This window comes from Mycobacterium paraseoulense (assembly GCF_010731655.1).
GTDB lineage: Bacteria > Actinomycetota > Actinomycetes > Mycobacteriales > Mycobacteriaceae > Mycobacterium > Mycobacterium paraseoulense.
The window spans coordinates 632,977-690,528 of record NZ_AP022619.1 but is presented as its reverse complement, the minus strand read 5'-3'; the positions used below and the strand labels follow the sequence as shown (position 1 = coordinate 690,528).

Sequence of the window (57,552 nt, the reverse complement as noted above, 5' to 3'; positions counted from 1 at the left end):
AAGGCGAAGCTCTCCCCACCGGCCATCCGCTTGGGGGCGCGCGGAAACGCGAGGCTGCCCGAGATCGCGCCAGAGGAGCCGTCGGGCCGCAGGGCCTCGAGGTGCGTGACACCTAGCACGGCGTACTGCAGGAAAAGGGGCGGGCAGATGATGTCGCGAAAGCCGTTGGCCCTGGCGTACTCCGGATCGAACCACAACGGATTATGGTCGCCGATCGCCGCTGCCCACCGTTGCCAGTCGCGCCGGTTCACCTCGCCCGTCGCCGTGGCGGCGACCGTGCCGACGCGCGACGCCGACTCCGCGTCGATCAGGCTGTTTTCGCTCACCGGCGCTCCTCGGTGTTCTCGTCCAACGTCTCCTCGAGCCACGACGCGGCGACATCGGTTCCGCCGCCCCACGTCGAGCCCAGCCGCGCCCGTTCGGACCACAGGTGCAGGTCGGTCTCGGTGACATACCCCATGCCGCCGTGCAACTGGTGGGCATCCAGGGTGATCAACCTGGCCGCGCCGGCGGCGTGCATGCGCGCGATCGCCGTCTCCCTCGTCGCCGTGCGGCCGCGGGCGATCCAGAAGACCGCCGCGTGGGCGGCCAGCCGCGCCGCCGCCAGGGCGATGTGCATGTCGGCGACCAAGTGCTGGGCGGCCTGGAACGACGCGATGGGCCGGCCGAATTGGTGCCGGAGCTTGGTGTAGTCGACGGTGCGCTCGATGACGGCCTGCCCGACCCCCACCAGGTCGAGCGACCCCAATGCCACCGCCGTGTTGGCCAGGCGCCGCAAGGCCGCGGCGGTGACCTCGCCCGCCAGCGCGTCGGCGCCGACAGTGACGTCGTCGAAGCGCACGCTGCATGCCCGGTGCCCGCCCGCCATGGCGAGCGGTTCCATCGTCACACCGGGTGCACGGGTGTCGATGAGAAACACCAGCGAACACGATTGCGCCGCAGCCGATATCACGATGACATCGGCGGCGTCGGCGTCGGCGACGTAGTCCGCGGCGCCGTTGAGCCGCCATCGCGTGGACGCCGGCTCGGCCCGCAGCGCGGGCGACACCACCGCGGCGTCGTGCGCGCCCCACAGCGCGGTGGTGCCGCGGACGGCGCCGGACGCCAGGCGCGGCAGCCAGGCCTGCTTGGCCTCCGGGCGGCCGAGCTGATCGATCGCGAGGGCGGCGTGGATGCTGCTGTGGACGGCCGTCGGGCACAGCGCGCGGCCGGCCTCGGTGTAGAAGACGGCGAGATCGTCCAGCGAGCCGCCGGAGCCGCCGTATTCCTCGCCGATGGCCAGCCCGAGAACACCGGCGTCGGTCAGCGCCTTCCACAGCCGCGGGATGCGACGGTCGGCGGCCGGTTCGTTGAGTGCGCGCACCAGCGACACGGAACACTCGGCGGCCAGCAGGGCGCGCAGCGAGGAAGCGAACTCGCGCTGTTCGCCGGTGGGCGTCGCTCTCATGCGTCAGCGCCCATAGCTGGGCATCTTGTGCCCACGCTGGGCGACGATGTCGCGGAGCACCTCGTTGGTCCCGCCGCCGAAACGCATCAGGGGCGCGGCCCGGTAGAGCCGCTCGAAGGTGCCGGCCAGCGGCGCCTGATCGCTGCGGTGCGCCAGCAGGCCGTCCGGCCCGAGCAGGTCGAGCGCGAGCAGGGCGATGCGCTGGCGCAGCTCGCTGGTGAACACTTTTTCGACGCTGACCTCCACCGACGGGATGACGCCGGTGTCGAGGATCGAGGCGGCCTCGTAGCCCATCAGCGTGGCCACGGCCACGTCGGCCTCGGCCTGCGCGAGCCGGCGCCGCAGCGACGGGCTCTCGTAGGACACCGTGCCGTCACGGCGCGGCCGCCGCGCGAGCTCGCGCAATTCCTCCACGGCGCGACGCAGGTCGCCCGCGTTGGTCAGCGCGCCGCGTTCCAGATCCAGTGCGCCGGTGATGTACGTCCAGCCGCGGTTGACTTCGCCGACCAGGTTGGTGACCGGCACCCGGACGTCGCGGAAGTGCACCTCGTTGGTGCGATAGCCCGACCACGCGTACAGGGGCCGGATCGTCACCCCGGGACTGTCGAGTCCGATGACGATGACCGAGATGCCGCGATGGCGCACGGCGTGGGGATCGGTGCGCACGCACAGCCACTCGTGGGTGGCGCGTTGCGCGCCGCTGTTCCAGATCTTGGTGCCGTTGATCACCCATTCGTCGCCGTCGCGGACCGCGCTGGTGCGCAGGTTGGCCAGGTCGGTACCGGCGTCGGGCTCGGAATACCCTACGGCGCAAATCATTTCGCCTCTGGCGATCAGCGGCAGCCATTGGGATTTGTTCTGCTCGGTGCCGTGCCGCATGATCATCGGTGCGACGGAGGTGACCGTCAGGTCGGGCCCGGGGACGCCCCAGTACTCGAATTCGCTCATCAGCAGATGCAGGTGAACGGCGCCGAGGCCGAGACCGCCGTACTCGCGCGGCCAGTTCAGCCCGAACCAGCCCTTCTCCCCGATCTTGCGACGGAACCGCGCCACCTCGCCGCCGGGGAACTCCAGGTCGTGCTCGGCGAGCTCGGCTCGCAGCTCGCGGGTGACGTTCTCGTGCAGGAATTCGCGGACCTCGGCCAGCCAGGCTCGCTGCCCGGCGTCGAGTTCGAAATCCATTCGGGCGCCTGTGCCTTTCTGCCGGCCTTACACCAAGCAGCGCCAGCGTAACGCGGCGGCGAGATCGCGCCCCGGATTTCGCCGTGGCGTTACCTCCGGTGGCACCGACGGTCCCGGCGCCGACTGTAAATACGCTGTCAAACTTCCGTTAATTCGCATCGGCGCTCTCGCAGATCCGCGGCATGGCTGCAAAAATTTTCGGATCGGCTGGTCGACGCGGACCAGGACCTTTGCCCGGCCGCAGCCCGAGGGAGATGTCATGCCCACTGTTGAGACACGCCTCCGCGAAGACATGCGCAACTATGCGGTCGAATTGCGGCAACTGGCATACACGCTTCCGCTCGGCGTGGGCGAGCATGCGCTGCTGCAGTTGTCTGACCGCATGCGCGCCGCGGCCGAGCAGGTGATCCGAAAGGGAGCCTGACCGGGCGCAGGCTCAGCCGCCCCGTAGCCGGATCTTCCAGCGGACGAAGCTCAGGTAGAACACGCTGATCACCACCAGCATGGCCATGTCGAACCACCATGCGCCGGGCGTGTGACGCCAGTGCGAGTCCTTCGGGCTGAGCGGACCGGGCACCAATTTGGTCAGGTCGGCGGTGGAGGCTGAGGCCGCGAATCCCCAGCGCGCGGGAGTCGCCCAGGACATCTGGTCCAGCCCGAGCCGCCCGGTCACCGGGATCATGCCGCCGGAGAACACCAGCTGCGACATGACCGCCACCACCAACAGCGGCATGATCTGTTCGTTCGACTTGGCGATGGCCGACAACGCCAGCCCGAGCATCGCCGAGGCTACGCACGTCAAGGCGACGTCGGCGAACAGTTCGAGACCCGGCCGGCCCAGCGCCACGGCACCCTGGGTCGGACCGCCCTTGCCGATCAGCACGATGATCGTCACGATTGCCGACTGGATGACCGCGAACACCGTGTAGACGCAGACCTTCGCCAGCAGGTAGGCGCTGGTGGACAGGCCGACCGCCTGTTCGCGCAGGAAGATCGGGCGCTCGCCGATCAGGTCGCGGATGGTCAGCGCCGTCCCCATGAACACCGCGCCGACATTGAGCAGGACCAGGATCTGCCCGGGCTCGTTGGGCGCGGCGCCGTATGGGTTGGGGATGCCGAACCCGACGTTGCCGGGCACCGACATGGACAGCGAGCCCATGATGAACGGCAGCACCGCGAGGAAGACGAAGTAGCCGCGGTCGGAGAAGATCAGCCGGACCTGCCGCCGCGCGATCGTCGAGAACTGCCGGAACAGGCTGGTGTGCGACGGGTCGCCCAGGTCCGCGGGCTGCTGGGCCGGCGGCGGCGGCGGCTGCGGGCCCGTGCGCGCCAGGTACCGCGCCTTGGCGCCGTCCGGGTCGCCCGCGACCGTGCTGAAGATGTCGGCCCAGTTCGTCGTGCCCATGGCGGAGCCGATCTGGCTGGGCGGCCCGCAGAAGGCGGTCTTGCCACCGGGTGCCAGCAGCAGGACCTGATCGCAGACGTCGAGGTAGGTCAGCGAGTGGGTGACGACGAGCACCACGCGGCCGGCGTCGGCCAGCTGACGCAGCATGGTCATCACCTGGCGGTCCAGCGCGGGGTCCAGGCCGGAGGTCGGCTCGTCGAGGATCAGCAGCGACGGCCCGGTCAGCAGCTCGAGTGCGACCGACGCGCGCTTGCGCTGACCGCCGGACAGCTTGTCGACCCGGGTGTGCAGGTGCTGGGTCATCTCGAGTTCTTCGAGGACCCGGGCGACCACCTGGGCCCGGTCGTCCTTGGTGGTGTCGGGCGGCAGCCGCAGCTCGGCGGCGTACATCAACGCCTGCTGCACCGTCAGCTGCCCGTGCACCACGTCGTCCTGGGGCACCATGCCGATCCTGCTGCGCAGCGAGGCGTACTCGGCGTGCACGTTGTGGCCCTCGAACGCGACCGTGCCCCTGGTCGGGTGCGTATACCCCGCGACCAGCCGGGCGAACGTCGACTTGCCCGCCCCGGACGGCCCGATGACGGCCGTCAGTGTTCCGGGCTGCGCGCCCAGCGAGATGTCGTCCAGCAGCGTCTTGTTGTTCTCGATCGTCCACGACACGCTGCGCACGTCCAGCCCACCCGTGGGGGTCGCGGTCGCGCTCTCGTCGCGGCGGGCCAGCGTGCCGCCGGCGAAGACGAGGTCGATGTTGCCGATCGTGACGACGTCGCCGTCATGCAGCACGGCCGAGTCGACCCGCGCGCCGTTGACGAAGGTTCCGTTGATGCTGCGGTTGTCGTGGATCTCGGTGCCGTGCGGCGTCGGGACTAAGGTGGCGTGATGGCGCGAGGCCAGCACTTCGGGAATGACGATGTCGTTGTCGTTGGCCCGGCCGATCTTGATCGCACCCGGCGCCGACTCCGCCGCCCTGCCGGGCCGCAGGATCTTCATCATCGACGTCGCGATGTTCGACGCGTCACCGCCGACCCGTCCGGTTTCCAGCCCGGTCGGCTGGCCGGGCTGTGACGGCGGGCCGTTCATGGGCTGCGGGCGGTAGATGTGCGGGGCCTGTTGGGCCCCGCTGGGCGGTGCCGCCGGATGGCCGCCGGTCGGGTGGCGGGGCTGCGGGCCGCTGGGGGGCTGCGTGGCCTGCCGGAACGGGGCCGAGGCCGGCTGCTGGGGCTGGCCGGGCCAGTGCGCGCCGGGCGGCGGCGGGTGGGGCGCGCGCGGGCTGGCCGCGCTGGCCGGGTTGACGATCGGGATCGACGTCGTCAGCGGGGGCCGCCCGGCCGAGCCCTGGTGGCGGCCGACCTCGAAGGTCAACGCCGGGCCGTCGGGGTTGCCGACGTTGACGCGCAGGCCGTCATGGATGTCGACCATGGGCACGCGCTGGTGGTTGACGAACAGGCCGTTGAGGCTGCCGTTGTCGATGACCATCCATCGGCCCTGGTCGAATCGGGCGATGAGATGCGTACGGGAGATCAGGGGATGTGCCACGCGGACGTCGGCGCGAAGGTCACGCCCGATCGCGACATCGTTGCCTGCGGCGAACGTGCGCTCGGACCCTTCGTACCGCACGGTCAACACAGGTGGGGCTGGTCGGCTCATTACGACCAACTGTATCGGCAGGCGCGCGGATCTGGGTCGGCGAATCCCGACCGGGCAACCGCCATGCGCCACGCCGCGTCGCGGACGGTGGGTGGCGCACCGTCGGTGCGTGTGGGCGACCGATCCCGTGGGGCAGCGAGCGCGGCACCACCGACGCCCCGCGACACTGCCGGACTCGGCGTTCCCATCGAGGCCTCCGGCCCCGACCGGCACGACCGGCACGAGACGGTGGTGACGCACCCGGAGTACGGCGACGGGCAGCACCGGCGCCTCATGATTTCGGGATTCGACTGCGGCCCAACGGCTTCCGCGAGTGCGTCAGCCGGCCACGGCCGCGGTGCGCAGGCCGCGACGCCACGGCACGGGCACGGCGGTGACGTCCTTGACGAAATCGCCGAGGTAGCGAATCGCCCGCCTTCCTTCCGGCAGGATGTCCGCCGCCAGCGGGAAATCGTGAATCTGACCGTCCCAAAGGTGCAGATCGCATGGAACTCCGCTGGCCTCCAAGCGCTTTGCCATCAGTTCGGCGTCAGGAAGCAGCAGCTCGTCGGAGCTGGCGTGAATCGTCACCGGCGGCAAGGAGGACAGATCGGCGTCCACCGGCGAAGCCACAGTGGACTCCCCCGCCCCTTCCAAAACCTTTGCCTGGCTGAGGTACTCGGCGAACACCGACAACGCCCCGCGGGTGAACATCGAGCACTTGCGCGCGTTGCGGTGCCGCAGCTTTCGGGCCGGGTCGGCGTCGGTGAACGGGGAGATGGTCGCAATCCCCGCCGGCCTCATCAGCCCGGTCCGAATGGCCGACAACGCGGTCATGAACGCGAGATAGCCGCCGGCCGAGTCGCCCGCGACGACCACCTGGTCGCCGTCGAAGCCGCGGTCCTGCAGCCAGCGCAGCCCGCTCATCCCGTCGTCGATCGCGTCGGTGATGTGATGCGAGGGCAGCTTTCGGTATCCCAGGGTCAGCACGGCGGCGTCCGCCGCCTGCGACAAGCGGGTGACCACCGAGCGATGCGTGTTCAGGCCGCAGGTGAGGAACGCACCGCCGTGCAGATAGAGGATGGCCCGGTCCGTCGACGCACCGGGGGCGCAAACCCACTCGGCGGCACAGTCTTCCAGTTGCACCGGTTCGATGTCCGCCGAGATGCCAAAGCGCGGCACCAATCCCGCGAAACTGTCGATGTAGTCGAATGGCCAGCGCAAGTTCGGCGTAACGGCCCAGGCGCGCACGGTGTTCTTCACGATCAGCCTGCTGGCCAGCGAGACGGCGACCGATTGCGGGCTGTGGCGATGGTGAACTCGCCGCTTCACTGCGCCACTTGGCAATACACGGTGTGGACCGGTGGTATTAACCATGCAATCCCTCCTTCGTGCCAAGTGCGGACGGAATACCCGCGGGCGGCGAAGAAAAACTGCGGATGAAGACGGCACGAATGTTGCGTACGTCACGGTTTATCGCCGGGACGGGTGGGTATCAGGGGCCATTCCGGCGTTTTCGCCACCCGGGTCTCGCCGATCTCCGAGCGGTGGCCCAAGATATGAGCGATGAACGGCGAAACGCGCGCTGACCGGTTGCTTTGCGACCGGGTGGCGGTGGTGACGGGCGGTGGCGGCGGCATCGGTGCGGCCACCGCACGGCTGTTCGCCGAACAGGGCGCGCACGTGGTCATCGTCGACGTCGACGCCGCGCTGGCCGCCGGGACCGTCGACGACATCGCGGCATCGGGCGGGTCGGCCGTGGCGGTGGTCAGCGACGTCCGGGACGCGGACGCGGTCGATGACCTGGCCCGATCGGTGCTGGATCGCAACGGCCGGGTCGACGTGCTGGTCAACAACGTGGGCCACTGGCTGCGGCATCCGGGAAACTTCGTCGACACCGACCCCCGATTCTGGGACGAGCTCTACCGGATCAACCTGCATCACGTCTTCCTGGTCACCCACGCATTCCTGCCGGCGATGGTCGCCCGGCGGGCCGGCGCGATCGTCAACGTCTCCTCCGTCGAGGGTCTGCGCGGCTACCCGGAAGATCCGGTCTACGCCGCGTTCAAGGCCGCCGTCATCCAGTTCACTCGCAGCCTTGCGGTGCAGGTGGGCGGGCATGGGGTGCGGGTCAACGCGATCGCCCCGGACGTCACGGAATCGCTACAGGTGCCCTACTCGCAGTGGCTCTCGGCCGACGAGCAGGCGCAGTGGCCGCAGTGGGTTCCGGTCGGCCGCATGGGCGTTCCCGAGGATCAGGCCCGCGTGATCCTGTTCCTGGCGTCTGATCTTTCGGCGTTCGTCACCGGCCACACCGTCCCGACCGACGGCGGCACCGGCGCGGCGGGCGGCTGGTACCGCTCGTCGCGCCGGCCCGATCGCGAGTGGACGAATCGTCCCGTCGCGCCCTGATCGCTTGGCCGTCCTCACACCAGGCCCAATGCGGCGTTCTCCGCACGGATCCGGACGGTGAGCACCAGCGCGTTCGCGAGGCTGAACACGATCGCCGTCAGCCACGCCGAATGGACTAGCGGCAGCGCGGCCACCTCCGCTGCGACCGCCGCGTAGTTGGGATGGCGCACCCATCGATACGGGCCTTCGCGAACCAACGGCGCGCCCGGAATCACGATGAGCCGCGGATTCCAGTGCCTGCCGAGCACGCTCACGCAGCGCCAGCGCACCACCGTGCTCAGCGCCACGACCGCGAGCATCGGCCAGCCCAGCCATCCGATGAACGGCCGGCCGAAGACCCAGGTCTCCACGACACACGAAACCAGCAGCAGCGCATGCATGCTGACCATCGCCGGGTAGTGTTCACGGCCGAATTCCTTGCCCCCGTGCGCCAGCGACCATTTGGTGTTCCGTTGCGCCACGGCCAGCTCGACCAGTCGTTCGGCGCCGATAGCCAGAATGAACAGGTAGTAATACATGGGCTCGCCCGTCACCACTGCAGCAGCAGCAGCTCGAAGCTGAAGCCCGGGCCCATTGCCAGCATGACCCCGAACGCCCCGTCGGTCGGCGGCTCGGCGATGGTCCGGCGCAGGACGTCCAGCACGGATGCCGAGGAGATGTTGCCGTTGTCGCGCATCGAGTTTCGGCTGTGGGCCAACGCCTCTGCCGGTAGCCCGAGCGCGTCCTCGATCGAGTCGAGGACTTTAGGACCACCGGGATGACATACCCACGTCGAGACGTCCGACAGGGACAGGCCGTGGTCGGCGAGGAATCCGTCGACCTCTTCCCGGAGATGGACCTCGGCCATCTTCGGCACGTCGCGCGACATCACGAGCTGAAACCCGTTGGAACCGACGTTCCACCCCATGACGTCAACGGTCTCGGGAATTACGCGGCTGCGGGTCCCCAGGATGCGCGGCGCTCGACGGTCGCTGCGGCCCAGAGGGATTCGGTCGGCACCCGTGGTGACCACCGCGGCGGCGCCGTCGCCGAACAGCGACACACCGATGAGGGCGGGAATCGAGGTGTCGTCGCGCTGGAGCGTGAGGGAGCACAACTCGACCGACAGAAGCACGGCCACATCCCCCGGGTAACCATGCAGGTAATCGTGCACACGCGCCATGCCGGCCGCTCCCGCGACACAGCCGAGACCGAACAGCGGGACGCGTTTGATGTTGGGCCGCAGGCCGATTCGGGCCATCAGCCGTGCGTCGATGGTGGGCACCGCGATGCCGGTGCTGGAGACCATCACGATGGTGTCCACCTCGTGCGGCTCGATGCCCGCGTCGGACAGCGCCGACCGTATCGCCCGCTCGCCGAGATCGACGGCGACCTCGAGATAGGCGTCGTTCGCTTCGGTGAAACCGCTCAACTGTGGGTAACGCGACAGCGGCAGCGCAAGGTTGCGGTGGTCGACCCCCGTCGTTTGCGCGAAACGCAGGAACCGCGGATCGGTGAATTCGGTCAGCTCGCGAGCGACGTCGTCCTGGTTGTAGCGGTGCGGGGTGAATGCCACCGCCGCCCCGGCGATGTGCGGTGCGGGCTGCTCGCGGTGAGCGGTCCGGCGCGGCGATGTGAGATGCGTTGTTGCAGTCATGCCTATGCCGACGACCCGCTTCCCTCCCCGGTTCACCCGAACGTCCCCTTGGTGAGATGAACCACATACGGACGCTTGCCGTTTACCAACCCAGGGGGTGGCGGCGGATGCGCGTCAGGTACTCAGGGTGTCTGCGGGCCGGAATCGGGCCTGGTCGTCGATGACCGTGACCGGTATGCCGTTGAGCGCGCCGTTTCCGGACGGCTCGTCGATTAACGTCGGTGGGGAAAGCACATTCGTGTTGACCCCCGGCGAGCTGTTGGCCACCGCCATGCGCGTGCCCGGCTTGCCGTGTCCCCACCCGTGGGGCATCGACACCACTCCCGGTTTGATCGCGTCGGTAACCTCCACGGGCACTTTGATTTCCCCGGCCGCCGACTTCACGGTGACGATGTCGTCGTCCGTGACGCCGCAACGCGCCGCATCGTCGGGATGGATCAGCAAGGTGCACCGGTCCTTTCCCTTCATCAGCGCGGGCACGTTGTGTAGCCAGGTGTTGTTCGAGCGCAGGTGCCGACGGCTCACCAGGACCAGCGGTTCGGCCGGTCGCTCCATTCGGGCGGTCAGCCGGGGCAGGTCATCGAGCAGGTATTGCGGGGCGAGCCGGATCTTTTTGTCGGGGGTGCCGAGGATGTCGGGCAGTTGCGGGACCATCGGGCCGAAGTCGATGCCGTTCGGGTTCGCCTTGAGCAGGTCCAACGTCAGCCCGCCGGGGTTCTTGCCGTACTGGTCCCCGAACGGGCCGGTTCGCAGCGTGAGGTCGAGCATCCGCTCGGGGCCGCCCCGGTCGTACAGCTTGCGGATCTCCGCGCCGTCGAGGCCGCGGGTGAAGGCCAGGTAGTCGAAGAAACCATCGTCGATCGCGGCGACGTCGACATCCTCGGCCGGTGTGCCGGTGCACAGGCCGGTCAGCCTGATCAGGATCTCCCATTCGTGCGGGCGGTCCCCCGGATCGAAAACCGGCGCCGAGTAATTCGCGATGCTGCGGATCGCGAAAAGCAGGATCAGGTCGTCGTGGTGCGGCTGCTCGAGCGGGGATAGCCCGGGCAGGATCACGTCGGCGTGCCGCGTCGTCTCGTTGAGCCAAAGGTCAACGGAGATCATCGCTTCCAGCATGGGCAGCGCCTCGTCGAGCTTGTCACCGCCCGGGGTGGACAAGACCGGGTTGCCGGCAACGGTGATCAGCGCCTTGAGCTGACCCTCGCCGGGAGTGGCGATCTCCTCGGCCATGCAGGACACCGGCGCCTGGCCGAGCACTTCCTTCGCGCCGCGCACCCGGGTGTGCCAGCGACCGAATTCCGGGAGGCCGCCCTCGAGCCCGGGCAGGGGCTGCGTCGTGATCGACCAGGCCGCCGGCTTGGGAAACATCGCTCCCCCGGGCACGTCGAAGTGGCCGGTCAAGATGTTGATGACGTCGACCAGCCAGCTCGCCAGGCTGCCGAACTCCTGATTGCACAGCCCAATTCGGCCGTAGACCACCGACTTCCGGGTTCCGGCCAGCTCGCGGGCCAGGAGCCGGATGCGGTCCGCATCGACGCCGGTGACCGCGCTGACCCGTTCGGGCGGCCAATCGGCGGCCACTCGGCGCATCGTGTCGATCCCGTCGACGTGTGGCCCGGGATCGATCAGGTCCTCGTCGAACAGCGTGTGCGCCACGGCCAACAGGAGCGCGGCATCGGTCCCCGGCGCGATGGGCAGCCACTCGTCGGCGCGGGCCGCGGTCTGCGTGCGTACCGGGTCGATCACGATCACCTTGCCGCGCTTGCGGATCGCCTCGATCAGGCCCATCACATCCGGCGCGGCCAGCAGGGACCCCTGGGACGCCGCCGGGTTGGCGCCCATGATGACCATCAGGTCGGTGCGTTCGATGTCAGGCACGGGGAAGTTCCACCACAGTCCGTACATCAGGTGCGACGACAGGTTCTTCGGCCATTGGTCCACCGTCCCCGGCGAATACGTGACCGGTATCCCGGACATTCCCATCAGCACGCCCGCGTACCGGGCCAGCGAAAACGAGTGCGCCAGCGGGTTACCGGTGTAGGCGGTGACCGCGCCGATCCCGTATTTCTCGATCACCGGCGTCAGCAACTCGGAGCAGCGGCGGAACGCCGCGTCCCAGCTGACCTCGTGCCATTGCCCGTCGACCTTGATCATGGGCAAGCGGATGCGGTCCGGGTCGTCGTGGATTGCCGCGAGCGAGACGCCCTTCGGGCAGATGTGCCCTTTACTCCACACGTCGTCGCGGTTTCCCCGGATGCCGGTGACCCTGCCGCCGTCGACCTGAATCTCCAAGCCGCACATGGCTTCACAGAGAGGACAGGTGCGCACATGCCTGCCGTCTTCGCCCGTCGTCACCCACTCACTGTATTCCGCTACCCGCCGTCGCGGAAGTGGCAAAATCGAGTGTCAGGATGCCCAGGGGCCGATGCCGCCGAGCTTGTCGATGCGGATGCGGGTCAGGAACCCGGGCGGCGCGCCGTCCGGCGGGAACTTCGTGTTCGGATCGCCCAGGACCGGGTTGAGTTGCGCGAGAAGCTCGGGTGCGCCGCCCTCGACGATCCGTGCCGTCCCGACGATGGAGAGGTAGGGCCGCATCCCCTGGCCCGCCTTGTCCAGCGCCACGATGGTGAGGGCCACCCGGGGGTCGTTGCGGACATTGCGCACCTTCTTGTGCGCGGCAAGGTGCGCGGTGACGAGTTCGTCTCCGTCGGGCGTCGACTCCAACGCGACCCACACGAGGCTGACTTGGGGGCTGCCATCGGGGTTGAGAGTCACCAGGGTGGCATCGGCGCCCCCGCCGATGAGTTGGCGGGCGGCGGCATTGAGTTCCATGCCGTGTTCTACCGCCCTGCGCCGGAATTCATTCCCGCCGCGGAATACCGGGCGCCGGCCGCCAGGTTGACGTGGGCACGAGGGATTTCCTTGAGAGACATTTGAATCTGCTCAGTTGGCTGTACAAGGGCGAGGCGGCGCATTTAGCGTCGACGCCAGAAATCGAAGGGAGCTGGCTCGTTGACCACCGAACCGGATCCCGTGTGCCATCGGGGTGTGCGATGAGCGACCCTCGGCAGCCGTCGGGTATCGACTATCTCCGCGCTGAAGTCCTCGATCGACTGGACGCGCAACCCTTCGAGGACTGGTCCCCCGCCCTGCTGCGTGCCCTGATCGCGGTCTTCGACCTGAACGGCGTGACACCGGCTGCGCCACAGGGCTTCCGGCCCCACATCGTCAAGTAACGGTTGCGGCCCGGGTTAAGCTGCGCCCGAGGAGTCACGACGGTGGAGATGTGGGAACTGGTTGCGCGCGAGCGGATCCGCGACACGCTCGCGCGATACAACTGGTCGGGTGACGCCGGCGACGTGAACGGCCTGGCCGAGACGTTCTGCGCGGACGGCGTCCTGGAGATTCGCGGCATGGAGCCGCTACGCGGGCGATCGGCGATCGCCACCTTCCTGCGCGGGGTCGACGTCGCCCGGGAAGCCGGCGCCAAACCGATCGTCCGGCACCTCCTCACCAACGTGTTGTTCACCGCAATGACTCGCGACGCGGCGCACGTCTCGTCGTACTTCACCGTGGTCACCCACGTCGGGCTCGACCATTGCGGTCGGTACCGCGACACGTTGGTGCCCGACGGCGACGCCTGGCTGATCAAGCATCGGAAGGTGTCGACCGACTGGGCGGCCCCCGACTCGGCCATGGCCCGGCCCGAGCGGAGATGAACGCCGGTGGCGAATCCGTTGAATGTCTGGCTGATAATGTTTGCCGCGGGCCGCTAAACGGCTACAGATAAAGATCACACCTACAGACTTGCGGCTGATCCTGATTGCGTTCGCCGGTGGGGCGTGGGCTGAACGCGGGCCATGTGACCAGCGGTCATTACCGCACCGACGAGACGAGCAGATGTGCAACGACTTAGTGGCTTAGACGCATTCTTCCTCAACCTGGAATCACCGACGCAGCCCTTGAATGTTTGCTGTGTGCTGGAGATGGGTCCCGAGACCATGCCGGGCGGCTACACCTTCGACCGGTTTCGGGACTCGCTGTCGGCGCGGCTGGACGCGGTGCCGGAATTCCGTCTCAAGCTGGCCGACAGCCAGTTGAACTTCGGCCATCCGGTCTGGGCCGACGACGTTCATTTCGACCTCGGACGCCACCTGCACCGCGCTGCCGTGCCGGCACCCGGCGGACCCCGGGAGTTAGCGGAGATCTGCGGTCACCTCGCCGGGCTCCCCCTGGATCGCGATCGCCCGCTGTGGGACATGTGGGTGATCGAGGGCCTGCACGGCGGCGAGGCACTGGCCGTCGTCCTCAAGGTTCACCACGCGGTGGTCGACGGGGTGGGCGGCGCTACCCTCCTGGCCCAGCTGTGCAGCAGCGTGCCGGACGCTCCTGCGCCGGAACCCGTCACCCGCGCCGGCGCGGCACATCCCCTGCAGATCGCCGCGTCGGGGCTGATATCCGCGGGGCTGCGGCCGTGGCGCCTGGCCAAGGTGGTGCCCGCGACCGCGCTGACGCTGGCACAAACGCTTCTGCGCGCCCGCGGCGGTGGACACACGATGGCCGCCCCGTTCGCCGGGCCGGCCACGGCGTTCGACGGGCGGTTCACCCGGCGCCGCAACGTCGCCCTGACCACCCTGGACCTCGAGGACGTCAAAAAGGTCAAGAACAGGTTCGGCATCACCATCAACGACGTGGTGTCGGCGCTGTGCGCGGGGGCGTTGCGACAGTTCTTGTTGGACCGCGGCGAGCTGGCGGACAAGCCCATGGTGGCCACCGTGCCGGTCTCGGTGCGGGGCAGATCCGACCGGCCGGGCCGCAACCAGACCACCTGGATGCTCTGCCGGCTCGAAACCCATATCGACGATCCCGCCGAACGATTGAGCAGCATCGCCGACGGCAACGCCGCGGCCAAGGACCACGCCGCCGCCATGGGGCCCAGCCTGCTGCAGGACTGGACGCAGGTGGCCGGGCAGACCCTGTTCGGCGCCGCAAGGCTGCTGCCCCGGATACCCCTGCCCGAGAAACCGCCGCACAACCTGGTGATGTCCAACGTGCCCGGCCCGCAGGAACAGCTCTACTTCCTGGGTTGCCGGCTCGACGCGATGTACCCGCTCGGTCCGATCATCGCGGGCGCCGGGCTCAACATCACCGTCATGTCGCTCAACGGGCGGCTCGGCGTCGGCCTCATCTCGTGTCCCGATCTCGTCACCGACCTCTGGGACCTTGCCGACGCGTTTCCCGCCGCGCTCAAAGAGCTGTTGAATTGCAGCGGGCCGACACACGACGCGACCCGGTGAGCGGAACCCCGCCCGGCCGTGCCGTCACGGCATGGCAAGGTGACATCCGTGGCAAACACCGTTGCGCAGCATGACCTGCGCGAAATCGGCACCCCCAAGGGCGCTCTGCGCTATTACGACTGCGGTGCGGAATCCGCGCCGGTGTTGCTGTTCCTGCACGGCTCGGGCCCGGGCGTCACGGGGTGGCGCAACTTCCGCGGCATCCTGCCCGTTTTCGCCGAGCGCTTTCGCTGCCTGATCCTGGAGTTTCCCGGGTTCGGCGTCAGCGACGACTTCGGCGGCCACCCGATGGTCACCGCGTTCGGCACCGTGTCGCCCTTCCTGGACGCGCTCGGTGTCCACAAAACGCACATCGTCGGCAACTCGATGGGCGGCGGCGTCGGGATCAACTTCGCCACCCACCACCCCGACCGCATCGACCGGCTGGTGACCATCGGTGGCATCGGGACCAACATCTTCAGCCCCAGTCCGAGCGAGGGCATCCGGCTGCTGCAGGAATTCGTCGAGGACCCCACCCGGCAGCGGCTCGTCGACTGGCTCAAGTCGATGGTCTACGACCAGGCGCTGATCACCGAGGAACTCGTCGAGGAACGCTGGGAGCTGGCCACCGACCCGGACACGCTGGCCGCCGCGCGCCGCATGTACGGGAAAGCGGCCTTCGCCGCGATGAACGCCGCGATGGCCGCCTCCGATCGCCCGATGCCATGGGCCGTCATGCACAAGCTGACCGCACCCACCCTGCTCACCTGGGGACGCGACGACCGGGTGAGCCCGCCGGACATGGCGCTCATCCCGATGCGCACCATTCCCAACGCCGAGTTGCACATCTTCCCCAACTCCGGGCACTGGGCGATGATCGAGGCCCGGGAGGCGTTCGAAAGCGCTGTGCTGGCGTTTCTGTCGCGGGGTTAGGCGCCGACCGCCCGAGCGAGGTACGCGGCTAGGCCGATCCCGCCAATCCCCTGGTCAACAGGTCGTGCGCCTCGGGACCGCCGTTTAGGACCCGCGTGGTGCGCGCGCCGATCCGCCACCGACCGTCGATCCGGGTGAAGGCGAAATGGTTTGCGGCACAGCGCCATACGCGGTACCCCTCCCGGTCACGAACCAACACCAGGGATTCGCACACCGCCACCGCCGAGTCGCCGGTGACGGTGACGACGCACGGCCCCAGGAAATGGCAACACCCCTTGGCGACCAGCTTCTGGTGCGCCGACGAACTCACCATGGCGTGCACGGCGGCCCGGCCCTCCATGCGCCGGCCGTCGACGTCGTAGCTGCCGTCGCTCGCCCACAGCCCCGCGGCGGCGTCGGGGTCGCCGGCATCCACCGCCGGACCGTAGGAGGCGATCAGCCGGGCGATGTCGCGTTCGTCCTCAAGTCGGCGCAGCCGCGTCGACAGGTCGTCGATGTCACTCATGGTTGCTCCTCGTCGTCGGGATCGCGGCAGTGGACCACCACCCAGCCCACACGTTAGGACCCACGAGCACGCGTAACCACAACGGCCCTTTGGGATTTGCTCCGGACTTAAATCAGGCGACCCGAACATTTCGATTGACGCCCCCTAACAGCCGCGACCACTTTTTACATGTTCGTTACCCGCATCCGCTTCAAGTTGCTGGGCCCATGACCGCGGGTTAGGTTGGTCGGGTTTGCGGTCGCGAGCAACGTCGGTCGGCGACCGCCCTTGCGGATGGCCGCGACACCACCATTTGTCATGTGCGGGAAAGGGGTTGCGCGTGCGCCAGCTCTCGCCGCTGCGGGCGATCTCGACGGGACTCGGCGCCGCCGCGGGAGTCCACGACGCGGTCGGCCGGCTGGCCACCGCCGGCCTCGACGTCGTCACGCTGCCGGTTCGGGTGGGCGCGCAGGTGCTCTCGGGCGAGGTTTCCCGCGCCACGCTGACCCGGCGGTGCTGGCGGGGCGACCGCCGCCTGTGGATCGAGGTCCGCGGGCTCGACGGCGCGGACGGTGCGGCACGTGGGCGCGCCGCCGTTGATGCGCTGCGGGCACAGCCCGGCGTCACGAAAGTGAGCCTGAACCGTCCGCTGTCGCGGGTGGTCGTCGAGATGGACGACGCGGCGTCGCTCAACGAGCTTTGCTCCGCGCTTGACGACGCCGAAACTGCTTACGGTCCAGCCGATTCCACGCGCGCGGACAGCTTGCCCGGTGACGGTCTGCTGATGGCCACCCGCGGAGCGATGGTGGCTGTCAACGCCGCCGGGTTCGCGGTCGCGGTCGCGGGCCGGGCGTTGCGGTTGCCGGCGGCCCCGATCGCCGTCGAGGCCGCGTCGGCGATCGCGAACTATCAACCATGGCTGCGCCGTCTGCTCGAGGGCGGGATCGGGCCCGGCGCGACGGACACGGCGTTGTCGGTGTTCGGCACCGCCGCACATGTTGTCACGCTGTCACCTGCGAAGCTCTCGGTCGACCTGGCGATGCAGGCGTTCAAGGCCGCCGAGTGCCGGGCCGCGGCGCGGGCATGGGCCCGTTACGAGCCGGAGTTGGCCCGGCATGCAGATGAGTCGGAGATGCATCGTTTTGTGCGCCCGGTTCCCCCACCGACCGGCCCGATCGATCGTCATGGGAAGCGGGTGGCGTGGGTGCAGATGATCGGCGTCGGCCTCACCGGCGCCGTCACCCGCAACGTCACCATGGCGTCGAACGCCGCGCTGGCGGCCTCGCCGAAGGCGATGCGCACCACCCATGAGGCGTTCGCGGCCACACTCGGGCGAGGGTTGGCAGACCACCACGCGGTGCTTCCGCTGCGGCCGGAAAGTTTGCGCAGGCTCGACAAGGTCGACGCACTGCTGATCGATCCGCGCGTGCTGTGTGGCGCCCAGATGCGGGTGGTTCGCGTCCGCGGCGCCCGCGACGACGGCCTGCTGACGGCCTGGACCCGCGCTCAGGAGCTGCTCGAGGACGGCCCGGCCCCAGGCTGGCACCGGATTCCCCCACCCTGCAACGACGCCGACAATGGCGGCGGTGCGGTCGAGGCGCTGATCGCCCCGGCCCCACACCCTCTCGCGTCGGCGTTGATCACCCGCGCGCGCGACTCCGGTGCGCGCCTGGTGTCCGTCGACACCGACCTGCTCGGTGACCTGCGTCCCGCGTTCGACGACGTCCACCCGGTCGGCGACGGCCACATCGACGGCGCGCTCGCCGATGCGGTGTCCGCGCTGCAGCGCGACGGCCACACCGTCGCGGTGCTGTCCTGTTCAGGTGCGCAAGCCCTTTCGCGCGCCGACGTGGCGCTGGGGATACGGCCGGACGCGGATGCTGCGCCGCCCTGGGCCGCCGACCTGATGCTCGACGACCTGGCCGGAGCGTGGCGGGTGCTGCATGCGTTACCGGCGGCCAGGAGGGCGAGCCAGCAGGGCATCGCGATCTCGGTGGGCGCATCGGCGCTGGGCGCCTTGTTCATGGTGCCCGGGGTGCGCCGGTTGCGCGGTCCCGGCCCGGTGACCGTCGGAGCCGTCGCGGGCCTGCTGTCGGGCTACCTGTTGGCGCTCGGCACGATTCGCACGCCCGTGCCGCGGCCGGCGCCGGCGTTCGAGTGGCACGCGATGTCGGCCGAGCGGGTCCGCGAAGTGCTGGCAACACTGCGTGAACCCGACGAACCCTCTGCGGCAACGGATTCCGCGCATGACGGCGCCGGGTTCCCCGCCGCTGCGTGGGAGTTCGCCAGGGCCGCCGTCACCGAGTTGACCGGTGACCCGTTGACGCCAATCCTCGGATTGTGTTCGGCGGCCACCGCGGTGCTGGGCTCACCGACCGACGCGGTGCTGGTCGGCACCGTGCTGACCGGAAACGCGCTGCTGTCGACCGCCCAACAGCTTCGGGCCGAGAACCGGCTGAACCGCCTGCTCGCTCAGCAGACCCCGCCGGCCCGCGTGGTCACCCGGGGATCCGACGCCGCACCCGGCTACCGCGAAGTCGTTGTCGAGCAGCTGCGGCCCGGCGACGTGATCGAGGTTCGCAGCGACGAGGTGGTGCCCGCCGACGCTCGGGTCATCGAGGCACACGACCTCGAGGTCGACGAGTCGTCGCTGACCGGTGAATCGCTGTCGGTCCAAAAGCAGGTCGAGCCCACGCCCGGGGCCGAACTGGCCGACCGCCGCTGCATGATCTACGCCGGAACCACCGTGGTGGCCGGCACCGCGGTCGCGCTGGTCACCGCGGTCGGGGCCGACACCCAGAGTCGCCGCGCGGCCGAACTGGCGTCCGGTGAACTGCCGACCGTCGGCCTGCACCATCAACTCAGCCAGCTGATGAGCCGCGCCTTCCCGTTCAGCGCGGGCGGCGGCATCCTGGTCGGCGCGCTCGGGCTGCTGCGCGCCGGCGGTCTGCGCCAAGCCCTCGGCAGCGCCATCGCCGTCGCCGTCGCGGCCATCCCCGAGGGCATGCCGCTGATGGCCACCCTCGCCCAATCCGCGTCGGCCCAGCGGCTGGGCGAATGCGGGGCGCTGGTGCGGGTGCCGCGCGCCGCCGAGGCGCTCGGTCGCGTCGAGGTGGTCTGCTTCGACAAGACCGGAACGCTGAGCGAGAACCGGCTCCGCGTCGCCGAGGTGCACCCGGTGGCGGGCCATTCCCGCGACGACGTCCTGCGGTGCGCCGCCCAGGCCGCACCGGCGGACGACGGCAACCCCCACGTGCACGCCACCGACGAAGCCATCATCAAGGCGGCGGACGCCGCGGCGGGGTCCGGCCCGCGACCCGGGCCCGACGCGCACCTGCCGTTCCGGTCCGGCAGGGCGTTCTCGGCGTCGGTGACGGGCACGCAGTTGACCGTCAAGGGCGCACCGGAAGTGGTCTTGGCGGCGTGCGGGGAAGCGGACCCGGACGTGGACAGCGCGGTCGCGGCCCTGACGACGGCGGGGCTGCGGACGATCGCGGTGGCTCAACGCCGCCTGAGCGCGGCGCAGACGCGAGCGTTGCGCAAAGACCCGGACGCCATCACCGGTTTGTGCGCGACGGGCTTGACGCTCACCGGATTTCTGGGCCTCTCGGACACCCCGCGCCCCCAGGCGCCGCAGTTGCTGGCGGACCTGGCCGCCCGCGGCGTCGCCATCCGGCTGATCACCGGCGACCATCCCGTCACCGCGACCGCGATCGCCCGCGAACTTGGGGTGTCGGTGAGCGCGGACCAGGTGATCACCGGCTCCGAGTGGAACGCGCTGTCGCGGCATGATCAGCAGCGGGCGGTCTCCGAGCGGGTGATCTTCGCCCGGATGTCGCCGGAGAACAAGGTGCAGGTCGTCCAGACGCTCGAGCGCGCCGGGCGGGTGAGCGCCATGGTCGGCGACGGCGCCAACGACGCCGCCGCGATCCGGGCGGCAAGCGTCGGCGTCGGTGTGGTCGCGCGCGGCAGCGACTCCGCCCATACGACCGCCGACCTGGTCCTCACCGACGGCCGCATCGAGACGCTGGTGGCCGCCATCGACGAGGGACGCCGGCTGTGGCGCGGGGTCCAGGCGGCCGTCGCCGGCCTGCTCGGCGGCAACGCCGGCGAGGTGATTTTCTCGGTCATCGGGACGGCCCTCACCGGCACGTCACCGCTGAACACCCGGCAGCTGCTGCTGATCAACATGCTCACCGACGCGCTGCCCGCGACCGCGGTCGCCGTCAGCACGCCCGCCGGGCCGGTGCAACGCGTCGGCCGCGGCATCGACGAACGCGCGCTTCGGCGAACCGTTGTCGCGCGGGGGGCGCTCACCGCCACCGCCGCCACGACGGCCTGGGTGATGGCGTCGGTCACCGGGCTGCCGCAGCGGGCCTCCACCGTCGCGCTGATCTCATTGGTCGCCGTCGAGCTCGGCCAGACCGTGGTCGACTCGCACGCGCCCCTGGTGCTACTCACCGCCGCCGGCTCGTTCGCCGCGTTCACCGCGATGATCAGCACCCCGGGGATCAGCCAACTGCTGGGCTGCACACCGGTCGGCCCGCTGGGCTGGGCGCAGGGGCTGGGCACCGCCACGGCCGCCGTCCTCGCCGTCGCCGCCACGAATCGGTTGCGGTCGGGCCGCCGGGACGAAGAGTCACCACTCGCCGGTGAGCCGGAACTCGACGAGCCCGCCGAGACCGCCCCACAACCACCGCAGCACAGCGGATCCCGGGCGCCGCATACCGCGGTCCTCGCGGCCCCCGCGAAGGCCGCGCGTGCGCTGAAATTGGTGGACCGACACCAGCATCGAATTTCGGCAGACGCCGTCACCGATCGCCCGTGAGGCCATCAGTCACGGGCACCGCGCGGCTTTATGAACACGCCTTCCGCACCGACCGTGAGTCCTTGGCTATCGGTTATCTGCCCCTTCGCGAAGGTCTTCACGCCCTCGACGCGCTCGACCCACGCTTCTGCCCGCACCAGACCTAACGGGGTCCCCCGGACATAGCGCAGGGTGAGCGTGCCGGTGTAGGCCGGTCGACCGGGTTCGTGCGCGGTCGCGCCCAGGACGTGGTCGAGGACCAACGCGCACACTCCGCCATGGACATGCCCCGGAGGCCCTTCGTAGGCGGCGCCGAGTGTGATTTCGGTCCACACGGCACCACCGGCGTCGCGGTGGATTACCAGCGGAGGTGCGACCGGGTTGCGTGCACCGATCATGACGTTGCCGGAGGTGACAGGTTGGCCGTCGAACGGGTTGCGAACACCGAATGAGCCCGGCATCAGGCTTTCGCTCAATTGCTCTATCGCGCAATCAATGTGCGTCTTCGCCGCCACAACGGTACCGGCGCCGGCCTCGGTGCGGATGGTCGCGTCGATCAGTCGGCGAACGGACTGGGTGAGCGCTTCATACGCCGGTGCGCCGCTGCCATCGTTGCCCATCATCCCCGCGATGCCTTGCTGCGCGAAGCGCGCGGCCACGGCGAGCACGGTGACCGCTTTTCCGGTCTGCTGCTCATGTCGCCTTCTGTGACAGGCCGGCGTCTACGACGAGCTGCGTGCCCGTGATGTAGCGGGCCTCCTCGGAGGCCAGGAACACCGCCACGTTGGCGATGTCGACGGGCTCCACCCACGGCACCGGCAGCAGGTTGCGCGCCCGCAGCACTTCCGCGGCGTCCGCGGCGGTCGGGTTCTCGAGATCCGGGCGTAACCGCCGAAACATCTTGTCGTTGAGCACCATCGGGGTCGCGACCGGTCCGGGATGAACGGTGTTGACCCGGATCCTCGACGGCCCGAGCTCGTTCGCCAGGGTGCGCGCCAACCCCACCACCGCGTGTTTGCTCGCCGTGTAATGCGCGGTATTGGGCGTCCCGCGAAGACCGTTGGTCGAACTGATGATCACGATCGCGCCGCCTTCGCCCATGTGCGGTACACCGGCCTTGACCGTGTGCCATACGCCGGTCAGGTTGATGTCGAGCGTGCGCTGCCAGTCCTGGGGGTCGAGTTCCCACGTCCGGCCGCCGGCAAGGTGAATTCCGGCATTCGCGACGACGATGTCGAGGCGCCCCAGTGCCGCGACGCCGTTGGCTACGGCGCCCGTTACAGCCCCCAAATGACTCACGTCGGCAACACTTGTCACGCAGCGCCGACCGCGGCTTTCGACATCCCTTGCGGTGTCGAGCAACTCGTCGCTTGCCGCGGTCGCATCGAGCGCGATCACATCTGCGCCCTCGTCGGCGAAGCGCTGACAATGCACCCGTCCGGTACCCCTCGCCGCGCCGGTGACCAGCACTACCTTGCCGAGCAGTCTCTTCATCGTGGCTTCTCAACCAGATCGAAGCCCCGGTAACCGGCCTTGGCCACCTCGTCGCAGATGTCGTTGTATGTCGCGAAGCCGCCGACGAACAACATGAATCCCCTTGGCTTTCCGGGCACGTTGGCGCCCATGTACCAGGACTCCGCCTTGGTGAACAGCGTGGCCTCGGCGAGGCGGGCACATTCGGCCCCCCAGCCGTCGACGGCATCGCGGGTCGCCTCGATCGCGGCCAACCCGTGCCCGTCGAGGTAGGCAATGGTCGCGGCGATCCAATTCACCTGCGCCTCGGCGTGCAGCACCATGTTCGCCAGCACCGCGGGCGCCCCGGGACCGGAGATCAGGAACAGGTTGGGAAATGAGTCGACGCCCAGCCCCAGGTAGGTGCGCGGCCCCTGTGCCCAGTCGTCCCGCAACCGACGACCGCCGCGTCCGATGATGTCGATTTTGGCCAGCGCACCGGTGAGGGCGTCGAAACCCGTTGCCAGCACGATCATGTCGACGTCGTAGTGCGCGCCGGCGGTTCTGATCCCAGTGGTGTCCACGGCTTCGATCGGTGTGTCGCGCACGCTGATGAGCGACACGTTCGGCCGGTTGAAGGTGCTGAAATAGTTGCTGTCGGTGCAGATCCGCTTCGTGCCGATCGGGTGATCGTTGGGGATAAGCAGGTCCGCCAGCGCGGGGTCGTCGATGACGGCGCGCACCTTCTCCTCGTAGAACTTTCGGGCCTCGTCGTTGGCGGTCAAGTCGATCATCTGGTCGGGGAACGTCTTCGAGAACAGCACACCGCCCAGCTGCCAACGCTTATCGAAGGCCACCCGGCGTTCCTCCGGCGTGAATTCCATCGTCGGCTTCGGCGCCGTGATGTGCGGTGACCCGCCGCCGCTGCGCCACGAGAGCCGTCGCCGTTCCGGGTAGTTCGCCTTGATGTCGTCGAGTTCCCGTTTGGTCAACGGCTGGTTGCCGGCCGGGACACTGTAGTTGGGCGTGCGTTGGAAGACGAAGAGATGTTTGGCGTGTTCGGCGATGATCGGAATCGATTGAATGCCAGACGAACCGGTGCCGATAACGGCGACCCGCTTTCCGGCGAAATCGACGGGATGCTGCGGCCAAGCGGCGGTGTGGTAGATCTCGCCCGCGAACGACTCGAGGCCGTGGAAGTTCGGCGTCAAAGCCGCTGACAGCGGACCCGTCGCCATCAGGCAGAACCGGGCGGACAGCACGTCGCCACCCTCGGTGGTGACCACCCAGCGCAGCGCGGTGTCGTCGAACGCCGCGGACACGACGCGGGCACGGAATGTGATGTCGCGCCGCAGGTCGAGTTTGTCGGCCACCCAGTTCAGGTAGGCGAGGATCTCCGCCTGGGTGGCGTACTTCTCGGTCCAGTTCCACTCTTGCTGCAGTTCATCGGAGAACGAATAGCAGTAATCGACGCTTTCGACGTCACAGCGCGCCCCCGGGTATCGGTTGTAGTACCAGGTGCCTCCCAGCTCCGGCGCCGCCTCCAGGACCCGCACGGACAGTCCCTGACTGCGCAGCTTGTGTAGGGCGTAGAGGCCGGCGAACCCGGCGCCGACCACGACAACGTCGACCAGCTCCGCGCTATTCACAGGCACCGACGGTATGTCCTGCCACCTCGACCGCCGGGGCCGGTTCCCGGTGACCGGACACTGCGGTGACGTTGTCCCGGCCATCGGCCGCGCGCAGGGCGCACGGCAACCTCGAGCCGGCTGGACGGCCCGATTCCCACGCGCCAGGCCCGGCCCGTGAGCGGCGCATCGGAGGCTGAATTCTGAGCGCTTTTGCTTCCGCTCATCGGGAACGGCTTCGGCTGAGGCACGAACTGCGGTAGACCATTACTAAGCCTCCAGACGTAAGGACACCAACATGAGCGAACGGGTACTCGACCGGGTCGTGGCGATGGCGGATCAGTTGCGCGACCAGGCCCCCGAGGCCGAGCGGATCGGCCGGCTCACCGATGACACGGTCAAGCTGATGAAGGGCGCCGGTCTCATCCGGCTGCTGCAAACCAAGCAGTATCAGGGCTTCGAGGTGCACCCCCGCGAGTTCGCCGAGACGACGATGGCGACCGCCGCGCTGGACCCGGCGGCCGGCTGGATCGTCGGCGTGGTCGGCGTGCACCCCTATCAGTTGGCGTACGCGGACCCGAAGGTCGCGGCCGAAATCTGGGCCGACGACGTCGACACGTGGATGGCCTCGCCGTACGCGCCGCAGGGGGTGGCCAAACCGGTCGACGGTGGCTACATCTTCAACGGCCGCTGGCAGTTCAGCTCGGGCACCGACCACTGCGACTGGATCATCCTGGGCGCGATGCTGGGCGACGACAAGGGCATTCCGATCATGCCGCCGCAGATGTTGCACATGATCCTCCCGCGCAAGGATTACGAGATCGTCGAGGACTCGTGGAACGTGGTGGGGCTGCGCGGAACCGGCTCCAAGGACGTCATCGTCTCCGATGCGTTCGTCCCGTCCTACCGGACGATGGATGCTACGAAGGTGATGGACGGCACCGCCCAGCGCGAGGCCGGCATGACCGAACCGCTCTATCTGATGCCGTGGTCGACGATGTTTCCGCTGGGCATCTCGGCGGCCACGATCGGCATCGCCGAGGGGGCGCTGGCCGCGCACCTGGACTACCAGCGCGAGCGCGTCGGCGCCACCGGGACCGCGATCAAGGACGACCCCTACGTCATGTTCGCCATCGGCGAGGCGGCCGCCGACATCAACGCCGCCCGCCAGGAACTGCTGGCCAATGCCGACCGCATCTACGACATGGTCGCCGCCGGCAAGGAGGTGTCGTTCGCCGACCGCGCGGCCGGGCGGCGCACCCAGATCCGCGCGGTGTGGCGCGCGGTGGCGGCGGTCGACGAGATCTTCGCCCGCTCGGGCGGCAACGCGGCCCGGATGGACAAGCCGCTGCAACGGTATTGGCGCGACGTGCATGTCGGCCAACTGCACGCCATCCACATGCCGGGCACCACCTATCACGCGTCGGCGCTGAGTTCGCTGGGTGTCGACCCGCCCGAGGGCCCCCTGCGGGCCTTGATCTAGGAGAGCACGTTGACCGACCTGAAAAGCTTGGGCTACATCACCATTTCGACGAACGACATCGACCGCTGGCGGCAATTCGCCTTCGGCGTCCTGGGTTTCGCCGAGGGTAAGGGTCCTGACCCGGGCGCGCTGTACCTGCGGATGGACGAGCGCGCGGCCCGGCTCATCGTGGTGCCCGGTGATACCGACCGGGTGCTGACGGTCGGCTGGGAGGTGCGCGACCGCCCGGCGCTGCAACGGGTCAAGGCGACCCTGGACGCCGCCGGAACCCCGTTCAAGCAGCTGTCCACCGACGAGGCCGAGGCCCGCCGCGTCGAAGAGGTGATCACCTTCGAGGACCCGGCCGGCACCACGCTCGAGGTCTTCCACGGTGCGGTGCTCGACCACAGCCCCGTCGTCACCCCGTTCGGCGCGAAATTCGTCACCGGCGACCAGGGCATGGGCCACGTGGTGGTGCCGGCGACGGACCCGAACGGGCTGTTCGACTTCTACACCGAGGTGCTGGGGTTCCGCTCGCGCGGCGCGTTCCGGGTGCCCTTGCCCAAAGAGTTTGGGCCCGTGCGGGTCCGGTTCCTGGGCATCAACCAACGCCACCACAGCCTGGCGATCGTGCCGGCCGCACACCAGCGCGACCCGCGCCTGGTGCACATCATGGTGGAGGTCGACAGCCTCGACGCCGTCGGCCAGGCGCTGGACCGGGTGAACGCCGAGGGTTTTCAGCTGTCCTCCACGCTGGGCCGGCACACCAACGACAAGATGGTGTCGTTCTACGTCCGCGCTCCCGGGGACTGGGACATCGAGTTCGGCACCGACGGCATGCGCGTCGACGAAACCTATTACACCGCAGAGGAGATCACCGCCGACAGCTACTGGGGCCACCAGTGGATCGGCGAAATGCCCGCGGCCATGCGGCTATGACGCCGGACACCGACGTCACGCCGGTCCCGGCCGCGTCGATCACGTCGTGGGATGACGAGGCCGACGTGGTCATCGCCGGCTACGGGGTGGCCGGCGCCGCCGCGGCGGTGGAGGCTGCGCGCTCCGGCGCCGACGTGCTGGTGACCGAACGCACCGGGTCCTGGGGCGGTGCGGCGGCAATGGCCGGCGGGTTCATTTACCTCGGCGGCGGGACGCCCCTGCAAAAGGCCTGCGGCTTCGACGATTCCGTGGACAACATGGCGGCGTTCCTGAACGTCGCGATGGGACCCGGCGCCGACGCGGACCGGATCGCCGACTACTGCGCCGGTAGCGTGGCCCACTTCGACTGGCTGGTCGGCTGCGGCGTGCCGTTCAAGGCGGAGTTCTTCTCCGAACCCGGCTGGGAACCGATGGGCGACCAGGGCCTGATGTACAGCGGCGGCGAAAACGCCTACCCCTTCAACACGATCGCCTCCCCCGCCCCGCGCGGGCACGTCCCGCAGATGTCGAACAAGAAGCAGGGCGAAGCCAGCGCGGGCTACATGCTGATGAAGCCGCTCGTCGAGACCGCCACCGCCGCCGGCGCACGCGCGCTCTACGACGTGCGGGTGCAAGGCCTCATCGTCGCAGCCGACGGCAGGGTGGTCGGGATCCGGGCGCGCCGGTACGGCAACGACATTGCCGTCCGGGCCCGCAAGGGCGTGGTGCTCGCAACCGGCAGCTTCGCCTACAACGACGCGATGGTGGCCCGTTACGCCCCGCGGATCGCGGGCCGCCCGGCCGCCTCCATCGAACAGCACGACGGGCAGGCGATCCGGATGGCCCAGGCGTTGGGCGCCGATTTGGCGCACATGGACGCCACCGAGGTCGCGATCTTCATCGACCCCCAACAATTGGTGCGCGGCATCCTGGTCAACGGCCGCGGCCAGCGCTATGTCGCCGAGGACACCTATCCGGGCCGCATCGGCCAGCTCACGCTCTACCAGCAGGACAACATCGCGTTCCTGATCATCGACGACGACGCCCAGCAGGAGGCGATGGCGTCGTGGTCCCCGAAATTCATGCTGCGCCCGGCGACCTGGGTGGCCGACAGCGTCGCCGACCTGGAACGCGACATGGGCCTGGCGCCGGGATCCCTGCAGGCGACCGTCGCCGCCTACAACGAGGGCGCCGCCCGCGGCGAGGACCCGCTGCTGCACAAGAAACCGGAGTGGTTGAAGCCCATCGGTTCCCCGGTCGGCGCGATCGACTTGCGGGAAAACACGGGCGGTTTCACCTTGGGCGGCCTGGCCACCACGCTGGACGCCGAGGTGCTCCACGTCAGTGGTGAACCCATTCCCGGCCTCTTCGCCGCCGGGCGCTGCACCGCCGGACTGGCCGCGTGGGGCTACGCCAGCGGTATCTCGCTCGGCGACGGCAGCTTCTACGGCCGGCGCGCGGGCCGATCCGCGGCCAAGGGCTGAGCCCGGCCGCATCCTTCTCCGCCGCAACCACACAGCCGCCGATCCCGGGTTCGTTACGCGTGACAACCGCCACACCGGTGTGCTAGGAATATTCCTATTAGGAATATATCGGTCAGGCACATTTGGAGAATCGATGTCAGGTATCGCTGAATCCGCCACCCCCACGGCCGTCATCGACCGCATATCGCTGGTTCTCGACGCCTTCGAGGGTCCGGGGCGACTCACCTTGGCGCAGATCGTCAGGCGTACCGGCCTGCCGCGCTCGTCGGCGCATCGGATGCTCGAACGCCTGGTGCAGCTGCGCTGGTTGCGCCGCAGCGGCCGCGATTACGAGTTGGGCATGCGCCTCGTCGAACTCGGATCGCTCGCCGTGCATCAGGACCGGCTGGTGCGGGCGGCCGGCCCGTTGCTGGGCGAATTGCACCGCGCCACCGGCCTTGTCGTGCACCTGGCCGTCCTCGAGGGCCCGGACGTGGTGTACCTGGACAAGATCGGCGACCAGAGAATCCCCACCCGGGTGGGCGGTCGCCAGCCCGCCCACTGCACCGCGGTCGGCAAGGCGATCCTCGCCTATCGCGATGAGGATGCCGACATCGATCTGCGGGTACGGAAGACGAGATACTCGATCTCCGGCGGCACCCAGTTGGCCGTCGAGCTGGCCAAGGTGCGCGCGCACGGCGTCGCCTTCGAGCGCGAGGAGTCGCTCCTCGGCTTCGGTTGCGTGGCGGCGCCGATCGGCGGGCCGGGTGAGGCGGTGGCCGCGGTGTCGGTGTGCGGTCCGATGAACCGCATGATGTTCGACCAGCGGTTGACCTCGCCCGTGCGGATGACCGCGATGGGCATCTGGCGCAACGTCGAGGACGGCCCGCAACGTGTCGCGCCGACCTTGCAGCCGCTGCGCCCGCTGCGTCCCGCAGGACCGGCGCCGCGGCCCGCCCTTCAGTACGCGTGAACGCGTGCACATGGCGGGCGGCAAGGTCTTCGTGATCGACCGGGTGGTGACCCGGCCCGGCTGCGCTCGGCGGTTCGTCGACGCCTACCTCGCCGAATACGCCCCTGGCGCGCGAGAGCGCGGGATGACGTTGCGCGACGTTCTGGTCAGCCCGCCGATCTGGTTCGATGACGACACCAACACCGTGACGATCACCTGGACGCTGCCCGACGTGCGGGCGTGGTGGGAGATGACGTGGAAGGGCAGGCCGGACCCGGCCCTGGGCGAATGGTGGTCGCGGATCGGCGAGTTCGTGCAGGAGCGGTCGCGCTCCTTCGCGGCGAGCGCCGATGACGTCGACGATCTCTGCGATGTATAGCGTCACCAGGTTGCTCGACATCGTCGAGGACGACCGCGACCGACTGCTCGACGAGATGCGTGCCGCCGCGGCCGACAGCCGCGCTCTGCGGTGGGTGGTGGCGCCGACGCTCCCCGGCGCGCGCAACGGCGGTGACGTCCTGGTGCACCTGCGGTTCGGCGCGCCTGCCCAATGGGACTGTGCGGCACCGCTCTTCGATGCCTTGATGGCCGACTCGGCGGTTACCCGCGTCAACGGCGCGAACTACTCGGGCCGGCCCGTCGGATCCGGCGAGCCGAGGGGCACGGTGTACCGGACGCTGTTGCTTCGCGTTGCACCCCAGGCCGCGCCGGCCACCGTCGCCCGCTTCGAGCACGAACTGTCGTCGATGGCGCGCTATGTGTCGTCCATCCGCGCATGGCAACTGAGCCGGGTGTCCGAGGCCGTCGGAACCTGCGGCTGGACCCATGTGTTCGAGCAAGAGTTCGCCGACGTCGACGGGCTGATGGGACCCTATTTGATGCATCCGATCCACTGGGCCGTCGTGGACCGCTGGTTCGACCCGGAGTGTCCCGACGTCATCATCCACGACCGAGTCTGCCACAGCTTCTGCGACTCCCACGACCCGGTGCTCGGCTGACGGACGCGAGCTAGAGCCCCGCGGCCCGGATGTTCGGGTTGGCCGTCGGCGGTGGCGGCAGCGGCGGCAGCACCGCGGTTCCATCCAGGCTGTGCACGGGCAGTTGCTGCGACCACGGAAAGTGCAGGCTGAACGCGACCAGGCCGGTGCGCTCGGCGGCGGGCAGGTGGCACATCGCCAGCACTGTCTCGGCCAGGTATTCCACCGGCTCGGTCGGGAACCCGTTCGGAATGAGCTGGGCCGCACCGGGCGTGCGAACGGCCGTCGATGGGCCGACACAGTTCACCGCGATGTTGGCATCGAGCAATTCGGCGGCGACGCCCTGGGTGAAGCGATGCAGCGCGGCCTTGCATGACGCGTAGATCACGTCGCCGGAGGTCTTGTTGTAGTCGCGATACGGTCGCACCGGGGCGACGCCGGTCACCGAGCCGATGTTGACGATCCAGCCTGCGCCCTGCTTGCGCATCTGCGGCACAGTAGCTTTCGTCAAGACGAACGGGGTACGCAGGTAGTGCTCCACCGTGCGGTCGAACGTCTCCAGGCTCATGTCCTCCACCAGGGCGTAGTCCGCGAAACCCGCGTTGTTGACCAGGATGTCGATGCGGCCCGCGCGGTCGAGCACCGCGTCGATCAGCCCGTCGCGCTGGCCGGCATCCTCGAGATCGGCCGCGACGGCGAACGCCTTCCCGCCCGCCGCCTCGATCAACTCGACCGTCTCGCCGACGGTGCCGGGGAGCGTGGTGGCCGCTGGACCGCGGACCGACGACGACGCGGCGTGCGAACGGGCCGTGACTGCCACCGTGGCGCCTGCCGCAGCCAAGCGCCGGGCGATCGCCCGGCCGATCCCGCGGCTACTGCCGGTGACCAAAGCCGTTCTCCCGGAGAGCAACTCGCTCATTGCAACTCGAAATCGCCCTCAACCGGTGCACGGTGATCACGCCATACGTCGAGCAGCCGGTACGGGAAGGCCGTCACGATCCGTCCGCCGCCCGAACGGTAGTAGGTGTGGGCGGACGGGGTGTGGCACCACACCGTGCCCTGCATCGTCGCGTCGATGTCGGCGACGTAGTCGTCACAGGCGCGCTGCTTCACTTCGATCGTCGACGCCGCGCGCAGTGCCATGAGCTGGAGGCATTCCATGACGTAGTGCACCATCACCTCGACGCCGAAATTGTGGCCCGCGCCGTGTCCCGGGCTGTAATTGGGCGCCGACGAGATGAACAGGTTGGGGAACCCCGGGACGGTCCCACCGCGGTAAGCCCGCGGCCGGTCGCCCCACTCGTCGGCCAGCTTCTTGCCGCCTCGCCCCCGAATGTCCACGGTGGACAGGAAATCCAGATGGTAACCGGTCGCGTAGACGATGACGTCCAGGTCGATCTGCCGGCCGTCGGCCGTCACGATGCCCGCCTCGTTGACTCGGGCCGGCTCGCTGGCTTCGACGTCGACGTGCTCGCGGGCCAGCGCCGCATAGTATCCGCCGGGATCGCGGATGATCCGCTTGCCGTAGGGCGCGAAGTCCGGCGTGACCTTGTGTGCCAGTTCGCTGCCGGCGCCGAAGACGTCGTCGATGTACTTCAGGCACATCTGCAGCAGCGCGTCGTTGGCCGGCGAAATGGACAGATGGCCGGCCGCCCATTCTGCGTCGTACAAGATCACCGGGTAGTTGTTGTCGGCGGTTCCCCAATAGGATTTGAGCCGAATCCAGTTGGCGTAGAAAGGCAGCCGGGTGCCCAGCCATCGCTGATGGTCGGGCACGTCATCGGTGAGCCGCCGCCGCGGCGCCACCCAGTGCGGCTGGCGCTGGAACACCGTCAGGTGCGACACCTGGTCGACGCAGGCGTCGACGATCTGCACCGCGGTGCAGCCCGCACCGATGACGGCAACCCGCTTGCCGGTCAGATCCAGACCGGGATCCCACTGCGCGGAATGGACTTCGACTCCCGCGAAAGTCCCCCTTCCCTTCAGTCGTGGCCAGCGTGGCCGATTGAGGTAGCCGGCGGCCGGGATCACCACATTGGCGTAGCTGACCTCACGGGCACCGTCGGGCCCCAGCGCGTGGATCTGCCACTGCTGACGCTCGTCGTCCCACCAAAGGGCTTCGACTTCGGTACCGAAGCGGGTGCGCCGCCGCAGTTCGTACTTGTCGGCCACCGACACCAGATAGGACTGATACTCCGGCCCCATCGGGTAATAGCTGGACCAGTCGCCGTTGATGTCACGCGACAGCGAGTAGTACGCCGAGGGGGTGTCCACACCGATGCCGGGATAGGTGGTCGTGTACCAGGTGCCGCCGACCTCGTCGTGCCGGTCGAAGATCTGGTATTCCACGCCGGAATCGGCCAATTCCAACGCGGCGGTCAATCCCGCGATACCGGCGCCGATGATCGCCACCCGGAAGTCGTCGGGGAGTTTCGCGGTGCGTGGCAGCACCGGCTGTGGCGGCTGGAATCCGCCCTGTTCCAACAGCAGCGGGATGTACTCACGATCGATGGTTCCGCCGAGTGCGACCGGCGCGATTCGCGCGAAGAGGTCGGCGTCGTCGGCGCGGGCGGCGTGCAGAGACCGGGGCGCCCGCAGCGCGGTGGCCACCGCCTCGACGATGGCCGTCCTCGTCTCCGGGTCGGTGGTGCCCGCCTGCTCGGGCGGGTCGGGCACGTGGGTGATCTCGGGCGCGAAGCGGTCGACCACCTTGGCGTCACCGGTCAGCTGCGCCAGCACCGCGACGAGCACGCCGGGGTCGGCCCGAAGCAGATTGGCCCGCAGTTCGTCCGGATCGACATCCGCTCGCCCGGTGCGGTCGGCTTTCGCGGGTGCGCCAGTGCTCATGACGCCGAGTATCGCCGCCGACCACCGCTATCGGGCGGCCCTTGTCTACTCAGCGGGACGCCGGCCGCAGGCCGTCGGGTGCCGGCGCCTACGGTGGCCCGCATGCAGTTGGGCGACCTTGACGTCACCGTCGCGCGCGCACGCGGCCACGGGCTCGGCGATATCCCCCGCCGGTCGGCGCGCCGGCACCCGGACAAGTCCGCGATGGTCGACGGCGACGTCGTGCTGAGTTTCGCCGAGTTCGAGAACCTGGTGGACCGCGCGGCCGCGGCGTTGGGCGACAACGGTTTTACCGCCGGCGATCGGTTGGCGCTCTTGTCGCACAACTGCTGGCAATACGCCGCACTGGTATTCGCCACCGCACGGGTGGGGGTGGTCCTCGTCCCGGTCAATTTCATGCTCACCGCCGAGGAGGTCGCCTACATCCTCGGCCACAGTGGCGCACGGGGATTCATCGTCGAAGCGGGCTTGACACCCACCGCTGAGCAAGCCATGCGCCTGGGCGGATCGGTGACGACGAAGGCGGCGCTGCTGCCGCCCGGGCAGCCCGCTCCGGCTGGGTGGTCCGACTTCGCCGAGTGGCTGAGTTCCACATCGACGGCCCCACGCCCCCACGTCGACGACGACCAACTGCTGCGCCTGATGTACACCAGCGGCACCGAATCCCGGCCCAAGGGTGCCATGCACACCAGCCGCAGCCTGATGTGGAACTACGTCAGCACGATCCTGGCCGGCGACAAGTCGGCCGACGATGTCGAGATCCATTCCCTGCCGCTCTACCACTGCGCACAACTCGACAACTTCCTGGCCACCGACGTCTACCTCGGCGCCACCAGCATCATCCTGCCGCGACCGGATCCCGAACTCGTCCTGCGCACGATCGAGCGCTACGCCGTCACCAACTATTTCGCCCCACCGACGGTCTGGATCTCGTTGCTGCGATCACCCGTCTTCGACACCGTCGACCTGTCCAGCCTGCGCAAAGGGTACTACGGTGCCTCGGCGATGCCGGTCGAGATCCTCAGCGAGATTCGGGAGCGGCTGCCGCGGCTGAGATTGTGGAACTTCTACGGCCAGACCGAAATGGCGCCGCTGGCCTCCGCGCTCGGACCCGACGAACAGGACGCGCACGCAGGTTCGGCGGGGCGTCCGGTCGCCAACGTGGAGACGGCCATCCTGGGCGAAGACGGTCAGCCGGTGGCTGCCGGCTCGATCGGTGAAATCGCCCATCGCAGCCCCCATCTGATGCTCGGCTACCTCGACGACCCGCAGAAGACGGCCGAGGCCTTCCGGGGCGGCTGGTTCCACTCCGGCGACCTCGGCTACTACGACGAAAACGGGCTCCTCCACGTCGTGGACCGCAAGAAGGACATGATCAAGACCGGCGGGGAAAACGTCGCCAGCCGGGAAGTCGAAGAAGTCATCTACCGGCACACCGGCATCGAGGAAGTCGCGGTGTTCGGCCTGGCCCACCCGGTCTGGGTCGAGGCCGTGGTCGCGGCGGTGGTGCTGCGCGACGGCGTCAACCTCGCCGAGGACGACATCCTCGCCCACTGCCGCGCGCACCTGGCCGGCTTCAAGACACCCAAGCGAATCTTCTTCGTGGAGTCCCTACCGAAGAACCCCAGCGGCAAGCTACTCAAACGCACGCTGCGCGAGCGATTCGGCTCGGGACCAGCGGATCGGTGAAACGCACAGGGTGGAAGATACGGTGATGGCGTCCTCCCGGTTGGTGCCCCCAACCTCGATCGACCCGTTGTCGACGCAGGGGCTTCGCGACCAGGTGCGCCAGTTCCTCGACGACCAACGGGCCGCCGGGGCGTTCACCCCGGCGGTGGACGCCTGGCTGACGGGATGGGACGAAAACTTCACCGCCGCGCTCGCGGCGCGCGGCTGGTTGGGTATGACGGTGCCCGCCGAATACGGCGGCCACGGGCGTTCGTTCCTGGAGCGGTTCGCCGTGACCGAGGAGCTGCTCGCCGCCGGCGCCCCCGTCGCCGCGCACTGGATCGCCGACCGGCAGATCGCGCCGTCACTGCTGAAATACGGCACGGAGTCACAGAAGTTGGCTTTCCTGCCCCGGATCGTGCGCGGCGAGTGCTTCTTCGCCATCGGCATGAGCGAGCCGGACTCCGGCTCCGACCTGGCCAGCGTGCGCACCAGGGCGCTCCGCGTCGACGGGGGCTGGTCGCTGAGCGGCACCAAGGTTTGGACGTCGGGCGCGCACCTCGCGCACGCGTTCATCGTGCTCGCCCGCACGGCGCCGCTGGATCCGGAGCACCGCCATGCCGGGCTGAGCCAGTTCATCGTCGACCTGCGCGGGCCCGGCGTCGACGTGCGCCCGATCGTCTCCATGAACGGCGCCCACCACTTCAACGAGGTGATCCTCGACGAGGCGTTCGTCCCCGACGACATGGTGTTCGGCGCAATCGGTGACGGCTGGCGGCAGGTGACGTCGGAACTCAGCTTCGAACGCAGCGGGCCCGAGCGATTCCTGTCGACCTTCGTCCTGCTGGCGGCGTGCGCCGACCGGATGGCCGCGAACGCCATTCCCCGCAGCGCGGAGCTGGGGAGGCTCGTTGCGCGGGTCACCGGTCTGCACCACATGTCCACGGCGGTTGCCGGCTCGCTGGAACGGCGCGAGGCGGCCGACATCCCCGCCGCCCTGGTCAAGGTGCTCGGCACCACCACCGAAGGCGACATCGCAGAGTTCGCCGACCTGCAGGACTCCCCCGATCGGATCTTCGCGGAGTTGGTGCGTGCCGCCGTGGACCAGCGGCCGGGGTTCACGCTGCGCGGCGGCACCAACGAGGTGCTTCGCGGGGTCATCGCGCGCGGATTGGGGCTGCGGTGAGCACCTGGCCTTCCGTCGACCAAGCCCTGGCCGACATGATGGCTGCCGTCTTTGCCGGTCACCGCGAAAAGCTCGCGGGCGCAACGGTCGTCGAGCGCGGCTCTGGCCTGTGGCACCAGGTCGCCGAGCTCGGTCTGCTGCGCCTCACCGGCGCGGCCGAGCACGGCGGCAGCGGGGCCGGCTGGTACGAGGCGGCCGAGCTCATGTCGGCGGCGGTGCGCAGCGGTATACGAATCCCCCTGGCGGAGCACGACGTCTTGGCATGCTGGCTCCTGGAGGCCGGCGGGTTGGCCGCCGACCGCGCACCCCGGACGGTGTGCCTGGTCGACAGGCACGGCGTCGCGACGCACGTGCCATGGGCGAGCACGGCCGAACGCGTGGTGGTCGTATGGCGCGCCGGCGGGCAATATCGCGTCACCGACGTCGCGGCCGAGCTGCTCACCATCACCCCCGGCACCAACCTGATCGGGGAACCACGCGACACCGTGTCCGCCGAGCTCCCCGGCTTGCCGGGAACGGCCATCGGCCCGAACCTGGTCACCCAGCTGCGGCTGAAGTCGGGGTTGGTGCGGGCGATCCAGGTGTGTGCCGCCCTGGACGAAATACTGCGACTCTGCATCCAGCACGTGACCTCACGAACCCAGTTCGGGCGCCCGTTGTCGAAATTCCAGGGCGTTGCGCACCTGGTCTCCGACGTTGCCGCCGAGGCCGCGCTCGCCCGGGCCGCAACCGAGGCGGCGTTGACGGCCGGCGTCACGGGAAAGTGGTCGAGCCCGCACCTGGAATTCCTTGTGGCCGCGGCGCGTTCGTGTGCGGGCCACGCGACATCGGTGGTGGTGCGAAACGCGCACCAAGTGCACGGCGCCATCGGCACCACCCGCGAGCACCGCCTGCATGAATTCACCAGGGCCGCCCTCGCGTGGCGATCGGAGTTCGGTTCGATGCGCTACTGGGACGACGTCGTCGCCGACACCGCCATGCACGCGAGCGCCGGGGGCCTGTGGAGCCTCGTCACCGAGTGACGCGGACGGTGTTCCACTCATCGGGCGGTCGCCGTGCCGCCGCGACCGCAGTGGAGTTTGATTCGAACCATGAACAACGACGTCACGCTGTCGGAGCTGCAGGAGTTCATCGGCGAGTTCTGGTACCACTACGACGAGGCCCACTACGCCGAGCTGGCGGCGAGATATGCCCATGACGTGCGCTACGTGACTCGAAGCGACTCGGGCGCAAGTCCTTTCGAGGAACTCATGTCGCCCGAGCTCAACGGCCGCGACGCGGTGATCCAGTGGTTGTCCCAGCATCGCAAGCAGAGCCCGTACCCGTTGCGTCACCACGCCACCAACGTCCACCGCACCGGCGCCGACGGTGACGTCACCCGCGCGCGGTTCTACATCCTCGTCAACCAGATCGCCAATTTCGTGCCGTTCGCGGTGTCCAGCGGGGTTGTCGACGTCGCCGTCCGGCGCGGCGACAATGGGCTGCAATTCACCGAGATGGACGTCGTGCTCGACGCGACCAACTCGGTGTTGCTGGCGGACCTGCATGCCGGCAGCGCCGCCCCGTCATGACCGCCCGCGACGCATTCGCCGGGGGCGTCGCCGTCATCACCGGGGCTGGATCCGGGATCGGTGCCGGTTTGGCGCGGCACGCCCACCGGCTGGGCATGACCGTGGTGCTCGCCGACATCGACGCCGACGGCGTCGCGGCGCTGCGCGACGAACTGTGCGCGGCCGGCGGCACGGCCGTCGACATCGTCTGCGACGTCCGTGACCCCGATGCGGTGCAGGGGCTCGCGGACCGGGTCTATCGGGATTTCGGCGCGGCGCGGCTGCTGGTGAACAACGCGGGCATCGAACAATTCGGCTATCTGTGGGACACGCCGGTGCCGAACTGGCGGCGCGTCGTCGACGTCAACATCAGCGGAGTCTTCCACGGCGTGCGGGCATTTCTGCCGAAAATGATGGCCGCCGACGAGCGGGCGTGGGTGTGGAACGTCGCGTCAGTCGGCGCCGTCGTGACGATGCCGTTGCAGACGCCCTACATCGTGAGCAAGCACGCTGTGCTCGCCATGACCGAATGCCTCTGCGCCGAGGTCCAAATGGCGGGACACGACCACCACATACAGGTGCAGGCGGTGTTGCCGGGGCCGGTCGTGTCCCACATCTTCGAATCCGCCGGCGGTGTCGATGCCGCGGAGGGCGCTGACATCGGCGCCGCTGAGACGCACCGCGAGACCATGCTGGACATCAAAGCGGACGCGATGGACCCGCTGGCGGCCGCCGAAACACTGTTCCAACAGGCCGCCGAGGGCCGTTTCTACCTGCTCACACATCCGGCATATGTCGGGGCGGCGATGGCGGAGCGCGCCGAAGTGCTTGCCACGCAACGACGGCCGGTACTGCGCACGGAACGCCGGTTCAGTGCCAACCAGCGCTGACATGGGGACCTCCCGGCTGGACCCCGATGCCGCCGCCCGCATCGCTTCGTTCGGTGACATCCCACCGATGCGCCAGCGCGGGCTCGCGGCGGTGCGCGCCGCGCTCGAATCCGCGCCGCCGCCCGAGCCGATGGCCGAGATGGCCGGCGTCACGGAAGTAGCCATACCCGGTCCCGCGGGCGACATCCCGGCACGGGTCTACCGCCCCAACCCCGACAGTGGCGGACCCGTGCTGGTGTATCTGCACGGCGGCGGGCTCGTGATGGGGTCGAACCACTCGTTCGAACCCCTGGCGCGTGAGCTGGCCGCGGCGTCGGCGGCCACTGTCGTCGCGGTCGACTACCGCCTGGCCCCGGAGTGGCCGCCGCCCGCGCAGTTCGACGACGCGTACACCGCGACGGAATGGGTGTCACGCAATGCCCGTCGGCTAGGCGTCGACCCGGAGCGGCTCGGCGTGGTCGGCGACAGCGCCGGTGGCGCACTGGCGGCCGGCGTCGCGCTCGCCGCGCGCGACCGCGGCGGTCCGCCGATCTGCGCGCAGGTGTTGCTGTATCCGGGCCTGGACCGCGACATGGCGGCTCCGTCCGTCACCGCGCTGGCGGATGCCCCGATGCTCACCCGCGATGACATCGACTACATGCACTCGCTGGTCGACGGCGATGGGGGTGCGCCCAGCAGCCCATACCTGGTTCCCGCCTACGCGTCCGAGCTTGCCGGCCTCCCGCCGGCGATCGTCGCCACCGCGGAGTGCGACCCGATCCGGGATTGGGGTGAGCGGTACGCGGCACGGCTGCGGGACGCCGGCGTGCAGACCACCGCGACGCGTTATCCCGGGATGTGCCACGGATTTTTGATGCGGTCGGATGCCACGGCGCGGGGCCGGCTGGCCATCGCCGAGATCGGCGCGCTACTGCGCGCCAAGTTCGGCCACCCGGTCGGAGTTTCGACGTCCCGGTGACCGGGCTGCCGTCCCGCGCATCGCACCCGCGGTGCCCACAATCAGAACACGAACTGCGAGAAGGAGACAGCTGATGCTCAGCGACGACCGGCGGATGGAGCTTTCCGACGTCCTGCGGCCGGCCGCGCCGCCGCGCGAGGTCGACGACGTCTATACGGACGATCAGCGCGACCGACTGCTCGAGGTGGTACGCACCGAGGGGCCGTGGCGGCTGATCATCGCGCAGCACTTCGCGTCGGCCGATGAGCTGATCGCCACCATGAGCGGGCTTTTCCCAGAGGGATTCACCCCGTCGCTCGACCTGTTCCTGACCCCGACCTTCCGCGGCTACCTCGCCAACTACGGCGCGGTGCTCTACCCAGAACTGCACGACTGCTTTTACAACGCGCGGTTTCTCGAGCTGGCCAAGAGCTACTGGAACGCCCAGTACGCCAAGCCGCAGCTGATGCTGTTCAACATCAACGGGCCGTGCGCCAACCGCGACCCGGGGCATCTGGACTCGCCGAGCTTTCGCGGCGTGCGGCACGAGAACGCACCGACCTGGCTCACCAGCGTGATGGGCAAATCCGGCCTGTTCGGCGACTACCTGATCAAGATGGCGCAGGTGATCACGTGGTTCTCCCTCGACCCCGGGAGCGGATTCACCTACTGGCCCGACGGGCCGCTCAAGGCCCCCAAACGCGTTCTGCCGCCGATCAACAACCGTGGGGTGGTGGTGCAGAACGAAATGATGGTGCATCGTGGCGAGGCGAACGGACCACTGCAGGAACAGATTCCGGCCGGCTTGTCCTTCGACACCGTCTTCACCGGTGATCCCGGTGACCGCGATCAGTGGTTGCTCAAGAATGGCGACGAGGTGATAGCCCGCCACCACACCGACCAACTGCGGTTCCTGGTGCACTGGTCCGCCGAGGTGTTCACCGACCAGGACGAGCTGAAGAAGAACATGGAGGGCTCGCACGACCTGACTATCGAGAAGGCCATCGACATCATGGTCGACGACCTCAACGGCCGGGGCATCAAGCTCGACATTCCCAGCGAACCGCTACACGACCCAGGGTTCATCAGCGCGCTCAACGCCGGCTACGACCTGGGCGGCCCCGCCGCCTACCCCGATGAGGCGCCCGTCAGCGCCTTTCAGCTCGCATGATGTGATCGCCGCACCGCCGCACGTCGACTTGGTTACGTGAACTTTCGGCGGAATGAGGGTCAAGTGGTTTCGTCGACGATGGCCAAACCGCCACGTCGCACGGCTTCGAGCATCGACTCCCGCAACGCCGAACACGCCAGGAACACACCGCGACCGCCGGGCGTGGAAATCCGCTGCGCTTCGGCACGCTCGACGCACCGGCCCGTCGCATCGGCGTTCCACTGCACGCTGGTCTGGTTCCAGCTGCTCTTGCGGACCAACACCTGTGCCCCGCAGCTGCCGCACGCAATGGGCACCATGGGCATGTCGTCGAGGCGATTGTCGTGCCGCACGGACGAATCGAGCGACATCACGCCGAACCGGCACCCTGCGCGGCCATGTTGGCCTCGACCTCTTTCATCCACGCCTCGTAGGGCCGGGTGGTGTCGAGCTCGAACTCGAAGCGATCCACCATGTCCGGTTGCACGTCGGCGGCGTCGACGTAGAACTGCTGGTACCAGCGACGCAACTGGTAGACCGGCCCGTCCTCCTCGACCAGAAGCGGGTTGTCGATGCGCGCCTTGTGCCGCCAGATCTGCACGTCCTGCTCGAAACCGATCTTGACGAAGTCGCCCAGACTGATCGCGGTCTTCAGCGCCTCATCGCCGGGCAACTTGTCCGACTTCTTGACGATGATGCCATATTGCAGCACAAAGGAATTCGCGTCGATCGGATAATGGCAGTTGATCAGGATCGTCTTGGCGTCGCCGTCGGTGTAGTGGTAGGTCAGGTCGTCGATCATGAAAGACGGCCCGTAGTAGGACGCCACCGACGTGGTCCCCAGCATCGTCGTCCCCTCGGGGCTGCCGATGTCGGGCCGGCTACCGCCGTTCATGTACTGCGTGGCCACCTGCCCCTCGAAGATGTTCTTGAAATAGGTGGGCAACGAGCCGTGGATGTAGAAGAAGTGGGCCATGTCCACCACGTTGTCGATGATCTCGCGACAATTGCTGTGCACGACCGTGGTGTACCAGTGCCAGTCGGTCCACTCGTCGCTGGTGGCACCCTCGATGCGCGGGATCGTGACCTCCGCGGGCGGCGGTTTGCGTTCCGGGTCGTTCCACACGAACAACATCCCGTCCTGCTGCAGCGTGGTCCACGCCGCGGTGCGCGCCAGCTTCGGCGTCCGCCGGCTGTAGGGCACCTGCTTGCACCGCCCGTCACCGCCCCAGCGCCAGTCGTGGAACGGGCAGGCGATCTCGTCGCCCTTGACTTCGCCCTGCGAGAGATCACCGCCCATATGCCGGCAGAAGGCGTCAAGGACGTTGATGGTGCCGTTCGCGCTGCGGAAGACAACGAGCTTTTGTCCGAAGGCATTGACGGCGTGCGGCTTGCCATCACCGAAATCCCGAATCAGGCCCAGGCAGTGCCAGCCGCGGGCGAACCGCGCCGGCACCGCCTGCGCTTCAATCAGCCGAACCTCGTCGACCTCGGACTGCGTCGTCATAGGGATGATTTAACTCCCGTGCCCCCGTTTGCGGGGCCGCTTGTTCCCACTGATCAGGACGGCTCTTCCGTTGCCGGGCGGCCTGGGCATACGGTTTTGCGCGTGAACCCCCAGAGCACGACGATTCCCGCCGGGCTACCCGTGGCCGATATGACGGTCGACCTGCTGGTGGTCGGGTCCGGGACCGGGATGGCCGCGGCACTGGCCGCCCACGAACTCGGGCTGTCGGTGCTGATCGCGGAGAAGTCGTCCTACGTGGGCGGGTCCACAGCCCGGTCGGGCGGCGCGTTGTGGCTACCCGTCAGTCCCATTCTGCGAGACGCCGGCGCCGGGGACTCCCCCGAGCGCGCCGCCGCGTATCTGGCCTCGGTGGTGGCGGGTTCGGCCCCGCCGCAGCGATCGGCCGAATTCGTGGCCCACGTCCCGGCGACGGTCGACATGCTTCGCCGAGCGACGCCGCTGCGGCTGTTCTGGGCCCGCGACTACTCCGACTACCACCCCGAGGAACCGGGTGGCAGCGCGGCGGGCCGGACGTGCGAATGCCACCCGTTCGACACCTCGATCCTCGGCCGGTACCGCACCCGGTTGCGGCCCGGCGTGCTTGAGGCCGGCGTCTCGATACCGACGACCGGCGCCGACTACCGGTGGATGAACCTCGTGACCCGGGTGCCGCGCAAGGGCATCCCCACGTTCGGCAAGCGGGTGGCCCAGGGCTTCGGCGGGAGGCTGATCGGTCGGCGCTACGCCGCGGGTGGCCAGGGTCTGATGGCCGGGCTGTTCGCCGGGGTGCTGCGCGCCGGTATCCCGGTGTGGACCGACTGCCCGCTCGTTCGCCTGCAAGGCGACGGGCAGCGGGTGACTGGCGCGGTTGTCGACCATGAGGGGCGCGAGGTGACGATCACCGCCCGGCGCGGAGTGGTGCTGGCAACGGGCGGTTTCGACCACAGCATGGACATGCGGTGGAAGTTCCAGTCCGAGTCGCTGGGCGCCCATCTGAGCCTGGGGGCCCAATCCAATACGGGCGACGGCATTCGCGCGGGGCAGGAATTCGGCGCCGATATCGCTTTGATGGATCAAGCCTGGTGGTTTCCCGCCATCGCGCCCCTGCCGGGCAAGGCGCCGGCGGTAATGCTGGCCGAACGTTCACTGCCCGGCAGCCTCATCGTCGACCAAAACGGCCACCGATTCGCCAACGAGTCCGCGGATTACATGTCGTTCGGCCAGCGGCTGCTCGAGCTGGAGCGGTCGGGCAGCCCCGTGGACGCGATGTGGATCGTGTTCGACCAGCAGTACCGCAACAGTTATGTCTTTGGCGCCGAACTGTTCCCGCGCATGCGCATCCCGCAAGCCTGGTACGGCGCGGGCATCGCGGTGCGGGCGGACAACCTCGGCGAGCTGGGTGCCCGGATGAACGTGTCGGTGCCGGAATTCCGCGAGACGATGACGCGGTTCAACCAAAACGCCGCCGCCGGTGAGGATCCCGACTTCGGCCGAGGGCGCAGCGCCTATGACCGCTACTACGGCGACCCCACGATCAAGCCGAACCCCAATCTGCGCCCGTTGGTCAACGGCCCGTTCTACGCCGTGAAGATGGTGCTCAGCGACCTGGGCACGTGCGGCGGGCTGAAGGCCGACGAGCGCGCACGCGTGCTCCGCGAGGATGGAAGCGTGATCGCCGGCCTGTATGCGATCGGCAACACCGCCGCCAACGCGTTCGGCACGACGTACCCGGGCGCGGGGGCGACGATCGCCCAGGGCCTGGTGTACGGCTTCATCGCGGCCCGCGATGCGGCGGCGCGGGACGCGACGCGCTAGTCCGCTTTGCGTTTGGCCTCGACCTGCTTCTCGACCTCACGCCAGTAGCCGGGCATCGGGCGCGGCTGCCCGAAGCCCCCCTTCGCCGCCTTCTTCAGAATGGCGTCCGCCTCGTCGATGTCCTTCATCAGTTCGAGCGCGAATTCGCGCTCCGCAGCGTAGTACTTGGCCGCCCAGCGAAGCGCGATCACCGAATACGCCCATGCGGGTTGGGCCTCGGCGCCGTCGGCGTCCTCAACCGCCTTGCGGTGCCTGGCCTCGGCGTAGGCGACGTGTTCCTGGAGCAGCTCCTTGAGCCGGGCCGGGTTGCTGAGGTGACCAAACGTCACCCGCAGCAGGACGCTGTGCTTGAGCACCGGGGGGTCCACCGGGGCGTTGTTGGTCCAGTCGGTGACGGCGGCCATCCCGGCCGGCGTGATCCTGTAGAGCCGGCGGCTGCGCGGACCTTCGTCGCGCTCGACGCGTGAGGTCACCAGGCCAAGCCCCTCGAGCTTCTTCAGCTCGGTGTAGATCTGGCTGTACGACGGACTCCAGTAGTACAGATCGACGCTCCAGTCGATCCACTTTTTCAGGTCGTAGCCGGAGACCTCCTCCTCGTAGGACATCATGCCCAGCAGCGCCCAACTCGTGGCGGCAAGCGCCGCCTTCGACTGGCCGGTAGGGTCCGGTTCGGAGGCCACGGCGCAAGGTTAACAACCCGCGACGAGGATCTGTTTGACGCGGACCGCTGGGCGGGATGCGGTGTTGTGGGCGACGCCCGCAAGGGAGACAGCCGGTCCCCGGGCATGCGTGATGGGCTTTGGAGGAAACCACCATGAAATTCGCCTTCCCCCTTCCCCACACGGTGCGCCTGCCGGCGATGACGCAACCCTGGGAAGCCGGGGTCACCGGACCCGACCAGACCCGCATGGTCAAGTGCGCCGACCGGTGGGGCTACGACATGATCGCCGTCCCCGAGCATCTCGTGATCCCGGCCGAGCACGTGAAGCTCTCCGGGCCCCATTACCTGCATTCGACGGCCGCCCAGGCCTACATCGCGGGCGCGACCGAACGGGTCGTCGTCAACTCCTGCGTCACCATCCTGCCGTTGCACGAGCCGATCGGCTTGGCCAAGGCGCTGGCCACCGCGGACTGGATGAGCGGCGGCCGGATGATGGTCACCTTCGGCGTCGGCTGGCTGGCACGGGAATTCGAGCTCCTCGGGGTGCCGTTCGGCGAAAGGGGCCGCATCGCCGACGAGTACCTGGCGGCCATCGTCGACCTGTGGACCAGTGACACCCCGCGATTCGAGGGCCGCTACGTGTCGTTCGACGGCATCGCGTTCGAGCCGAAACCGGTTCAAAAGCCCCACCTTCCGATCTGGATCGGCGGCGACGCCGATGCCCCGCTGCGCAGGGCCGCCAGGTACGCGTCCGGCTGGTGGCCGTTCCTGACGCCACCCGAACAGATCGCCGAAAAGCTCGACTACATCAAGTCCCAGCCCTGTTATGACGGCCGGCCGTTCGAGGTGATGCACGGGCTGAGCACGAACCGGGTGGGTGAAGGACACGTCGCACGCGACGATCCGAATGGGCGCCCCGGCATGAGCGCCGGCGAGATCGTCGACCGGTTGGGCTGGCTCGCCAACCAGGGCGTGACGATCAGCGCCGTGCCCATCCCCGCCGTCGGCGGCGTCGACGAATACCTCGATTACGCGCAATGGGTGATCGAGGAGATCAAGCCCAAAGTGCCCTAGCCGCTCACCTGATCGTCACCCCGCGCCTGCGCACCCACGCCACCGCGGCGACCGTGCCGGCGAACCAGATGGCCACGGCGATGGCCAGGTGCACGACGCTCTTGGTGTCGCGACCGAACACCGGCCAGATCAGCGAGGGCACCTGGTTCCAGAGCACTTTGTGGTCGACCCCGTTCATCGGATCGGCGACGTAGTACACCGCGTACGGCAGCGTCAGGGCCGCCAGCCAGCTGCCGGTGCTGCGCCGGTCGCCGCGCTCTCGCCACCGCCGGGTCAGCGGCTCGACGCTGACCGGGTGCAGCACCGAGATGAGGTTGCCCAACCCGAGCCAGGACAGGATGGGCACGGCGACGGTCGGGACCGTGATCGCCAGCCGCCCGGGCGTTTCCAGGCACAGCGTCAACACCATCGCGGCCGCCAAGGTGGGCAGCCCGACGATCGCGAGCAGGGCGAGGTTCTTGACCAGCAGGATGCGCCCGATGGGGACGCCGTCGGCCAACGCCTCCCGGACCCGGTAGTGGTCGGCGCCGAGCAGGTTGGTGGTGGTGACGTCGGCCAGCACCCACGACGAGAAGTAGGTGCCCACCAGGATCACCCAGTCGGTGTGGTGGCGGCCGATGGTCAGCGGCTGCACCAGCAGCCACACCGCGGCGAAGAGCACGTTCGCGACCACCCCCATCAACCAGGTCCGGGGCGGGGTGAAGGCCCACCGGATCTCCGCGAGCACCGCGGCCCCCAGGTCCGGCTTCTCGAAGTCCGCGGCGGCCCGCCGGGCGGCGGCCGGGCGCGGGGCGGACGCGCGTACGGCGGCGCGCAGGGCGGCGCGGGCGCGGGGGTGCATCGACGACCGCACGTCGGTAACGCGTTCGGCGCGACCGCTCCGGGGCGAGATGATCAAGTGAAGCGCTCCTGGCAATCGGTCGAGCGGTGGGCGGGCCCGAACTTCGTCCCAGGCAGGATAACGGCATGAACCGCAAGCGTGTCGTCATTGCCGGGCTCGGAGACGCGGGTGTGTTGGCCGCCATCCGGCTGTCCGGGTACGCCGACGTCGTCGGCATCTCCGCCAAGCCCGCGCTGGTCAGCGGTCAGGAACTCGGCGTTCGGCTCTCCCGCCCGGACGATTGGGCCCGCGATTACTGGATTCCGTTCGACAGGTTCCGGCGCCTGGACCGGGTGCGGACGGTGCAGGCCGAGCTGACCGGCGTGGACCTGGCCGCCCGCACGGTCGTGGGCAAACGCGCCGACGGCGGGGCGCTCGCCGAGGAGTACGACGCGCTGGTCATCTCGACGGGGGTGAGCAACGGATTCTGGCGCCGCCCGACCCTGCAGTCGGCCGCCGAGGTCGGCGCGGAACTGCGGGCCGCGCACGACCGGCTGGCCGCGGCCGGCTCGATCATCGTGGTGGGCGGCGGCGCGGCGGCGGTGAGCAGCGCGCTCAACATGGCCACCACCTGGCCGGGCAAGCGGATCGACCTGTACTTCCCGGGGACATCCGCGCTTGAGGGGCACCACCCGCGCATCTGGAGCCGGCTTCACGGACGGCTCAGCGCCCTGGGCGTGGGCATTCATCCGGGCCACCGCGCCGTGCTGCCCGACGGGTTCGCCGACGACGAGATCACCGGCGAACCGGTGCGCTGGAGCACCGGGCAGTCCCCCGCGCGCGCCGACGCGGTGTTGTGGGCGATCGGGCGGGTGCGGCCCAATACCGAGTGGTTGCCCCGGGAACTGCTCGACGAGCGCGGGTTCGTCCGCGTGACGCCGGAGCTGCGGGTGCCGGGTCACCGGGGCGTCTTCGCGGTGGGCGACGTGGCGGCGACCGATCCCCTGCGCAGCTCGGCCCGCAACCGCGGGGACGCGCTGGTGGCCCGCAACGTCCGCGCCGAACTCAGCGGCGGGCGGCTGGGCGCTTACCGGGCGCCCCAGCGGCGGTGGGGTTCGCTGGTGGGCGTCCAGCCCGACGGGCTGGAGGTCTTTCTGCCCAGCGGCCACGCGTTCCGGTTCCCGTCGTGGTCGGTCGAGCGCGTGGTGATGCCGTGGATCGTGCGGTGGGGCATGTATCGCGGTGTGCGGGAGAACAATCCGCTGGGGTGAGCGGTCGCCGGGTCAGCCGGCGTCGAGCAGCAGCATGAGGCCGTAATCCATGTGGATCTGCTGGTGGCAATGCAGCAGCGACAGGCCGGGCTGGTCGGCGACGAAGTCGACGTCCATGCTCTGGTAGCCGCCCAGCATCGCGACGTCCTTGCGCACGCCGGCCGTTGGCGCGCCGGCGAATCGGGTGATTTCGAACGTGTGCCGGTGTAGGTGCATCGGGTGCAGGTCGTCGCTGGCGTTGCGGAAGCGCAGCCGGTAGCGCCTGTCGCGTTCCAGGTTGAGCACCGGACGGTTGGTGTTCATGGAAAACGGTGTGCCGTTGAAGGTCCACACGTTGAACCCGTTGTCGGCGGCGTTGCGCTTCTCGATCAGCAGCTCGATCGTGTGGTCGGGCGGCGGGACGGGCGCGGGCCGCGCGAACAGCCGGTAGTCCCACGTGAACGGCGGCGGCGGCGCCCACTGCGGATCCCCGGCGCGCCCGGCGTATTCCACGACGACGCCCATCCCGTGCTCGCGGTCGTCGTCGGACACGTCTCCCAGCACCCACACCCCCGGGTTGGTCATGGACACCAGCGCCGAAATGCGTTCGGCCGCACCGAGCCACAGCACCGGGACCGGCGCGGGGTTGGGCACCGGGTTGCCGTCGAGCGCGACCACGGTGAAGGTGTGACCGGGCAACGCCAGGCTGCGGGTCTCGGTGGCGCTGCCGTTCAGCACGTGCAGCAGCACCCGCTGACCGGTCCGCACCCGGATGGGGTCGCCGTGACCCAGCATCCGTCCGTTGACGGCGAACGCCCCGTAGCTGACCTCGAAGCCGCGCGGGTCGCCGCGGCCGAGCGACGCCGCCATCGACGATTCGCCCCTGTCCTTGAGGTCAGGCTGCTGGTCGCCGGCCAGGAAGGCCGCGGCCATGTCGCCCCCGCGGACGAAACTGGGCTCAAACTCCTTGAGCGTCAGAAAGATTTCTTGGTCGTAGGCGCCGAAGTTCTGTTTGGGTTCGATGTAGACCGGGCCGACCAGGCCGCTGTATTGGCCGCGGGACAGGTCGGCGCGGGGCACGACGTGGGTGTGGTAGAAGCGGAAACCCGCCGGGCCGGGGACGAACGAAACGCGTCGCATGCCGCGCGCGGGGACATAGGGCGTTCCCTCCTCGGCGGAGCCGTCGACGTCGACACCGACGTGCTGGCCGTGCCAGTGCAACTGCTCGGGGGAATCGGTGTCGTTGAAGACGTCCACCGTTGTCCGCCGGCCCTGCGTGAACCGCAGCAGCGGGCCGGGGAACTGGCCGTTGTAGGTCAAGGTCGACACGACGTGGCCCGGGGCCAGTTCGACCGCGCCCGTGCCGATTCGCAGCGTGTAATCGGCCTTGCCGCCAGACGGCGCGGGGTGGGCGCACGCGGCACCGCTTGCGGCGAGCGCGGCCAGGCCGCCCCATCTGAAGAAGTCACGCCGATCGAGCGACACGTCATCGCCCCCGCGGGTAGGCGGCGAGATCGGGCAGGAGGAAGTCGATGCGGTCGTCCAGTTCGCTTGCCACCCGCCCGAATTCCGGGTAGCCCGCGCTCGACGGGTCGGGCAGGCTCCAGTGCATCGTCGTGTCCAGGCCATGGTCGCGGGCGTACTCGCGCACCCTGTCGCACAGCGTGATGACGCAGTCGAAGCGGCGCCGCGCCACGGCGGTCAGCGGTTGCGGTCGCTGCGCACCGAGGTCGATGCCGTACCTGTCCCGCATGATGCGTATCGCGTTGGGGTGCAGGTGCGGTTTGGGATGGCTGCCCGCGCTCGCGGCACGGATGCGGCCCTGGCCCCGGCGCCGGAGCAGAGCCTCGGCCATGGGCGAGCGCGCGCTGTTGCCGGTACACAAGAACAGCACCGAGCGCGACGCCGGGTTGGCGACCGGCGACGGTGCGAGCGCGGGGTGCAGCGCGGCGGCCGCCTCCCGGAATGCCCCGGCGCATCCCGTCAGGCTCAGGCGGTAGTAGGTGTCGCGGCCGTCGAAACTGCTGCGCCGCGCGTCGACCAGCCCGGCCGAGCGCAGCAGCCGCAGGTGATAGGAGATCAGGTTCTGCGGCTCGTCGACGGCGGCGGCCAACTCCCGCACCCGGCGGTCGCTGCCCGCGAGCTCGGTCAGCAGCGCCCAGCGCACCGGATGCGACGCCATCCGCATCAGCGACGGAACCGCCGTTTCGCCAGCCACCATCACGGCGAGAATACATCAAATTCATTTGATAGGTTGGCCGGAGCGTGCGCGATGAGGAGACCCGTTGGCCGACAACGACACCGGCGAGCTTCGCCGAAGCCTGGGCGTGTTCGACGCGGTGACGATCGGACTGGGCTCGATGCTCGGGGCCGGGATCTTCGCCGCGCTCGGCCCCGCGGCGCGCGCCGCGGGCCCGGGACTGCTGCTGGGGCTGGCGGTCGCCGCGGTGGTGGCGTACTGCAACGCCACCTCGTCCGCCCGGTTGGCCGCCCGCTACCCCGCCTCCGGTGGCACCTATGTGTACGGCCGCGAGCGGCTGGGGGAGTTCTGGGGATATCTGGCGGGGTGGGGCTTCGTCGTCGGCAAGACCGCCTCGTGCGCAGCGATGGCCCTGACCATCGGCGCCTACGCGTGGCCGTCGCACGCCCACCCGGTTGCCGTCGCCGCGGTGGTGGCGCTCACCGCGGTGAACTACGCCGGGGTGCAGAAGTCGGCCTGGCTCACCCGCGTCATCGTCGCGCTCGTGCTGGCCGTGCTGGCCGCGGTGATCGTCGCGGCATTCGCCTCGGGGGCGGCCGGTGCCGAGGCGCTTCGCCCGGTGGGCACGACCGTGGGCGGGGTGGTTCAGGCCGCCGGGCTGCTGTTCTTCGCCTTCGCCGGCTACGCGCGCATCGCCACCCTGGGCGAGGAAGTGCGCGATCCGGCGCGCACCATCCCGCGCGCGATACCGGTCGCGCTGGCCATCGCCCTGGCCGTCTACGCCCTGGTGGCGGTGGCCGCACTCGCGGTGCTGGGGCCACGACGCCTCGGCCGGGCGACGGCGCCACTGGTCGACACGGTGCGGGCGGCCGGAACGGGCTGGCTCGTCCCCGTCGTGCAGGTGGGCGCGGCGGTCGCGGCGCTCGGCTCGCTGCTGGCGTTGATCCTGGGCGTATCGCGCACCACGCTGGCCATGGCCCGCGACCGCCACCTGCCCCACGCGCTCACCGCCGTGCACCCGCGGTTCGGGGTGCCGCACCGCGCGGAGTTGCTGATCGGTGTCGTCGTGGCGGTGCTGGCCGCCACCGTCGACCTCAGGGGCGCTATAGGTTTCTCGTCGTTCGCCGTGCTGATCTACTACGCGGTTGCCAACGCCTCGGCGTTCACCCTCCGGCCGGATGAGGGCCGCCCGGTCCCGGCGATCCCGGTGATCGGATCGATCGGCTGCGTCGTCCTGGCGTTCGCGATGCCGCTGTCGTCGGTGCTGCCCGGCCTGGTGGTACTGGGCATCGGCGTCGCCGCCCATGCGATTCGGCGCGCCCGGGCGAAGTAGGGGTGGCGCACTGATTCGATAAGTGTTTATATAGACGAATGTCAAAACAACAGCTCGCCTGCTGCCCGGCCCTGGCGACGGCCGCCATGGACGAGGACCAGGCCACGGACTTGGCGGCGATGTTCAAAGCGCTGGGCGACCCGGTGCGACTGAGGTTGTTGAACCTGATCGCCAGCCACCCCGGCGGCGAGGCCTGCGTCTGCGAGATATCGGCGACCTTCGACCTCTCGCAGCCAACGATTTCCCATCACCTCAAGCTCCTGCGCTCGGCGGGACTGCTGGACTGCGAGCGGCGCGGCACCTGGGTGTACTACTGGGTGATTCCCGCTGCGCTGCAGCGACTTTCGTCGGTGCTGAAGCCATGACCGAAACCCACGCCGCGGTGTCCCCCGCGACCGCGACGACCCGGCTCCCCCTGTTGGACCGGCTCCTGCCGGTATGGATCGGCGCGGCGATGGCCGCCGGCCTGCTGCTGGGCCGCGTCTTTCCACATCTCGGTTCGGCCCTGGGGGCCGTTGCCGTCCAAGGTATTTCGCTCCCGATCGCCGTTGGCCTGCTGGTCATGATGTATCCGGTGCTGGCCAAGGTCCGCTACGACCGGCTCGACGAGGTCACCGCCGACCGCAAGCTGATCGCGTCCTCGGTGTTGCTCAACTGGGTGGTCGGTCCCGCGGTGATGTTCAGCTTGGCCTGGTCGCTGCTGGCCGACCTGCCCGAGTACCGCACCGGCCTCATCATCGTCGGGCTGGCCCGCTGCATCGCGATGGTCATCATCTGGAACGACCTGGCCTGCGGGGACCGCGAGGCCGCCGCCGTGCTGGTCGCCCTGAATTCGCTGTTCCAGGTGGCCATGTTCGCCGCGCTGGGCTGGTTCTACCTGTCCGTGCTGCCCGGCTGGCTGGGCCTGGCCCAAACCGGAATCAACGTCTCCCCATGGCAGATCGCCAAGGCGGTGCTCATCTTTCTCGGCATTCCGTTGCTGGCCGGATACTCCTCGCGCCGGCTGGGCGAACGATTCCGGGGCCGCGACTGGTACGAGACGCGGTTCCTCCCCCGCGTCGGCCCGTGGGCCCTCTACGGGTTGCTGTTCACCATCGTGATTCTGTTCGCCCTGCAGGGCCATGCGATCACCTCCCGGCCATGGGACGTGGCCCGCATCGCGATCCCGTTGCTGGCCTACTTCGCGATCATGTGGGCGGGCGGATATGCCCTCGGACTCCTGCTGCACCTCGGCTACGCCCGCACCGCCACCCTCGCGTTCACCGCCGCGGGCAACAACTTCGAACTCGCCATCGCGGTGGCCATCGCGACCTACGGCGTCACGTCCGGGCAGGCCCTCGCCGGGGTGGTCGGCCCGCTGATCGAGGTGCCCGTGCTCGTCGGTCTCGTCTACGTCTCGCTTGCGCTGCGCCCCCGGCTGTTCCGAGACGAGTCGATCAAAGGAGCCGGCGATGACCGGTAAGCCCAGCGTGCTGTTCGTCTGCGTGCACAACGCGGGGCGCTCCCAGATGGCCGCCGCGCTGCTGAGCAGCATGACCGCTGGCCGCATCGAAGTCCGTTCCGCCGGCACGCAACCCGCCGACGAGGTCAACCCCGTGGCGATTGCCGCCATGGCCGAGCGGGGCATCGACATCACCGCCGCCAACCCGAAGGTCCTCAGCGGCGAGGACGTAAAGACCAGCGACGTCGTGATCACCATGGGCTGCGGCGACACCTGCCCCTACTTTCCCGGAGTGTCCTACCGCGACTGGGAAGTGCCCGACCCCGCCGGCCAACCGCTGGCCACCGTGCGTGCCATCCGCGACGACATCGCCCGGCGCGTCGAGGAGCTGGTCGCCGAACTCCTGCCCACCACAACCCCCTAGCCCGCACCGGAAAGAAAGGACACCTCATGTCCCGCGTTCAACTCGCCCTCAACGTCGACGACCTCGAGGAGGCGATCGCGTTCTACTCGAAGCTCTTCAACGCGGAGCCGGCCAAGGTCAAACCCGGTTACGCCAACTTCGCGATCGCCGACCCCCCGCTCAAACTGGTGCTGCTCGAAAACCCGGGCCACGGTGGCAGCCTCAACCACCTCGGCGTCGAAGTCGCCTCGAGCGACACCGTGCACGCCGAAATCGCCCGCCTCGCCGAGCGGGGGCTGGTGACCGAGGAGGAACTCGACACCACCTGCTGCTTCGCCAATCAGGACAAGGTTTGGGTCACCGGCCCGGGCGGAGAACGCTGGGAGGTCTACACCGTCCTGGCCGACTCCGACACCTTCGGAGCCCCTGCCGACGAACCCTGCTGCCAGGCCTAGGGGCACCGCCGGGTTCCGCCGCGGCCCGAACGGGAAGACTGAGCGGATGACCGACCGGGGAGAAGACGCGTTCGAAAAGCTGGTAAGCCTGCTGAACTACCCGATGTTCGTCGTGACCACGCGGGCCGACGGCGTCGCGGCGGGCTGCCTGGTCGGATTCGCCAGCCAGACCAGCATCCACCCGCCCCGATTCCTGGTCGGCCTGTCCAGGAAGAACCACACGTTCCGGGTCGCCGGCGACGCGACGCACCTGGCGGTGCACGTCTTCGACCACGACCACCTCGGCATCGTGGAGCTCTTCGGCAGCCAAACCGGCGACAAGACCAACAAGTTCGACCGGTGCTCGTGGCACAGCGGTCCGGCGGGGGTGCCCATCCTCGACGACGCCGCCGCATGGTTCGTCGGTGAAATTCTCGAGCGTTTCTCGCTGGGCGACCACGTCGGGCATCTGCTCGCACCGGTGGACGGCCAGCCGCCGCGCGAACTCGAGAGCTGGGTGTCCTTCGGCGACGTCCGCCACCTGGAACCCGGCCACGAGGCGTAGCGGTGCCTCCCCGGGTGGGCATCGTCGCCGACGTCACCGAGCTCGCGTCGTTCTACGCCGAACCCCCGCAAGGGGTGCGGGCCAACATGATCTTCAGCGCCGACGGCGCCGCGGCGTTCGGCGGCCGGGCGGGCCCGCTGTCATGTCCGGTGGATCAACAACTGCTGAAGGTCCTGCGCGGCTTCGCCGACGTCGTCCTGGTGGGCGCCGGGACCGCGCGCGCCGAGAACTACGGCCCGGTGCGGCTGGTCGATCCGGGGCGAAGCGCACCGCCCCCGATCGCGGTGATCAGCCGCAGCGGCCAGCTGCCCCCGCGGCTGTTCGGTGACCCCGACCGGCCGCCGATCCTGGTGACGTGCGCGGGCGCCGCGGCGGCGCGAGGCGACGCCGGCGACGACCGGCGACCGCAGGTGCTGCTGGCCGGCGAGGAATCCGTGGACGTCGCGCTCGCCGTCGCGCTGCTGCGCGCGCGGGGTATGCACCGCATCCTGTGCGAGGGCGGGCCGACCGTGCTCGACGAGCTGGTGGAGGCCGACGTCGTCGACGAGATCTGCGTGACTGTGGCCCCCAAACTCGCCGCCGGCCAGCCCGTGGGCCAGCGCCTGACGCCGTCGGCCCTGCCCGTACCGGTGCCGCTGCGCCTCGAACACGCGCTGATTTGCGACGACTACCTGTTTCTGAGGTACCGCCGCTGACCAAGCGGGGACGCCACCACCGGGTGATGTCAGCGCGGTCCCATCATGCCGCCGGGCCCCATCATGCCGCCGGGCCCTCTCATGCACCCGGGCCCCATCATTCCCCGCATCATCGCCGGCATGCCGTCTTGTACGAAACCGGTCACCTCACGGGCGTGGGCTCGGATCACCTCGACGAGCGCGGGGTCATCGGCGGTTTCCTCGGCGATGACGCCCGTGGGCGTGAGCGTCAGCTGCCGACGGTAATTACCGGCGTTGCGGAACAGCGTCGGCAGGCTTTGGCTCATACACATCACCTCGGTGCCCTGATCCAAATGCGCATACATGCTCGAGACGTGCGCGTGGAGTTGCGCGGTGAGGTCGGGAGCCGCCGATTGGGTAGTGGTGCGTACACCGCCGGGGATCTCCTCAACCGTGCGGGTAATCTCCGTGTGCCGGTTGAACATGTCCATGTAGAGCCGCATGTCGGCGTGACCGGCGCCCATCATGCCGCCACAGTCGGCCAGGCGGATCCGAAAGGCGGGCCCGGCGGCGGCGCGCAACACGAATCCGACGCCCGCCGCCGCGCTGGCACCAAGCGCGACGAGCGCCGTCCGCCGGGTGAATCCGGCCATCCTAACCTCCTAGGTCATCGTCTCGAACGCGTTCATTTGCAACGCGTTTCGGCCCCGGCACATCAATCGCGGCGAAACGTGCCGTCTTCGTCGCCGCGGCACCATCCACGTTGTGCGCAACATCGTGACCGAAACGGCGGAGCCGCAACGAATTTGTCACGACGCTGACCGACGAGAAGCCCATCGCCGCACCGGCCACCACGGGATTCAACAAGCCTAAGGCGGCAAGCGGAATCGCGGCGGTGTTGTAGCCGAAGGCCCACCCAAGGTTCTGGTAGATGGTGCGCAGGGTCTGCCTCGAAAGTTGGATCGAGCGCACGACTCCGTCAAGCCGGTCGGACATCAGCGTGATGTCGGACGCCTCGATGGCCACGTCGGTACCCGTGCCGATCGCGATGCCGAGATCGGCCTGCACCAGGGCGGGGGCATCGTTGACGCCGTCGCCCACCATCGCGACGACCCGACCCTCGTCCTGCAGCCGGCGCACCTCGGCGACTTTGTCCTGCGGCAACACCTCGGCCAGCACCCGGTCGATGCCGAGTTGTTCGGCGATCGCATGAGCCGTGCGTGCGTTGTCCCCGGTGATCATGGCGACCTGCAACCCCATGTCATGCAGCTCTCGGACCACCCCGGCGGCGTCGCCTTTCACCGTGTCGGCCACGGCCAGCACGCCGACGACATGGCCGTCCTGGCCGACGAACACCGCGGTGCGGCCCTGCCCTTCCAGCTCGTCGGCCGCCGCGGCAAGCCGGTCGGGCAGATGCAGATCCTGCTCGTCGACGAGCTTGCGCCGCCCCACGACCACGGACTTGCCGTCCACCTCGGCGCGCACCCCGTGGCCGGCGATGCTGGTGAACGCCGTGGCGGCCGGAACCTTCAGCTCCCGCTCGCGCGCGGCGGCGACGATCGCCGCGCCGATCGGATGTTCGGAGCCCGCCTCGACCGCGGCGGCGATCCGCAGCACCGAATCGGGCTGGCGCCGCTTGCCCACGACGACGTCGGTCACCCGCATCCGGGCGCGGGTGAGGGTGCCGGTCTTGTCGAACACGACCGTGTCGACCTTCTTCGAGGCTTCCAGGACCTCGCCGCCCTTGACCAGGATCCCGAGGTCGGCGCCCCGCCCGGTGCCGACCATGATCGCGGTCGGAGTGGCCAGGCCCAGCGCACAGGGGCAGGCGATGATCAGAACCGCGACCGCGGCGGTCATACCCGCCACCGGGTTGGCGGCGAGCAGCGTCCAACCCGCGAACGTCGCGACCGCCACGCCGATGACCGCCGGGACGAACACGGCCGAAACGCGATCCGCCAGCCGCTGTACCGGAGCCTTGCCGCCCTGCGCCTGCTCCACCAGCCGGACGATCTGGGCCAGCGCGGTGTCCGCCCCGACGGCGGTGGCGCGCACGGTCAAGATCCCGTCGGTGTTGACCGTCGCTCCGGCCACGTGGTCACCCACCGATTTCTCGGCGGGAACCGACTCGCCGGTCAGCATCGACTCGTCGACTGCGGCGCGCCCGTCGACCACCTCGCCGTCGACGGGGATCTTCTCGCCCGGGCGAACGCGCACCAGGTCGCCGACCCGGACCTGGTCTATCGGTACCAGGAGCTCCGCACCGCCGACGAGCAGCGTGGCCTCCTTCGCACCCATCTCCAGCAGCTTGCTGATCGCCTCCCGCGCCTTGCCGTGTGCCCTGGCCTCGAAATACCGGCCCAACACCACGAAGGCGATGATCAGCGCCGAAGTGTCGAAGAACAGCGGGCCCCCCACCAACAACCGGTAGGTGGAGTAGACGAACGCGGTCAGCGTGCCGAGCGCGACCAGCGTGTCCATGCTGGAGATCCCCGCCCGCGCCTGCTGCACCGCTCCCGCCAGGAACGGCCACCCGGCGACGAACTGCACCGGCACCGTAGCGGCAAACGCCAACCACCCCGCCCACGGATACGCGCCGAAGAACATCGGCGAGGCCATCGCCACCAGCCCCAACGGGAAGGCCAACAACACCCGGCGCAGCCACTTGCGCCGCTCGCGCCTGCTCTGCTCGTCCGCCGACAGCGCCCCCGAGGTGACCGCAGGTGCGGAACCGCAACCGCCGCAGTTCGCGGCATCGGCCGAACCCTCCGACGCGCGCTGCCGCAGGCCAAAGAGCGCCAACCCGATGCCGCTCGCTATCCTGCGGACCACTCCCGTCTTGGTGAGGTCGGCCGAGTGCGGAGCGCGCACGGGCACGGACTCCGTGGGGACGTGCTCGGCTTCGGCGATCGCCGAGACCACGGCAGTGGTGTCGCAGTGCCCGGGCGAATACCAGATCACCACCGACGCCGTTCGCGGATAGGCCTGCACGGCCTGCACGCCGGCCACCTTGGCGACCGTCTCCTCGATCGCGACGGCCCGGACCGCGTCAACACCAAACCCGTTGATCTGCACGCGCATTCGCCCGGAGGCGTCGGACACCAG

At 69.1% G+C, this 57,552-nt stretch carries 50 protein-coding genes and 2 pseudogenes (1 of these 52 only partly in view); 29 read left to right on the top strand and 23 right to left on the bottom strand.

All coding sequences use genetic code 11. The annotated features are described in order from the left end of the window. The 3 genes in view from G6N51_RS02855 to G6N51_RS02845 are tightly spaced (at most 3 nt apart) and all read right to left on the bottom strand, a layout consistent with a single transcriptional unit that may run on beyond the window. Positions 1-326: the 5' portion of a MaoC family dehydratase gene (locus G6N51_RS02855; protein ID WP_083171485.1), read on the bottom strand. Its footprint begins 175 nt before the window's first position; 326 of the gene's 501 nt are visible here — the first part of the coding sequence; its start codon is at positions 324-326; its stop codon lies off the left edge, out of view. After that, entirely contained in the window at positions 323-1,447 is a 1,125-nt protein-coding gene (locus G6N51_RS02850) for an acyl-CoA dehydrogenase family protein (protein ID WP_083171486.1), read from the bottom strand. Before G6N51_RS02850 ends, G6N51_RS02855 begins: the two co-directional genes overlap by 4 nt. 3 nt (positions 1,448-1,450) lie before the next feature. Next, on the bottom strand, positions 1,451-2,629 hold the full coding sequence (locus G6N51_RS02845) for an acyl-CoA dehydrogenase family protein (protein ID WP_083171487.1): 1,179 nt from the start codon (positions 2,627-2,629) through the stop codon (positions 1,451-1,453). Between the two features lie 259 nt (positions 2,630-2,888). Here G6N51_RS02845 and G6N51_RS28750 point away from each other — a divergent pair, with 259 nt between their 5' ends. After that, positions 2,889-3,053, top strand: coding sequence for a hypothetical protein (locus tag G6N51_RS28750; protein ID WP_167528570.1), 165 nt, complete (start codon positions 2,889-2,891; stop codon positions 3,051-3,053). Between the two features lie 12 nt (positions 3,054-3,065). Here the strand turns inward: G6N51_RS28750 and G6N51_RS02840 are convergent, their stop codons facing one another. Then, a complete protein-coding gene (locus G6N51_RS02840; RefSeq protein WP_163750626.1) occupies positions 3,066-5,681 on the bottom strand; it encodes an FHA domain-containing protein in 2,616 nt (871 codons plus the stop codon). A 318-nt stretch (positions 5,682-5,999) separates the two neighbouring features. Then, positions 6,000-7,037, bottom strand: a complete 1,038-nt coding sequence (locus G6N51_RS02835) for an alpha/beta hydrolase (protein WP_083171488.1) — start codon at positions 7,035-7,037, stop codon at positions 6,000-6,002. 189 nt (positions 7,038-7,226) lie between these two features. Here G6N51_RS02835 and G6N51_RS02830 point away from each other — a divergent pair, with 189 nt between their 5' ends. Next, entirely contained in the window at positions 7,227-8,072 is an 846-nt protein-coding gene (locus G6N51_RS02830; protein WP_083171489.1) for an SDR family NAD(P)-dependent oxidoreductase, read from the top strand. Positions 8,073-8,086: 14 nt separating this feature from the next. Here the strand turns inward: G6N51_RS02830 and G6N51_RS02825 are convergent, their stop codons facing one another. The 4 genes from G6N51_RS02825 to G6N51_RS02810 form a co-directional block, all read right to left on the bottom strand. Then, on the bottom strand, positions 8,087-8,590 hold the full coding sequence (locus tag G6N51_RS02825; protein ID WP_083171556.1) for an isoprenylcysteine carboxyl methyltransferase family protein: 504 nt from the start codon (positions 8,588-8,590) through the stop codon (positions 8,087-8,089). Between the two features lie 11 nt (positions 8,591-8,601). Further along, positions 8,602-9,708 (bottom strand): type III polyketide synthase, encoded by a 1,107-nt coding sequence (locus G6N51_RS02820; protein WP_083171490.1) that lies wholly within the window; start codon positions 9,706-9,708, stop codon positions 8,602-8,604. 114 nt (positions 9,709-9,822) lie between these two features. After that, positions 9,823-12,063: a molybdopterin-dependent oxidoreductase gene (locus G6N51_RS02815; RefSeq protein ID WP_083171491.1), complete on the bottom strand. Its 2,241-nt coding sequence runs from the start codon at positions 12,061-12,063 to the stop codon at positions 9,823-9,825. Positions 12,064-12,114: 51 nt separating this feature from the next. Next, positions 12,115-12,540: a PPOX class F420-dependent oxidoreductase gene (locus tag G6N51_RS02810; RefSeq protein ID WP_083171492.1), complete on the bottom strand. Its 426-nt coding sequence runs from the start codon at positions 12,538-12,540 to the stop codon at positions 12,115-12,117. A gap of 221 nt (positions 12,541-12,761) precedes the next feature. On the opposite strand from G6N51_RS02810, the gene G6N51_RS02805 reads away from it, so the two are divergent. The 4 genes from G6N51_RS02805 to G6N51_RS02790 all read left to right on the top strand — a co-directional run bounded on the left by G6N51_RS02805 (position 12,762) and on the right by G6N51_RS02790 (position 15,917). Beyond that, positions 12,762-12,944, top strand: a complete 183-nt coding sequence (locus G6N51_RS02805) for a hypothetical protein (protein WP_083171493.1) — start codon at positions 12,762-12,764, stop codon at positions 12,942-12,944. Between the two features lie 42 nt (positions 12,945-12,986). Further along, the gene (locus G6N51_RS02800; RefSeq protein WP_083171494.1) at positions 12,987-13,427 is read left to right on the top strand and encodes a nuclear transport factor 2 family protein; all 441 of its coding nucleotides are present in this window, start codon (positions 12,987-12,989) and stop codon (positions 13,425-13,427) included. A 183-nt stretch (positions 13,428-13,610) separates the two neighbouring features. Beyond that, complete coding sequence (locus tag G6N51_RS02795; RefSeq protein ID WP_083171495.1) at positions 13,611-15,005, top strand: WS/DGAT/MGAT family O-acyltransferase; 1,395 nt, start codon at positions 13,611-13,613, stop codon at positions 15,003-15,005. 48 nt (positions 15,006-15,053) lie between these two features. Beyond that, positions 15,054-15,917, top strand: a complete 864-nt coding sequence (locus tag G6N51_RS02790) for an alpha/beta fold hydrolase (RefSeq protein ID WP_083171557.1) — start codon at positions 15,054-15,056, stop codon at positions 15,915-15,917. A 28-nt stretch (positions 15,918-15,945) separates the two neighbouring features. On the opposite strand, the gene G6N51_RS02785 is transcribed toward G6N51_RS02790, so the two are convergent. After that, the gene (locus tag G6N51_RS02785; RefSeq protein ID WP_083171496.1) at positions 15,946-16,422 is read right to left on the bottom strand and encodes a nuclear transport factor 2 family protein; all 477 of its coding nucleotides are present in this window, start codon (positions 16,420-16,422) and stop codon (positions 15,946-15,948) included. A gap of 319 nt (positions 16,423-16,741) precedes the next feature. Between G6N51_RS02785 and G6N51_RS02780 the strand changes: the two genes are divergently transcribed. Beyond that, positions 16,742-21,229: a cation-translocating P-type ATPase gene (locus tag G6N51_RS02780; protein WP_083171497.1), complete on the top strand. Its 4,488-nt coding sequence runs from the start codon at positions 16,742-16,744 to the stop codon at positions 21,227-21,229. A 5-nt stretch (positions 21,230-21,234) separates the two neighbouring features. On the opposite strand, the gene G6N51_RS02775 is transcribed toward G6N51_RS02780, so the two are convergent. The 3 genes from G6N51_RS02775 to G6N51_RS02765 form a co-directional block, all read right to left on the bottom strand. Then, positions 21,235-21,828, bottom strand: coding sequence for a PaaI family thioesterase (locus G6N51_RS02775; RefSeq protein ID WP_083171558.1), 594 nt, complete (start codon positions 21,826-21,828; stop codon positions 21,235-21,237). 73 nt (positions 21,829-21,901) lie between these two features. Beyond that, the gene (locus tag G6N51_RS02770; RefSeq protein WP_083171498.1) at positions 21,902-22,702 is read right to left on the bottom strand and encodes a mycofactocin-coupled SDR family oxidoreductase; all 801 of its coding nucleotides are present in this window, start codon (positions 22,700-22,702) and stop codon (positions 21,902-21,904) included. Further along, positions 22,699-24,393 (bottom strand): flavin-containing monooxygenase, encoded by a 1,695-nt coding sequence (locus G6N51_RS02765; protein ID WP_276055161.1) that lies wholly within the window; start codon positions 24,391-24,393, stop codon positions 22,699-22,701. Before G6N51_RS02765 ends, G6N51_RS02770 begins: the two co-directional genes overlap by 4 nt. A gap of 193 nt (positions 24,394-24,586) precedes the next feature. On the opposite strand from G6N51_RS02765, the gene G6N51_RS02760 reads away from it, so the two are divergent. The 6 genes from G6N51_RS02760 (at position 24,587) to G6N51_RS02735 (ending at position 30,081) form a co-directional block, all read left to right on the top strand. Beyond that, positions 24,587-25,771 (top strand): acyl-CoA dehydrogenase family protein, encoded by a 1,185-nt coding sequence (locus G6N51_RS02760; protein ID WP_083171500.1) that lies wholly within the window; start codon positions 24,587-24,589, stop codon positions 25,769-25,771. A gap of 9 nt (positions 25,772-25,780) precedes the next feature. Then, a complete protein-coding gene (bphC, locus tag G6N51_RS02755; protein ID WP_083171501.1) occupies positions 25,781-26,689 on the top strand; it encodes a biphenyl-2,3-diol 1,2-dioxygenase in 909 nt (302 codons plus the stop codon). Further along, positions 26,686-28,152, top strand: coding sequence for an FAD-dependent oxidoreductase (locus tag G6N51_RS02750; RefSeq protein ID WP_083171502.1), 1,467 nt, complete (start codon positions 26,686-26,688; stop codon positions 28,150-28,152). Before bphC ends, G6N51_RS02750 begins: the two co-directional genes overlap by 4 nt. A gap of 133 nt (positions 28,153-28,285) precedes the next feature. Continuing rightward, entirely contained in the window at positions 28,286-29,104 is an 819-nt protein-coding gene (locus G6N51_RS02745; protein WP_083171503.1) for an IclR family transcriptional regulator, read from the top strand. A gap of 10 nt (positions 29,105-29,114) precedes the next feature. Further along, positions 29,115-29,462, top strand: a complete 348-nt coding sequence (locus tag G6N51_RS02740; RefSeq protein ID WP_083171559.1) for a hypothetical protein — start codon at positions 29,115-29,117, stop codon at positions 29,460-29,462. Continuing rightward, a complete protein-coding gene (locus G6N51_RS02735) occupies positions 29,455-30,081 on the top strand; it encodes a Dabb family protein (RefSeq protein WP_083171504.1) in 627 nt (208 codons plus the stop codon). Before G6N51_RS02740 ends, G6N51_RS02735 begins: the two co-directional genes overlap by 8 nt. Positions 30,082-30,091: 10 nt before the next feature. On the opposite strand, the gene G6N51_RS02730 is transcribed toward G6N51_RS02735, so the two are convergent. Together G6N51_RS02730 and G6N51_RS02725 are read right to left on the bottom strand one after the other, a co-directional pair. Continuing rightward, on the bottom strand, positions 30,092-30,979 hold the full coding sequence (locus tag G6N51_RS02730; RefSeq protein ID WP_083171505.1) for an SDR family NAD(P)-dependent oxidoreductase: 888 nt from the start codon (positions 30,977-30,979) through the stop codon (positions 30,092-30,094). Continuing rightward, complete coding sequence (locus tag G6N51_RS02725) at positions 30,976-32,907, bottom strand: flavin-containing monooxygenase (protein WP_083171506.1); 1,932 nt, start codon at positions 32,905-32,907, stop codon at positions 30,976-30,978. The genes G6N51_RS02730 and G6N51_RS02725 overlap by 4 nt, the downstream gene beginning before the upstream one ends. Before the next feature lie 102 nt (positions 32,908-33,009). Between G6N51_RS02725 and G6N51_RS02720 the strand changes: the two genes are divergently transcribed. The 7 genes from G6N51_RS02720 (at position 33,010) to G6N51_RS02690 (ending at position 40,309) form a co-directional block, all read left to right on the top strand. Further along, entirely contained in the window at positions 33,010-34,596 is a 1,587-nt protein-coding gene (locus tag G6N51_RS02720) for an acyl-CoA synthetase (RefSeq protein ID WP_083171507.1), read from the top strand. Positions 34,597-34,621: 25 nt separating this feature from the next. Beyond that, positions 34,622-35,761: an acyl-CoA dehydrogenase family protein gene (locus G6N51_RS02715; RefSeq protein ID WP_083171508.1), complete on the top strand. Its 1,140-nt coding sequence runs from the start codon at positions 34,622-34,624 to the stop codon at positions 35,759-35,761. Next, positions 35,758-36,783 (top strand): acyl-CoA dehydrogenase family protein, encoded by a 1,026-nt coding sequence (locus tag G6N51_RS02710; RefSeq protein ID WP_142274918.1) that lies wholly within the window; start codon positions 35,758-35,760, stop codon positions 36,781-36,783. The genes G6N51_RS02715 and G6N51_RS02710 overlap by 4 nt, the downstream gene beginning before the upstream one ends. Positions 36,784-36,852: 69 nt before the next feature. Beyond that, complete coding sequence (locus G6N51_RS02705) at positions 36,853-37,332, top strand: nuclear transport factor 2 family protein (RefSeq protein ID WP_083171509.1); 480 nt, start codon at positions 36,853-36,855, stop codon at positions 37,330-37,332. Further along, the gene (locus G6N51_RS02700; protein ID WP_083171510.1) at positions 37,329-38,201 is read left to right on the top strand and encodes an SDR family NAD(P)-dependent oxidoreductase; all 873 of its coding nucleotides are present in this window, start codon (positions 37,329-37,331) and stop codon (positions 38,199-38,201) included. The genes G6N51_RS02705 and G6N51_RS02700 overlap by 4 nt, the downstream gene beginning before the upstream one ends. A gap of 1 nt (position 38,202) precedes the next feature. Next, on the top strand, positions 38,203-39,159 hold the full coding sequence (locus G6N51_RS02695) for an alpha/beta hydrolase (protein ID WP_083171511.1): 957 nt from the start codon (positions 38,203-38,205) through the stop codon (positions 39,157-39,159). Positions 39,160-39,232: 73 nt separating this feature from the next. After that, positions 39,233-40,309 (top strand): hypothetical protein, encoded by a 1,077-nt coding sequence (locus G6N51_RS02690; protein ID WP_083171512.1) that lies wholly within the window; start codon positions 39,233-39,235, stop codon positions 40,307-40,309. 59 nt (positions 40,310-40,368) lie between these two features. Here the strand turns inward: G6N51_RS02690 and G6N51_RS02685 are convergent, their stop codons facing one another. Together G6N51_RS02685 and G6N51_RS02680 are read right to left on the bottom strand one after the other, a co-directional pair. Beyond that, positions 40,369-40,659, bottom strand: a complete 291-nt coding sequence (locus G6N51_RS02685) for a ferredoxin (protein ID WP_083171513.1) — start codon at positions 40,657-40,659, stop codon at positions 40,369-40,371. Then, positions 40,659-41,795 carry a Rieske 2Fe-2S domain-containing protein gene (locus G6N51_RS02680; RefSeq protein WP_083171514.1) on the bottom strand — a complete coding sequence of 379 codons (1,137 nt, stop codon included), beginning with the start codon at positions 41,793-41,795 and terminating at the stop codon, positions 40,659-40,661. The genes G6N51_RS02685 and G6N51_RS02680 overlap by 1 nt, the downstream gene beginning before the upstream one ends. 102 nt (positions 41,796-41,897) lie before the next feature. On the opposite strand from G6N51_RS02680, the gene G6N51_RS02675 reads away from it, so the two are divergent. Continuing rightward, positions 41,898-43,610, top strand: a complete 1,713-nt coding sequence (locus tag G6N51_RS02675) for a 3-ketosteroid-delta-1-dehydrogenase (protein WP_083171515.1) — start codon at positions 41,898-41,900, stop codon at positions 43,608-43,610. Here G6N51_RS02675 and G6N51_RS02670 read toward each other — a convergent pair. After that, on the bottom strand, positions 43,607-44,290 hold the full coding sequence (locus G6N51_RS02670) for a PadR family transcriptional regulator (RefSeq protein WP_083171516.1): 684 nt from the start codon (positions 44,288-44,290) through the stop codon (positions 43,607-43,609). The genes G6N51_RS02675 and G6N51_RS02670 overlap by 4 nt on opposite strands. Before the next feature lie 134 nt (positions 44,291-44,424). Here G6N51_RS02670 and G6N51_RS02665 point away from each other — a divergent pair, with 134 nt between their 5' ends. Beyond that, on the top strand, positions 44,425-45,345 hold the full coding sequence (locus G6N51_RS02665) for a TIGR03619 family F420-dependent LLM class oxidoreductase (protein ID WP_083171561.1): 921 nt from the start codon (positions 44,425-44,427) through the stop codon (positions 45,343-45,345). Positions 45,346-45,349: 4 nt separating this feature from the next. On the opposite strand, the gene G6N51_RS02660 is transcribed toward G6N51_RS02665, so the two are convergent. Beyond that, positions 45,350-46,243 (bottom strand): hypothetical protein, encoded by an 894-nt coding sequence (locus G6N51_RS02660; protein WP_372510051.1) that lies wholly within the window; start codon positions 46,241-46,243, stop codon positions 45,350-45,352. A gap of 68 nt (positions 46,244-46,311) precedes the next feature. On the opposite strand from G6N51_RS02660, the gene G6N51_RS02655 reads away from it, so the two are divergent. Further along, entirely contained in the window at positions 46,312-47,436 is a 1,125-nt protein-coding gene (locus G6N51_RS02655) for an FAD-dependent oxidoreductase (RefSeq protein WP_083171517.1), read from the top strand. Positions 47,437-47,448: 12 nt separating this feature from the next. Here G6N51_RS02655 and G6N51_RS02650 read toward each other — a convergent pair whose 3' ends face one another. After that, positions 47,449-48,900 carry a multicopper oxidase family protein gene (locus G6N51_RS02650; RefSeq protein WP_083171518.1) on the bottom strand — a complete coding sequence of 484 codons (1,452 nt, stop codon included), beginning with the start codon at positions 48,898-48,900 and terminating at the stop codon, positions 47,449-47,451. Position 48,901: 1 nt separating this feature from the next. Continuing rightward, the gene (locus tag G6N51_RS29375) at positions 48,902-49,636 is read right to left on the bottom strand and encodes an arsenate reductase/protein-tyrosine-phosphatase family protein (protein ID WP_142274919.1); all 735 of its coding nucleotides are present in this window, start codon (positions 49,634-49,636) and stop codon (positions 48,902-48,904) included. Positions 49,637-49,700: 64 nt separating this feature from the next. Here G6N51_RS29375 and G6N51_RS02640 point away from each other — a divergent pair, with 64 nt between their 5' ends. From G6N51_RS02640 to G6N51_RS02610, 6 genes and pseudogenes are all read left to right on the top strand, one after another. Continuing rightward, the gene (locus tag G6N51_RS02640; protein WP_083171519.1) at positions 49,701-50,948 is read left to right on the top strand and encodes an APC family permease; all 1,248 of its coding nucleotides are present in this window, start codon (positions 49,701-49,703) and stop codon (positions 50,946-50,948) included. A 38-nt stretch (positions 50,949-50,986) separates the two neighbouring features. Continuing rightward, positions 50,987-51,313 carry an ArsR/SmtB family transcription factor gene (locus G6N51_RS02635; protein ID WP_083171520.1) on the top strand — a complete coding sequence of 109 codons (327 nt, stop codon included), beginning with the start codon at positions 50,987-50,989 and terminating at the stop codon, positions 51,311-51,313. After that, positions 51,310-52,813, top strand: a pseudogene (gene arsB / locus G6N51_RS02630) (ACR3 family arsenite efflux transporter). The gene G6N51_RS02635 and the pseudogene arsB overlap by 4 nt, the downstream one beginning before the upstream one ends. Positions 52,814-52,839: 26 nt before the next feature. After that, positions 52,840-53,247, top strand: coding sequence for an ArsI/CadI family heavy metal resistance metalloenzyme (locus G6N51_RS02620; RefSeq protein ID WP_083171523.1), 408 nt, complete (start codon positions 52,840-52,842; stop codon positions 53,245-53,247). Between the two features lie 46 nt (positions 53,248-53,293). Further along, positions 53,294-53,791, top strand: coding sequence for a flavin reductase family protein (locus tag G6N51_RS02615; RefSeq protein ID WP_083171524.1), 498 nt, complete (start codon positions 53,294-53,296; stop codon positions 53,789-53,791). A 2-nt stretch (positions 53,792-53,793) separates the two neighbouring features. Beyond that, the gene (locus G6N51_RS02610; RefSeq protein WP_083171525.1) at positions 53,794-54,486 is read left to right on the top strand and encodes a pyrimidine reductase family protein; all 693 of its coding nucleotides are present in this window, start codon (positions 53,794-53,796) and stop codon (positions 54,484-54,486) included. 29 nt (positions 54,487-54,515) lie between these two features. Here the strand turns inward: G6N51_RS02610 and G6N51_RS02605 are convergent, their stop codons facing one another. Together G6N51_RS02605 and G6N51_RS02600 are read right to left on the bottom strand one after the other, a co-directional pair. Continuing rightward, entirely contained in the window at positions 54,516-55,100 is a 585-nt protein-coding gene (locus tag G6N51_RS02605; protein ID WP_083171526.1) for a hypothetical protein, read from the bottom strand. A gap of 121 nt (positions 55,101-55,221) precedes the next feature. Beyond that, a pseudogene (locus tag G6N51_RS02600) lies at positions 55,222-57,528 on the bottom strand (copper-translocating P-type ATPase); the annotation flags it as partial. Positions 57,529-57,552: the final 24 nt, after the last annotated feature.

Bases quoted from the DNA above. Each gene is read 5' to 3' on its own strand.
- G6N51_RS02615 (WP_083171524.1), top strand. From the start codon at position 53,294: ATGACCGACCGGGGAGAAGACGCGTTCGAAAAGCTGGTAAGCCTGCTG.
- G6N51_RS02605 (WP_083171526.1), bottom strand. From the start codon at position 55,100: ATGGCCGGATTCACCCGGCGGACGGCGCTCGTCGCGCTTGGTGCCAGC.
- G6N51_RS02635 (WP_083171520.1), top strand. From the start codon at position 50,987: ATGTCAAAACAACAGCTCGCCTGCTGCCCGGCCCTGGCGACGGCCGCC.
- G6N51_RS02820 (WP_083171490.1), bottom strand. From the start codon at position 9,708: ATGACTGCAACAACGCATCTCACATCGCCGCGCCGGACCGCTCACCGC.
- G6N51_RS02775 (WP_083171558.1), bottom strand. From the start codon at position 21,828: ATGGGCAACGATGGCAGCGGCGCACCGGCGTATGAAGCGCTCACCCAG.
- G6N51_RS02705 (WP_083171509.1), top strand. From the start codon at position 36,853: ATGAACAACGACGTCACGCTGTCGGAGCTGCAGGAGTTCATCGGCGAG.
- G6N51_RS02825 (WP_083171556.1), bottom strand. From the start codon at position 8,590: ATGTATTACTACCTGTTCATTCTGGCTATCGGCGCCGAACGACTGGTC.
- G6N51_RS29375 (WP_142274919.1), bottom strand. From the start codon at position 49,636: ATGGTGGCTGGCGAAACGGCGGTTCCGTCGCTGATGCGGATGGCGTCG.
- G6N51_RS02770 (WP_083171498.1), bottom strand. From the start codon at position 22,702: ATGAAGAGACTGCTCGGCAAGGTAGTGCTGGTCACCGGCGCGGCGAGG.
- G6N51_RS02740 (WP_083171559.1), top strand. From the start codon at position 29,115: ATGGCGGGCGGCAAGGTCTTCGTGATCGACCGGGTGGTGACCCGGCCC.
- G6N51_RS02620 (WP_083171523.1), top strand. From the start codon at position 52,840: ATGTCCCGCGTTCAACTCGCCCTCAACGTCGACGACCTCGAGGAGGCG.
- G6N51_RS02665 (WP_083171561.1), top strand. From the start codon at position 44,425: ATGAAATTCGCCTTCCCCCTTCCCCACACGGTGCGCCTGCCGGCGATG.
- G6N51_RS02695 (WP_083171511.1), top strand. From the start codon at position 38,203: ATGGGGACCTCCCGGCTGGACCCCGATGCCGCCGCCCGCATCGCTTCG.
- G6N51_RS02765 (WP_276055161.1), bottom strand. From the start codon at position 24,393: ATGGCCGGGACAACGTCACCGCAGTGTCCGGTCACCGGGAACCGGCCC.
- G6N51_RS02685 (WP_083171513.1), bottom strand. From the start codon at position 40,659: ATGTCGCTCGATTCGTCCGTGCGGCACGACAATCGCCTCGACGACATG.
- G6N51_RS02750 (WP_083171502.1), top strand. From the start codon at position 26,686: ATGACGCCGGACACCGACGTCACGCCGGTCCCGGCCGCGTCGATCACG.
- G6N51_RS02805 (WP_083171493.1), top strand. From the start codon at position 12,762: ATGAGCGACCCTCGGCAGCCGTCGGGTATCGACTATCTCCGCGCTGAA.
- G6N51_RS02725 (WP_083171506.1), bottom strand. From the start codon at position 32,907: ATGAGCACTGGCGCACCCGCGAAAGCCGACCGCACCGGGCGAGCGGAT.
- G6N51_RS02760 (WP_083171500.1), top strand. From the start codon at position 24,587: ATGAGCGAACGGGTACTCGACCGGGTCGTGGCGATGGCGGATCAGTTG.
- G6N51_RS02785 (WP_083171496.1), bottom strand. From the start codon at position 16,422: ATGAGTGACATCGACGACCTGTCGACGCGGCTGCGCCGACTTGAGGAC.
- G6N51_RS02700 (WP_083171510.1), top strand. From the start codon at position 37,329: ATGACCGCCCGCGACGCATTCGCCGGGGGCGTCGCCGTCATCACCGGG.
- G6N51_RS02680 (WP_083171514.1), bottom strand. From the start codon at position 41,795: ATGACGACGCAGTCCGAGGTCGACGAGGTTCGGCTGATTGAAGCGCAG.
- G6N51_RS02845 (WP_083171487.1), bottom strand. From the start codon at position 2,629: ATGGATTTCGAACTCGACGCCGGGCAGCGAGCCTGGCTGGCCGAGGTC.
- G6N51_RS02745 (WP_083171503.1), top strand. From the start codon at position 28,286: ATGTCAGGTATCGCTGAATCCGCCACCCCCACGGCCGTCATCGACCGC.
- G6N51_RS02715 (WP_083171508.1), top strand. From the start codon at position 34,622: ATGGCGTCCTCCCGGTTGGTGCCCCCAACCTCGATCGACCCGTTGTCG.
- G6N51_RS02720 (WP_083171507.1), top strand. From the start codon at position 33,010: ATGCAGTTGGGCGACCTTGACGTCACCGTCGCGCGCGCACGCGGCCAC.
- G6N51_RS28750 (WP_167528570.1), top strand. From the start codon at position 2,889: ATGCCCACTGTTGAGACACGCCTCCGCGAAGACATGCGCAACTATGCG.
- G6N51_RS02830 (WP_083171489.1), top strand. From the start codon at position 7,227: ATGAACGGCGAAACGCGCGCTGACCGGTTGCTTTGCGACCGGGTGGCG.
- G6N51_RS02835 (WP_083171488.1), bottom strand. From the start codon at position 7,037: ATGGTTAATACCACCGGTCCACACCGTGTATTGCCAAGTGGCGCAGTG.
- G6N51_RS02655 (WP_083171517.1), top strand. From the start codon at position 46,312: ATGAACCGCAAGCGTGTCGTCATTGCCGGGCTCGGAGACGCGGGTGTG.
- G6N51_RS02840 (WP_163750626.1), bottom strand. From the start codon at position 5,681: ATGAGCCGACCAGCCCCACCTGTGTTGACCGTGCGGTACGAAGGGTCC.
- G6N51_RS02735 (WP_083171504.1), top strand. From the start codon at position 29,455: ATGTATAGCGTCACCAGGTTGCTCGACATCGTCGAGGACGACCGCGAC.
- G6N51_RS02730 (WP_083171505.1), bottom strand. From the start codon at position 30,979: ATGAGCGAGTTGCTCTCCGGGAGAACGGCTTTGGTCACCGGCAGTAGC.
- G6N51_RS02690 (WP_083171512.1), top strand. From the start codon at position 39,233: ATGCTCAGCGACGACCGGCGGATGGAGCTTTCCGACGTCCTGCGGCCG.
- G6N51_RS02850 (WP_083171486.1), bottom strand. From the start codon at position 1,447: ATGAGAGCGACGCCCACCGGCGAACAGCGCGAGTTCGCTTCCTCGCTG.
- G6N51_RS02810 (WP_083171492.1), bottom strand. From the start codon at position 12,540: ATGGAACTCAATGCCGCCGCCCGCCAACTCATCGGCGGGGGCGCCGAT.